Annotated in this window: 50 protein-coding genes, 2 pseudogenes and 1 riboswitch; of the genes and pseudogenes, 28 read left to right on the top strand and 24 right to left on the bottom strand. The window is 65.8% G+C overall.

Annotated features, from left to right (window positions below; genetic code table 11):
- Nucleotides 1-136, bottom strand: a 136-nt coding sequence (locus WAO18_RS08505; protein WP_422205506.1) for a LysR family transcriptional regulator, incomplete at its 3' end; no start/stop codon positions are given.
- A gap of 202 nt (nt 137-338) precedes the next feature.
- Between WAO18_RS08505 and WAO18_RS08500 the strand changes: the two genes are divergently transcribed.
- From WAO18_RS08500 to WAO18_RS08485, 4 genes are all read left to right on the top strand, one after another.
- Nucleotides 339-1,040 carry a cysteine hydrolase gene (locus tag WAO18_RS08500; protein WP_422205497.1) on the top strand — a complete coding sequence of 234 codons (702 nt, stop codon included), beginning with the start codon at nt 339-341 and terminating at the stop codon, nt 1,038-1,040.
- A 28-nt stretch (nt 1,041-1,068) separates the two neighbouring features.
- The gene (locus WAO18_RS08495; protein WP_422205495.1) at nt 1,069-1,908 is read left to right on the top strand and encodes an MBL fold metallo-hydrolase; all 840 of its coding nucleotides are present in this window, start codon (nt 1,069-1,071) and stop codon (nt 1,906-1,908) included.
- Nucleotides 1,909-1,991: 83 nt separating this feature from the next.
- A complete protein-coding gene (locus WAO18_RS08490; RefSeq protein ID WP_422205493.1) occupies nt 1,992-2,432 on the top strand; it encodes a DsrE family protein in 441 nt (146 codons plus the stop codon).
- A gap of 100 nt (nt 2,433-2,532) precedes the next feature.
- Nucleotides 2,533-3,771, top strand: coding sequence for a WS/DGAT domain-containing protein (locus WAO18_RS08485; RefSeq protein WP_422205491.1), 1,239 nt, complete (start codon nt 2,533-2,535; stop codon nt 3,769-3,771).
- Nucleotides 3,772-3,780: 9 nt separating this feature from the next.
- Here the strand turns inward: WAO18_RS08485 and WAO18_RS08480 are convergent, their stop codons facing one another.
- The 4 genes and pseudogenes from WAO18_RS08480 to WAO18_RS08465 all read right to left on the bottom strand — a co-directional run.
- Nucleotides 3,781-4,362: a MarR family transcriptional regulator gene (locus WAO18_RS08480; RefSeq protein WP_422205489.1), complete on the bottom strand. Its 582-nt coding sequence runs from the start codon at nt 4,360-4,362 to the stop codon at nt 3,781-3,783.
- Complete coding sequence (locus tag WAO18_RS08475) at nt 4,359-5,936, bottom strand: pyruvate, phosphate dikinase (RefSeq protein ID WP_422205487.1); 1,578 nt, start codon at nt 5,934-5,936, stop codon at nt 4,359-4,361. The genes WAO18_RS08480 and WAO18_RS08475 overlap by 4 nt, the downstream gene beginning before the upstream one ends.
- 8 nt (nt 5,937-5,944) lie before the next feature.
- Entirely contained in the window at nt 5,945-6,202 is a 258-nt protein-coding gene (locus tag WAO18_RS08470) for a hypothetical protein (protein ID WP_422205485.1), read from the bottom strand.
- 48 nt (nt 6,203-6,250) lie between these two features.
- Nucleotides 6,251-6,355 (bottom strand): annotated as a pseudogene (locus WAO18_RS08465) (dinucleotide-binding enzyme); the annotation flags it as partial.
- A gap of 96 nt (nt 6,356-6,451) precedes the next feature.
- Between WAO18_RS08465 and WAO18_RS08460 the strand changes: the two are divergent.
- Complete coding sequence (locus WAO18_RS08460) at nt 6,452-6,967, top strand: DoxX family protein (RefSeq protein ID WP_422205483.1); 516 nt, start codon at nt 6,452-6,454, stop codon at nt 6,965-6,967.
- On the opposite strand, the gene WAO18_RS08455 is transcribed toward WAO18_RS08460, so the two are convergent.
- Both WAO18_RS08455 and WAO18_RS08450 read right to left on the bottom strand, forming a co-directional pair.
- Nucleotides 6,951-8,324 carry a flavin monoamine oxidase family protein gene (locus WAO18_RS08455; RefSeq protein ID WP_422205481.1) on the bottom strand — a complete coding sequence of 458 codons (1,374 nt, stop codon included), beginning with the start codon at nt 8,322-8,324 and terminating at the stop codon, nt 6,951-6,953. The two genes, WAO18_RS08460 and WAO18_RS08455, sit on opposite strands and share 17 nt — an antisense overlap.
- A gap of 99 nt (nt 8,325-8,423) precedes the next feature.
- Nucleotides 8,424-9,830 (bottom strand): short-chain fatty acyl-CoA regulator family protein, encoded by a 1,407-nt coding sequence (locus tag WAO18_RS08450; protein WP_422205504.1) that lies wholly within the window; start codon nt 9,828-9,830, stop codon nt 8,424-8,426.
- A gap of 130 nt (nt 9,831-9,960) precedes the next feature.
- Here WAO18_RS08450 and prpD point away from each other — a divergent pair, with 130 nt between their 5' ends.
- The 3 genes from prpD to WAO18_RS08435 are packed head-to-tail and all read left to right on the top strand — an operon-like array spanning nt 9,961 to nt 13,534.
- On the top strand, nt 9,961-11,475 hold the full coding sequence (gene prpD / locus WAO18_RS08445; RefSeq protein WP_422205479.1) for a 2-methylcitrate dehydratase PrpD: 1,515 nt from the start codon (nt 9,961-9,963) through the stop codon (nt 11,473-11,475).
- On the top strand, nt 11,472-12,389 hold the full coding sequence (prpB, locus tag WAO18_RS08440; protein ID WP_422205477.1) for a methylisocitrate lyase: 918 nt from the start codon (nt 11,472-11,474) through the stop codon (nt 12,387-12,389). The genes prpD and prpB overlap by 4 nt, the downstream gene beginning before the upstream one ends.
- Nucleotides 12,386-13,534 (top strand): bifunctional 2-methylcitrate synthase/citrate synthase, encoded by a 1,149-nt coding sequence (locus tag WAO18_RS08435; RefSeq protein WP_422205475.1) that lies wholly within the window; start codon nt 12,386-12,388, stop codon nt 13,532-13,534. The genes prpB and WAO18_RS08435 overlap by 4 nt, the downstream gene beginning before the upstream one ends.
- Here WAO18_RS08435 and WAO18_RS08430 read toward each other — a convergent pair.
- Nucleotides 13,518-14,375: an SDR family NAD(P)-dependent oxidoreductase gene (locus WAO18_RS08430; RefSeq protein ID WP_422205502.1), complete on the bottom strand. Its 858-nt coding sequence runs from the start codon at nt 14,373-14,375 to the stop codon at nt 13,518-13,520. The genes WAO18_RS08435 and WAO18_RS08430 overlap by 17 nt on opposite strands.
- A 57-nt stretch (nt 14,376-14,432) precedes the next feature.
- On the opposite strand from WAO18_RS08430, the gene WAO18_RS08425 reads away from it, so the two are divergent.
- From WAO18_RS08425 to WAO18_RS08405, 5 genes are read left to right on the top strand one after another with little or no spacing between them, the layout of a single operon-like run.
- Nucleotides 14,433-15,515: a dihydrodipicolinate reductase gene (locus tag WAO18_RS08425; protein ID WP_422205474.1), complete on the top strand. Its 1,083-nt coding sequence runs from the start codon at nt 14,433-14,435 to the stop codon at nt 15,513-15,515.
- A complete protein-coding gene (locus WAO18_RS08420) occupies nt 15,515-16,012 on the top strand; it encodes a VOC family protein (protein WP_422205472.1) in 498 nt (165 codons plus the stop codon). Before WAO18_RS08425 ends, WAO18_RS08420 begins: the two co-directional genes overlap by 1 nt.
- Nucleotides 16,009-16,782, top strand: coding sequence for an SDR family NAD(P)-dependent oxidoreductase (locus WAO18_RS08415; RefSeq protein ID WP_422205470.1), 774 nt, complete (start codon nt 16,009-16,011; stop codon nt 16,780-16,782). The genes WAO18_RS08420 and WAO18_RS08415 overlap by 4 nt, the downstream gene beginning before the upstream one ends.
- Nucleotides 16,779-17,396: a TetR/AcrR family transcriptional regulator gene (locus WAO18_RS08410; RefSeq protein WP_422205468.1), complete on the top strand. Its 618-nt coding sequence runs from the start codon at nt 16,779-16,781 to the stop codon at nt 17,394-17,396. The genes WAO18_RS08415 and WAO18_RS08410 overlap by 4 nt, the downstream gene beginning before the upstream one ends.
- Complete coding sequence (locus tag WAO18_RS08405; protein WP_422205466.1) at nt 17,396-18,286, top strand: DUF1295 domain-containing protein; 891 nt, start codon at nt 17,396-17,398, stop codon at nt 18,284-18,286. The genes WAO18_RS08410 and WAO18_RS08405 overlap by 1 nt, the downstream gene beginning before the upstream one ends.
- Here the strand turns inward: WAO18_RS08405 and WAO18_RS08400 are convergent.
- Together WAO18_RS08400 and WAO18_RS08395 are read right to left on the bottom strand one after the other, a co-directional pair.
- Nucleotides 18,283-18,669 carry a thiol-disulfide oxidoreductase DCC family protein gene (locus WAO18_RS08400; RefSeq protein WP_422205464.1) on the bottom strand — a complete coding sequence of 129 codons (387 nt, stop codon included), beginning with the start codon at nt 18,667-18,669 and terminating at the stop codon, nt 18,283-18,285. The genes WAO18_RS08405 and WAO18_RS08400 overlap by 4 nt on opposite strands.
- Nucleotides 18,666-19,130, bottom strand: a complete 465-nt coding sequence (locus tag WAO18_RS08395; RefSeq protein WP_422205462.1) for a hypothetical protein — start codon at nt 19,128-19,130, stop codon at nt 18,666-18,668. The genes WAO18_RS08400 and WAO18_RS08395 overlap by 4 nt, the downstream gene beginning before the upstream one ends.
- A gap of 129 nt (nt 19,131-19,259) precedes the next feature.
- On the opposite strand from WAO18_RS08395, the gene WAO18_RS08390 reads away from it, so the two are divergent.
- The gene (locus WAO18_RS08390; protein WP_422205460.1) at nt 19,260-20,993 is read left to right on the top strand and encodes a DUF3556 domain-containing protein; all 1,734 of its coding nucleotides are present in this window, start codon (nt 19,260-19,262) and stop codon (nt 20,991-20,993) included.
- A gap of 51 nt (nt 20,994-21,044) precedes the next feature.
- On the opposite strand, the gene metE is transcribed toward WAO18_RS08390, so the two are convergent.
- Nucleotides 21,045-23,327, bottom strand: a complete 2,283-nt coding sequence (gene metE, locus WAO18_RS08385) for a 5-methyltetrahydropteroyltriglutamate--homocysteine S-methyltransferase (RefSeq protein ID WP_422205458.1) — start codon at nt 23,325-23,327, stop codon at nt 21,045-21,047.
- A gap of 134 nt (nt 23,328-23,461) precedes the next feature.
- Nucleotides 23,462-23,672, bottom strand: a riboswitch (cobalamin riboswitch).
- 30 nt (nt 23,673-23,702) lie between these two features.
- Complete coding sequence (locus tag WAO18_RS08380; protein ID WP_422205456.1) at nt 23,703-24,365, bottom strand: SDR family oxidoreductase; 663 nt, start codon at nt 24,363-24,365, stop codon at nt 23,703-23,705.
- 101 nt (nt 24,366-24,466) lie between these two features.
- Here WAO18_RS08380 and WAO18_RS08375 point away from each other — a divergent pair, with 101 nt between their 5' ends.
- Nucleotides 24,467-25,615, top strand: coding sequence for a thiolase family protein (locus WAO18_RS08375; protein ID WP_422205454.1), 1,149 nt, complete (start codon nt 24,467-24,469; stop codon nt 25,613-25,615).
- The gene (locus tag WAO18_RS08370; RefSeq protein WP_422205452.1) at nt 25,612-26,400 is read left to right on the top strand and encodes an enoyl-CoA hydratase-related protein; all 789 of its coding nucleotides are present in this window, start codon (nt 25,612-25,614) and stop codon (nt 26,398-26,400) included. The genes WAO18_RS08375 and WAO18_RS08370 overlap by 4 nt, the downstream gene beginning before the upstream one ends.
- A 4-nt stretch (nt 26,401-26,404) precedes the next feature.
- Here WAO18_RS08370 and WAO18_RS08365 read toward each other — a convergent pair whose 3' ends face one another.
- The 6 genes from WAO18_RS08365 to WAO18_RS08340 all read right to left on the bottom strand — a co-directional run bounded on the left by WAO18_RS08365 (nt 26,405) and on the right by WAO18_RS08340 (nt 31,773).
- Entirely contained in the window at nt 26,405-27,436 is a 1,032-nt protein-coding gene (locus WAO18_RS08365) for an NAD(P)/FAD-dependent oxidoreductase (RefSeq protein ID WP_422205451.1), read from the bottom strand.
- Nucleotides 27,437-27,443: 7 nt separating this feature from the next.
- Nucleotides 27,444-27,944 carry an isoprenylcysteine carboxyl methyltransferase family protein gene (locus WAO18_RS08360; RefSeq protein ID WP_422205449.1) on the bottom strand — a complete coding sequence of 167 codons (501 nt, stop codon included), beginning with the start codon at nt 27,942-27,944 and terminating at the stop codon, nt 27,444-27,446.
- A 3-nt stretch (nt 27,945-27,947) separates the two neighbouring features.
- Complete coding sequence (locus tag WAO18_RS08355) at nt 27,948-28,988, bottom strand: type III polyketide synthase (protein ID WP_422205447.1); 1,041 nt, start codon at nt 28,986-28,988, stop codon at nt 27,948-27,950.
- Nucleotides 28,989-29,163: 175 nt separating this feature from the next.
- On the bottom strand, nt 29,164-30,177 hold the full coding sequence (locus WAO18_RS08350; protein WP_422205445.1) for an NAD(P)/FAD-dependent oxidoreductase: 1,014 nt from the start codon (nt 30,175-30,177) through the stop codon (nt 29,164-29,166).
- A 48-nt stretch (nt 30,178-30,225) separates the two neighbouring features.
- Complete coding sequence (locus WAO18_RS08345; protein WP_422205444.1) at nt 30,226-30,726, bottom strand: isoprenylcysteine carboxyl methyltransferase family protein; 501 nt, start codon at nt 30,724-30,726, stop codon at nt 30,226-30,228.
- Between the two features lie 3 nt (nt 30,727-30,729).
- Nucleotides 30,730-31,773: a type III polyketide synthase gene (locus WAO18_RS08340; RefSeq protein ID WP_422205500.1), complete on the bottom strand. Its 1,044-nt coding sequence runs from the start codon at nt 31,771-31,773 to the stop codon at nt 30,730-30,732.
- 192 nt (nt 31,774-31,965) lie between these two features.
- On the opposite strand from WAO18_RS08340, the gene WAO18_RS08335 reads away from it, so the two are divergent.
- Nucleotides 31,966-33,114 carry an NAD(P)H-binding protein gene (locus WAO18_RS08335; RefSeq protein ID WP_422205442.1) on the top strand — a complete coding sequence of 383 codons (1,149 nt, stop codon included), beginning with the start codon at nt 31,966-31,968 and terminating at the stop codon, nt 33,112-33,114.
- Nucleotides 33,111-33,830, top strand: a complete 720-nt coding sequence (locus WAO18_RS08330) for a CPBP family intramembrane glutamic endopeptidase (protein WP_422205440.1) — start codon at nt 33,111-33,113, stop codon at nt 33,828-33,830. Before WAO18_RS08335 ends, WAO18_RS08330 begins: the two co-directional genes overlap by 4 nt.
- A 19-nt stretch (nt 33,831-33,849) precedes the next feature.
- Here WAO18_RS08330 and WAO18_RS08325 read toward each other — a convergent pair whose 3' ends face one another.
- Complete coding sequence (locus WAO18_RS08325) at nt 33,850-34,662, bottom strand: enoyl-CoA hydratase (RefSeq protein WP_422205438.1); 813 nt, start codon at nt 34,660-34,662, stop codon at nt 33,850-33,852.
- A gap of 93 nt (nt 34,663-34,755) precedes the next feature.
- Between WAO18_RS08325 and WAO18_RS08320 the strand changes: the two genes are divergently transcribed.
- Together WAO18_RS08320 and WAO18_RS08315 are read left to right on the top strand one after the other, a co-directional pair.
- Nucleotides 34,756-35,829, top strand: coding sequence for a CaiB/BaiF CoA transferase family protein (locus WAO18_RS08320; protein ID WP_422205437.1), 1,074 nt, complete (start codon nt 34,756-34,758; stop codon nt 35,827-35,829).
- Nucleotides 35,830-35,912: 83 nt separating this feature from the next.
- Nucleotides 35,913-36,665 carry a 3-hydroxyacyl-CoA dehydrogenase gene (locus tag WAO18_RS08315; RefSeq protein ID WP_422205435.1) on the top strand — a complete coding sequence of 251 codons (753 nt, stop codon included), beginning with the start codon at nt 35,913-35,915 and terminating at the stop codon, nt 36,663-36,665.
- A gap of 141 nt (nt 36,666-36,806) precedes the next feature.
- On the opposite strand, the gene WAO18_RS08310 is transcribed toward WAO18_RS08315, so the two are convergent.
- Complete coding sequence (locus tag WAO18_RS08310) at nt 36,807-36,938, bottom strand: hypothetical protein (RefSeq protein ID WP_422205434.1); 132 nt, start codon at nt 36,936-36,938, stop codon at nt 36,807-36,809.
- Nucleotides 36,939-37,248: 310 nt separating this feature from the next.
- Here WAO18_RS08310 and WAO18_RS08305 point away from each other — a divergent pair, with 310 nt between their 5' ends.
- From WAO18_RS08305 to WAO18_RS08295, 3 genes are read left to right on the top strand one after another with little or no spacing between them, the layout of a single operon-like run.
- Nucleotides 37,249-39,633 carry an MMPL family transporter gene (locus tag WAO18_RS08305; RefSeq protein WP_422205433.1) on the top strand — a complete coding sequence of 795 codons (2,385 nt, stop codon included), beginning with the start codon at nt 37,249-37,251 and terminating at the stop codon, nt 39,631-39,633.
- Nucleotides 39,623-40,333, top strand: coding sequence for a TetR/AcrR family transcriptional regulator (locus WAO18_RS08300; RefSeq protein ID WP_422205431.1), 711 nt, complete (start codon nt 39,623-39,625; stop codon nt 40,331-40,333). Before WAO18_RS08305 ends, WAO18_RS08300 begins: the two co-directional genes overlap by 11 nt.
- Nucleotides 40,334-40,358: 25 nt before the next feature.
- Nucleotides 40,359-41,006 carry a class I SAM-dependent methyltransferase gene (locus tag WAO18_RS08295; RefSeq protein WP_422205429.1) on the top strand — a complete coding sequence of 216 codons (648 nt, stop codon included), beginning with the start codon at nt 40,359-40,361 and terminating at the stop codon, nt 41,004-41,006.
- Here the strand turns inward: WAO18_RS08295 and WAO18_RS08290 are convergent.
- Entirely contained in the window at nt 41,003-41,716 is a 714-nt protein-coding gene (locus WAO18_RS08290; RefSeq protein WP_422205428.1) for an SIR2 family NAD-dependent protein deacylase, read from the bottom strand. The genes WAO18_RS08295 and WAO18_RS08290 overlap by 4 nt on opposite strands.
- 36 nt (nt 41,717-41,752) lie before the next feature.
- Here WAO18_RS08290 and WAO18_RS08285 point away from each other — a divergent pair, with 36 nt between their 5' ends.
- On the top strand, nt 41,753-42,118 hold the full coding sequence (locus WAO18_RS08285; RefSeq protein ID WP_422205427.1) for a GntR family transcriptional regulator: 366 nt from the start codon (nt 41,753-41,755) through the stop codon (nt 42,116-42,118).
- Here the strand turns inward: WAO18_RS08285 and WAO18_RS08280 are convergent.
- On the bottom strand, nt 42,103-42,648 hold the full coding sequence (locus WAO18_RS08280; RefSeq protein ID WP_422205425.1) for a DUF1697 domain-containing protein: 546 nt from the start codon (nt 42,646-42,648) through the stop codon (nt 42,103-42,105). The two genes, WAO18_RS08285 and WAO18_RS08280, sit on opposite strands and share 16 nt — an antisense overlap.
- Nucleotides 42,649-42,695: 47 nt before the next feature.
- Between WAO18_RS08280 and WAO18_RS08275 the strand changes: the two genes are divergently transcribed.
- Together WAO18_RS08275 and WAO18_RS08270 are read left to right on the top strand one after the other, a co-directional pair.
- Nucleotides 42,696-43,139: a PPOX class F420-dependent oxidoreductase gene (locus tag WAO18_RS08275; RefSeq protein WP_422205423.1), complete on the top strand. Its 444-nt coding sequence runs from the start codon at nt 42,696-42,698 to the stop codon at nt 43,137-43,139.
- A gap of 39 nt (nt 43,140-43,178) precedes the next feature.
- Nucleotides 43,179-43,364, top strand: coding sequence for a DUF5302 domain-containing protein (locus tag WAO18_RS08270; protein WP_422205422.1), 186 nt, complete (start codon nt 43,179-43,181; stop codon nt 43,362-43,364).
- Nucleotides 43,365-43,368: 4 nt separating this feature from the next.
- On the opposite strand, the gene WAO18_RS08265 is transcribed toward WAO18_RS08270, so the two are convergent.
- Nucleotides 43,369-43,782 (bottom strand): DUF4345 domain-containing protein, encoded by a 414-nt coding sequence (locus WAO18_RS08265; protein WP_422205420.1) that lies wholly within the window; start codon nt 43,780-43,782, stop codon nt 43,369-43,371.
- An 88-nt stretch (nt 43,783-43,870) separates the two neighbouring features.
- Here WAO18_RS08265 and WAO18_RS08260 point away from each other — a divergent pair, with 88 nt between their 5' ends.
- Together WAO18_RS08260 and WAO18_RS08255 are read left to right on the top strand one after the other, a co-directional pair.
- Nucleotides 43,871-44,455: an HhH-GPD-type base excision DNA repair protein gene (locus WAO18_RS08260; protein WP_422205499.1), complete on the top strand. Its 585-nt coding sequence runs from the start codon at nt 43,871-43,873 to the stop codon at nt 44,453-44,455.
- Nucleotides 44,452-44,598, top strand: a complete 147-nt coding sequence (locus WAO18_RS08255; protein WP_067334757.1) for a DUF1059 domain-containing protein — start codon at nt 44,452-44,454, stop codon at nt 44,596-44,598. The genes WAO18_RS08260 and WAO18_RS08255 overlap by 4 nt, the downstream gene beginning before the upstream one ends.
- A 74-nt stretch (nt 44,599-44,672) precedes the next feature.
- Here the strand turns inward: WAO18_RS08255 and WAO18_RS08250 are convergent.
- Nucleotides 44,673-45,159 (bottom strand): annotated as a pseudogene (locus WAO18_RS08250) (hypothetical protein); the annotation flags it as partial.

Genomic DNA, 45,159 nt, shown 5'->3' with positions numbered 1-45,159 from the left:
GCGTACCCATCTCCCGCTCTAAACGCCGGATCAGATCGCTCAGCGTTGACTGCCCCATGTGCAGGTTCTGCGCAGCCCGACCGAAGTGCAGCTGAGTACCTACAGCAACGAAGGCCTCAAGCTGTCGCAGCTCCACCCGCAAATACTAACCACGCCAGAAAGTGACCGGCCTGGATTATTCGGCGCCGACGAAAACAGCGATCCGACATTGGCCCTTGATCCGACCGGCGCAGCATCGCAGTCTGTACGCAACCATTGATACGCACTACGAAGGATGCTGCATGACGGCCCGCATGGTTCGTTCCTAACCGAAGCCCATCGACCCCGGGAGCCATGCCGTGAAATTCGACCCCGCCGACACCGCAATCGTCGTCATCGACCCGCAGAACGATGTCCTGTCCCCTTCGGGCAGGAACTGGGATGTTTTGGCCGCAAGTGTGACTGAGAACAGGACAGTCGAGAACCTCGTCCAAATATTCACGGCGGCGGCAGCGGGCGGCTACGGCGTGTTTATTTCTCCGCACTACTTTTACCCGACCGACCACCGCTGGTTGTTCAATGGGCCACTGGAGGAAGACGAACTTCGCACCAACACATTTGCACGCGTCGGCCCCCTCAGCCTTGACGGCTTCGCTGGTTCGGGTGCTGATTGGCTCGACCAGTTGAAGCCGTTCATCGAGGACTCAGCGACCGTCGTCGCCAGCCCTCACAAAGTGTGGGGACCCCAAACCAACGACTTGGTGCTGCAACTGCGCAAGCGGCGGATCACCAAGGTGGTCCTGTGCGGCATGCTCGCCAACATCTGTGTCGAATCGCACCTGCGGGATCTGCTCGAGCAGGGATTTGAAGTAGCCGTGGTCCGCGATGCCACAGCCGGCCCCCGGCACCCGACTCGCGGAGACGGCTACCGGGCGGCCTTGGTCAACTACGCATTTCTCGCACATGCCGTTCCATCTACGGCCGAGGCAGTCGCGGCCATGGCAACCGAGAGCGGGCGCGTGCCGCACGGCGCTGCGCCGTCAGCACCGCAAGACGAGTGACCGGACTGTACTCAAGAGAGGACCGGCGATGAGGTCGTTGGATTTAACGAGCGGTGAGGTCGCGGATTTCAGCCAGGGCGAGGTCTATTTCATTGGTAACGCCACCACGTTGATCCGATTCGGCGGACTGGTTGTATTGACAGATCCCGCTTTTCTTCACAAGGGTGAACACGTCTTTTTGGGCCATGGGATTTGGGCACGGCGCGAGGTTGAGCCGGCGTGTCAGATCTCCGACCTGCCCCCGATAGATCTGGTCGTCTTATCCCATTACCATGGCGACCACTTCGATGACGTTGCCGCTCGTGAGCTGGACAAAACTCTGCCCATTGTGTCGACGGCTGACGCAGTCGACAAGTTGACTGCGTTGGGCTTCAGGCGTGGGTACCCCCTGGGGACCTGGGAATCGCTGGTGGTCCGCAAAGGCGACGCGGAGCTGACGATAACCGCGATGCCGGGCAAACACGCAACGAACGACGCGGTTGATCAATTACTGATGCCGGTTAACGGGCATCTGCTCGACTTCAATCGCGGCGGCGATCACCTCTACCGTCTCTATATCACCGGCGACACGATGCTCGTTGACGACCTCGAGGATATTCCCCGTCGCTACCCTGACATCGACCTCGGCCTGATTCATACCGGGGGCACGACCTTCCTTGTCACGGTCGTCACGATGACCGGCGAGCAGGCGGTGAGAGCGGTAGAGATCACTCGACCCCGCACCGCTATCCCGATCCACTACAACGACTTCTCGGTATTCATGTCGGGACTCGACGACTTCAAGCAGGCAGCCGAAACCTCGGCTGCAACTACACAATTCGTTTACCTCGCTCATGGCGAGACCTACACGTTCACGCCCACCACCTAAGTAGCCTTTAGCAACGCACCGGCGACATCGTCTGACCACCCCGCTGACACCGACTCGGACCACATGCAATTGAAAGGAACCCGATGGTTACCGGCCACGAAGAACTAGAGATCGACATCGCTGTGGAACTCGACGAGGTGAAGGTCGCCTTCGGGGTTGCGTCGCTGACTTTCGAAGGCGATCTGCCCGCCGCCCTCTTCCACGTCGGGCTCCTCCTCGATGACGCGGCAGCGTGGAAGGTGAAGCCACAACTGGTCGTGGTGTTCCATACCAACGCGGGTCACGTGACGTTAGGCGACGACGTGTACAACCGCGATCGGCACATCGTCAGCGGGAATCCGTATAAAGCCCTCGTCGCCGACATGATGGAAAGGGGCGTCCGCGTCGAACTGTGTGGTGCGACCGCTAAAGCCCACGGATGGCGAAACTCCGACACAATCGCCGGTATCAAGATCAATACTGACGCGATGGCGCGCCTAACGCAATTGACGCAACAGGGATACGTCCTTATCCCCGAATTCTAGGGACGCGGTGCCAGGCAAAGCACGCCTTGTCCCAGCGGCGCATCCGCCCGCGTCGCACCGCAGGTCCAACCTGCCGACTGTGGATCCATAGGATGCTGACATGCCGACCCGTATGACAGCAGTAGACGCGCAGTTCTACTGGATGTCGGCCAAGGTCCCCAGCGACGAGTTGATGCTCTACGCATTCAACGGTGAGCCAACGGATTTCGAGCGCGCAGTCGACGAGGTGTGCAGCAGGGCGCAAGCGTGTCCCGCCCTGACGCTCCGCGTCGAGGACGGATCACCGTGGACCTACCCGCGCTGGGCGTCGACGGCCATCGAGCCGGAGCAGGTGCTGCGACACCACCTCGACGACGGCAGCTGGGGCGGCTGCATGGACGCCGTGGCCAGGCTCGCCGACGACCCGTTGGACATCCGCCGGGCGTCGTGGCGCATGCACCTCTTCGCGCCGGTGCACGGCATGCCAGGCAGCGCCGGCCCGGCCACGGTTGCGGTCATGCAGTTCGCGCACGCGCTGTCCGACGGTCCGCGCGCCCTGGCGCTGGCCGCATGGCTGTTCGGTCGCGCGACTCCGGTGCCTGACGTGGTGGCGGCTTCGCCGGGTTTCCTGCCCTGGCGCGGCGTCGTTGCGGCGCGCACTCATCGCCAGCAGGTGCGCGATACCCGCGCCGGCCTGTTGCCGCCTCCGATCGGAGCGCAGCCGGCGCTGTCCACCAACGACCGCCCGACGGGCGCACGTTCTGTGCGCACGCTGCTGCGGCCCCGCTCGCAGCTGAATGGCCCAACCGCCACCGTCGCGGCATTGGCCGCGGTGTCCGGTGCGCTCTCCGGCCACCTGGGCGACGCAGCCGCGTCGCTGGTGGCCGAGGTCACCATGGCGAAACCTGGTGTGCCCCATGCCCATAATCATTTCGCCAACGCCACGGTCGGATTGTATCCGGGCCTGAGTCGGCAGGATCGGCTGCAAAGGATCGCCGCGGACCTGGCCAATGCCCGCCGCCGCTCGGAGCACCCGGCGGTGCTGGCAGCGGACCGGGCGTTTGCGGCGGTGCCGGCTCCGTTGCTGCGCTGGGGTGTCAGCCTCTTTGATCCCGAGGTGCGCCCATCGCAGGTGTCCGGAAATACCGTGGTGTCAAGCATTTACCGGGTACCCACCGATCTGCGCCTCGGCGATGCACCCGTGGTGCTGACTGCCGTCTATCCAGGGCTGTCACCGGCGATGGGTCTCACCCACGGCGTGTGGGGCGTCGGCGACATGGTGACGGTCAGCGTGCACGCGGCAGAATCCGCTATACCCGACATCGACGACTATGTCGCCCGATTGGACGCCGAGCTGTAACGAAATCGCTTAAGCGTCATCGGTTCCGCGAGTCAGACCCGCGGCCAGGAGCAGTTCTTCGTGTAGCTCGAACCACACGGTGTGATACGAGTCGATGAGCGGGCGGGCCAGCCAGATGGTCTCGCCGGCATGAATGTTGTCCAGGGCTGTCTGCAGTTTCGCCGTGTAGCGGCTCAGTCGCGGTAGCTCGGCGGCCGCCGCGGCCACGATCGCTGTGACTCGCTGGTGGACGTCGTCGAGGCGGGCCAGCACCGCCGCGTCGTAGTCGGCGTCCTGGTGTGTGTTTGGCCGGCCTTCCTTGAGCTGCCAATCGGTTACCAGGCCTTTGAATTCGCCGTTGACGGAACAAAATTCGTCGTAGGCCGCCAGGACTGCCGTCATGTCGACATTCGACCGTTCGTCGCTAAGCAGTTCCTCGAGGCGCTCCCGGCCTTCGGGGCTGAGCCGCAATGTCGGACCATCGACCAGCAGACCCGCTCCAACGAGCCGGTCGACGACGTCACCAAGATCTGCACCCAACGTTGCGGCCAGATCGTCGCGGCTGACCCGGCCTTTCAGCCGAACCGCCTGTAACACAACCAGTTCGCTCACGACACTCCGCTGAGCCGGATCGCGGCCAGCATCGCCAGCAGAGGGCTGGCGGAGACCACGTCGCTATGCCCATTGGCCATGGCGCTGCGCACCGCGGCTTCGGAATGGCGGTCCAATCGTGGATAGTCGCCGCGGGCGTGGGCCCGTAGCGGGCTGACCCGCCTTGCGATGTCGGCCAATTCGCGTAGCTCGGGAGTGTCGTCCTCGGACCAGGCGGACGGCGGCAGGCTCCCTTCGCGCACTTCGCCCTCGTTGCCGTCGACGGTGACCAGCTTGCCGGCCAGCGAATCGGCGACCCCGCTGCCGCAGCCGACCACGGCCACCCGGCCCAGCTCGCGGCTGACCACGGCGGCGTGGCTGGTGGCGCCACCGGTTTCGGTGACGACGCCGCGGGCGACCAGCATGCCGTGGATATCGTTGGGACTGGTGTGGTTGCGAACCAGGATGACGTCCTCGCCGCGATCGGCGGCGTCAATGGCCGCATCCACCTCGGTGTAGGCCCGCCCCGACGCAATGCCGGGCCCGGCAGGCAGGCCGGTAGCCAAAAGCGTTGCAGCCATCCGGGTCTCGGGTTGTAGTGCAGGCCTCAGCAACGCTTCGACATGCGCGGGCGCCACCCGTCGCAGCGTCTCGGCCTCGTCGATCAGGCCGTCGTCCAGCAAATGCAATGCCAGGCGCACCGCAGCCTGCGCCGACCGCTTGGCCGCTCGCGTCTGCAGCAGCCACAGTGTGCCGTCCTGAATGGTGAACTCGATCTCTTGCACGTCCGCCGCCAGACGCTCCAACGAGCTTGCAGCGGCAATCAATTCGCCGTAGACGGTCGGCAGTTGCGCGCGCAGTGCGGCGATGGGTTCGACGTCGACGGTGCCCGATACCACGTCGTCGCCCTGGCCGCCCCGCAGCCACTCGCCGAACTCCTCGTTGGCGCCGGTTATCGGGTTACGGGAAAACACCACGCCCGCACCGGAATTAGCGTCGAGGTTGCCGAAGACCATGGCCTGCACTACCACTGCGGTGCCGGCGTGGTCGTTGAGACCGTGGTGCGAACGGTAGGCGACGGCACGCGGCGAGTCCCACGAGGCGAACACCGCCTCGATCGCGGCGCGCAACTGCCGGTAGGGGTCGTCCGACGCCGGGCCGGTCACGATGCGCTGGTACGACTCGGTGAATCGCCGCCTGGAGTCGCGCGCGAATCCTGCCGAACCCTCAGCGGCCAAATCCTTTTCGACGTCGTCACTGAAACCGAGGTCCAGCAGGGTGTCCATCATGCCGGGCATCGACACGGCCGCACCCGAACGCACGCTGACCAGTAGCGGATGCGGCCCTCGCCCGAACGTCCGCGAGGTCTCGGCTTCCAATGTGCGCATTCCGGCCAGCACGTCGTCCCAGATCGCATCGATCGTCGACTCGGGTTCGGCGCGGTAGCGCACCCCGACCTCGGCGGTGATGCAGAACGCGGGCGGCACCGGCAGACGGTTGGCGCGCATCAAGTCAATGCCGAACCCCTTGTGGCCCAAAATCTCCGGCCGCGACGACGCGCCGCCATCCAGGAGTATCACGGGACGGGTCGACATGCGGATGTTCAGGCTCGACCGCGCAGCAGACCGAAGCCGAAGTCGGTGCCCAAGCCGCGGCGCAGTGCGAGATGGATCCACAACAGCGCAAAAGGCTCCAGGAGCCGGGCAAGTGTCAGATCGCCGGCGTCGGTGGTTTCGAAGCCCAGCTCGCTCACCAGCCCGGCGGTGACCGTTTTGGCCGCGTCGTCGTCGCCGCAGGCGAACATCACCGGGGTGTTGGCCAACTCGGGCCCGTCCATCATCGGGGCGCCGATCTGGTTCATCGCTCTACAGACCCGCGCGCCCGGCGGCGCCCAACCCGCGACCTGCTCGGCACCTGACTTCGGGTCGTCGGGATTGCGGACGCCGAACGTGACATCGTGGCCGCGGTTGTGCCATGCGGTGCCCAGCGAACGCCCGACGTTGCCCGCGCCAATGATCGCGATCTTGATAGTCGCTCCTTTGTGGTGGTGTGCGGCTGGCAGGATACCTCTGCCTGTCCTGTGCCTACCCGATGATCTAGGTTGACGTCTATGAATGATGCCTATGACGTCGGGTTGCTGATCCTGCGGCTAGTGCTGGGCTTGACGCTGGCCGCTCATGGCTACAACAAATTCTTCGGCGGGGGACGGATCCCCGGAACCGCGGGCTGGTTCGAGAGCATCGGGATGAAGTACGGCAAATTCCAGGCCGTTGTCGCCGCGACCACCGAGATGAGCGCCGGACTGGGTCTGGCCGCAGGCTTGCTGACGCCCATCCCCGCTGCCGGTTTCGTCGCGCTGATGCTGGTGGCCGCGTGGACCGTGCACCGCCACAACGGCTTCTTCATCGTCAAGGAAGGCTGGGAGTACAACTTGATCCTGGCAGCCGCGGCGGTGGCCGTCGCGACGCTGGGCCCCGGTAAGTACAGCCTGGATTACCAGATCTTCGGTCCTGGACTCTTCCACCCCGGCTGGCACGGACTGTTCGGCTCGCTGCTGCTGGGCATTGGTGGGGCGCTCGGCCAGTTGGCGCTCTTCTACCGGCCGCCGGTCAAGCAAGCTCAGTAGCCGCGACCGATTCGCGCGCGAGCACCTCTTCGGCGGCACGCTCTCCAGAGCGGATGGCGCCGTCGACCCATCCGCACATCACGGCCGAGCTCTCCGTCCCGGCCCAATGGATGCGGCCGCACGGCTCGCGCAGGGTGTAGCCGAACTCGGTCAGTACACCGGTGGGTGCGTGGCTGATCATCCCGCCACCGGAATAACGCTCGAGACTCCAGTCCTGCTCGTGGAAACCGATCGGCGATCCGGCCTTGTCGCCGAACCGGTGGACCAGCTCAGCCACGACCGCCGCTTGGCGCTCGGCCCGCGCCAGTCGCCCCAGCCGTCGTGCGGCCGGGCCTTCGGTGATCACACACATGACGCCGGGCGTGCCGGTGTCGGTGCAGGCGTCGATGGTCAGGGTGGCCAACGATCCCGGCGCGGCCGTCTGGCCGGACAGGCCGGCGGCGCGCCAGAACGGCTCGTCGTACACGACCGAGATCTTGAAGATCGCGCCGCTGGGCATTCGCTGGTGCAGGAACAACCGATCGAGCGGCAGCGTCGGCTGATAGTCGATCTGGCCGGCGATGGCCAGCGGAACGGCCACGATCACCCGTTGTGCCCGCACGGACAGGTCGTCGGAATGAACCGTGACGCCGTCGGCGTCCTGGGCGATATGCCGCACAGCCTGCGACAGCTGCAGTGCATCGCCGAGCTCGGCGGCAACCGGTCGGTAAATGGCTCCCATCCCGCCGACCGGGCGGGAATCCTGGGAGCCGTCCTCGCTCGACACGACGAAGTCCGGCCCGCCGCCGGAGGCCATCTGGTAAAGCACCCACAGCAACGACACCTCTGCGGCAGCCGAGGTGTAGGGGCCGGCCAGCGCCATGTCCAGCATGTCGCGGGCCTGCTGAGACATGATGTTTTTGTCGAGCCATGCCGCCAAACTGATCTGGTCCCACTCGGCGGCCCGGCGAGCCTGCCACGGGGCTTGCAGCGGAATCGATCGGCACATCTGCCGTACTTTGATCAACCCGACGCCGAGGTTCATCGTCGCCCACGGGCTCACCGTCCACGGGATGGTGCCGGCATAGCGGTGCTGCTTGCCGCCGACGATCATCATCGACTTGCCGCCGATGTACTGCTTGTAGGCCGGCACCCCGAACTCACTCATCAACGCGTAGACCCGATCCTGGCCCGGTCCGATCCATGCACCGCCGCGATCGATCCACGACCCGTCGCCGAGAACCTCGGTGTAGGTGCGCCCGCCGACCCGATCGCGGGCCTCCAGCAGCGCCACTGAGCGACCGGCCTGCTTTAGCCGCAGGGCGGCCGTCAAACCGGCGAATCCCGCACCGACAACGCAATAGTCGACATCTGTCATGGCTGATCTCAGCAGCAAGCTACGCCGATCGTGATGCGGAAATCCGAAATCCGGCAATTCTTAGGTGGATTCGCGCCGGGGTGTCGCCGGTCACGCAGGCTAAGTAGCCGGTGAGTACGGCAGGCCGCTACCGGTGTTCTCGTCGACTGCGACGCGTCCGCCGAGGTAAGGAAACGCGCGCTGCGCGCAGGCCAACCGGTTGCAGATCTTGCAGCCGGCGCCGATCGGGACGGCGGTGTTCGGGTCGTCGAGCGCGATCCCGGTCGAGTAGACCAGTTTGTCGGCGTGGACAAGGTCGCAGCCCAGCCCGATGGCGAAGCTCTTGTGCTGACCCAGATAGCCCTGGCCCTCGGGCGCGGTGGTCTTGGCGAGCCAGAAATACGAACGGCCGTCCGGCATCTGGGCCACCTGCGTGACGACCCGTCCCGGTTGGGCGAAGGCATCATGCACGACCCACAGTGGGCAGCTGCCACCGACCCGGCTGAAGTGAAATGCCGTGGCGGACTGGCGTTTCGAGATGTTGCCAGCCTTGTCGGTCCTGACGAAAATAAAGGGCACGCCGCGCAGCTGGGGTCGCTGTAACGTCGAGAGCCGGTGGCACACGGTCTCGAAGCCGACCTCGAAGCGGCGGGCCAGCAGGTCGATGTCGTAGCGTAATTCGGCTGCGGCACTGTGGAATTCACGGTAAGGCAACAGAAACGCGCCGGCGAAGTAGTTGGCCAGGCCGATCCGGGCGACACCACGGGATTCCGGGGTCAGCCGGTCGTCGGTGGCCAGTATCGCCGAGAGCAGCTCAGGCTGGCTCACCAGTGCGAGTTGGGTGGCGATCTGAAATGCGCGCTGACCGGGCAACAGCCACTGCGCAATCCGCAGCACCCTGGTCTCCGGGTCGTAGGAGCGCTTGGCGTGCGCGGCAAGGTCGGCGTCGACCACCACCCGTACGCCGAACCGGTCGTGCATCAGCGCCGACAACTGGACGTCCAGTCCGCCCACCGTCATCCCGCTCTGGATGAACATCTGCTCGGCGGCGACGTCGAGTTCGCCGACGTAGTTGTTGCGGTCGTAGAAGAAGTCCCGCACTTCCTCGAACGGCATCGGAAGCTCCGCCGGTATCGGCGTCTCGGTCGTGGCGTGCGAGCGGTAGGCCTCCAACTCCTCGGTGGCATCCCGCAGCCGGCGGTAGACGGCCACCAGGTTGCGGCCCACCTCAGGCATCCTGGCCACCAACTCCTCGATGTGCCCAGAGCTGACCGAGTCATCGGGCGCGGCGGCGGTGAACACGTCGGACAGATCGGCCACCAGGCGGGCATCGGAATCGGTGGAGAAGTAGTTCGACGGCAGGTCGAACCGCTCCGCGAGAGCGACCAGCACCGCGACCGTGATGGGCCGCTGGTCGTTTTCCAGCTGGTTCACGTAGCTGGTGGACAGATTCAGCGTTCGGGCCAGCGCCGCCTGGCTGAGGCCACGCTCGTTTCGCAACCGCCGCAGCCGGGCACCCGAAAACATCTTCGCCACGCGTTGAGACTTTACTCTGCGTTGGCTTACACAACGTTCGCAATTTGCGCTGAATCAGGACGCAAAATTACGCATGTACAGGTACTTTCCCTGGCCGCGGTCTTTGCATAGTGTGCGAATTATGTTGAACCATGAGGTGCGGACCCACCGCAGCGCCGACGACTTCCCGATCACCGAACACCTGGCCTACAAGATCGCGCAGGTGGCCGCCGACCCCGTGCCGGTGGCCCCGGAGACCGAGGCCATGGTGATCAACCGGGTTATCGACAACGCGGCGGTCAGCGCCGCCTCGGTGCTGCGCCGGCCGGTCACCACCGCCCGCCACCAGGCTGTGTCTCATCCGGCGTTGCCGGGTAAACCGGGCGCGACGGTCTTCGGTGTCGACGGCAGCTACTCGGCCGAGTGGGCGGCCTGGGCCAATGGCGTCGCGGTCCGTGAACTCGACTACCACGACACCTTCCTGGCCGCCGAATACTCCCACCCCGGCGACAACATCCCGCCGCTGGTCGCGGTTGCCCAGCAAGTCGGCGTGCGCGGCAACGACCTGATCCGCGGTCTGGCCACGGCCTACGAGATCCAGATCGACCTGGCCAAGGGGATCTGCCTGCACGAGCACAAGATCGACCACGTCGCTCACCTCGGCCCGTCGGCGGCCGCCGGGCTGGGCACCATGCTCCGGCTCGACGCCGACACCATCTACCAGGCGATCGGACAGGCGCTACACCTGACCACCGCGACCCGCCAATCCCGCAAGGGGGCCATCTCCAGCTGGAAGGCGTACGCGCCCGCCCTGGCCGGAAAGGTCGCCGTCGAGGCCGTCGACCGGGCTATGCGCGGCGAGGGATCACCCGCTCCCATCTGGGAGGGCGAGGACGGCGTGATCGCCTGGCTGCTGTCGGGTCCCGATCACACCTACCGGGTGCCGCTGCCTGCGCCCGGCGAGCCCAAGCAGGCGATCCTGGACAGCTACACCAAGGAGCACTCCGCCGAATACCAGAGCCAGGCGCCGATCGACTTGGCCCGCCGGCTGCGGATGAGCATCGGCGATCTCGACCAGATCGCCACGATCGTGCTGCACACCAGTCACCACACCCACTACGTGATCGGCACCGGGTCCGGGGATCCGCAGAAGTTCGACCCCGACGCATCACGCGAGACGCTGGATCACTCGCTGCCCTACATCTTCGCCGTCGCACTGCAGGACGGCAGCTGGGACCACGAGCTCTCCTATGCCCCCGAGCGGGCGCACCGGCCCGACACGGTCGAGCTGTGGCACAAGATCTCCACGGTCGAGGATCCGGACTGGACCCGCCGATACCACTCGAACGACCCGGCCGAGAAGGCGTTCGGGGCGCGCGCGGAGGTGACGCTCAAGAGCGGCGAGGTGATCACCGATGAGCTGGCCGTCGCCGACGCACATCCGCTGGGCGCGCGGCCATTCGAACGCGAGCAGTACATCGGCAAGTTCACTCATCTCGCCGATGGAGTCGTGGATCCCGCTGAGCAGCAACGCTTCTTGGAGATCGTGCAGCGTGTCGGCGAGCTGAAGGGCGATCAGCTGGGCGCGCTGAACGTGCGCGTGCTGCCCGAGGTGCTGGACAAGGCGCCGACGATTCCGTCCGGGATCTTCCGATGACCGGTCTGCTGGGGGCCGCATCCAGTGCCGCCGACAAGCGGGCAGCGTTTCGATCCGGGCTGAATTCCGGTCGCCTGCAACGCTTCCCGGGCGCATTCTCGCCGCTGGTGGCCAAGCTCGTCGCCGAGATCGGGTTTGAGGGCGTCTACGTCTCCGGCGCGGTACTGTCTGCCGATCTGGGGCTGCCCGACATCGCGCTGACCACGCTGACCGAGGTCACCGGGCGGGGCGCACAAATCGCTTCGGTCACCGACCTGCCCACGCTGATCGACGCCGATACCGGATTCGGTGAGCCGATCAGCGCCGCGCGCACCATCACGCTGCTGGAGGACGCCGGGCTGGCCGGCTGCCACCTCGAGGACCAAGTCAACCCGAAGCGGTGCGGCCATCTCGACGGCAAAGCCGTTGTGCCCGCTAACGACATGGTCAAGCGACTGCGGGCCGCGGTGGCGGCCCGCCGGGACCCGAACTTCGTGATCTGCGCCCGCACCGACGCGGCGGGGATCGAGGGCGTCGACGCCGCCATCGAACGGGCGCGCGTGTACACCGACGCTGGCGCCGATCTGATCTTCACCGAAGCACTGACCGGTCCGGCCGACTTCGAGAAATTCCGCGCCGCAGTGGATGTTCCGCTGCTGGCCAACATGACCGAGTTCGGCAAGTCTGAGCTGCTGACCACCGCGCAGCTCACCGACATCGGCTACAACGTGGTGATCTACCCGGTGACCACGCTGCGGCTGGCGATGTTCGCCGTAGAAGACGGCTTGCGTGAAATCGACTCCAAGGGAACACAATCCGGCCTGCTGGGGCAGATGCAGCACCGCAAGCGGCTCTACGAACTGCTGCGCTACGCCGACTACAACCAATTCGACGACGAGATCTTCAACTTTGATGTGAAAGGCCCGAACCAATGACCACCGCATCCCCCCCTTCAGAGGCAAAGATCTACAAGGGTCTCGCCGGCGTCATCGTCGACACCACCTCGATCTCCAAAGTTGTGCCCGAGACGAACTCGCTGACCTATCGCGGCTATCCCGTGCAGGATCTCGCGGCGCACTGCAGCTTCGAGCAGGTCGCCTATCTGCTCTGGCACGGCGAACTGCCGACCGACGGACAACTCGCGTTGTTCAACCAGCGCGAGCGGGCCAATCGTCGGGTGGACCGTTCGATGCTGTCGCTGCTCGCCAAGCTGCCCGACACCTGCCATCCAATGGATGTGGTGCGCACCGCGATCAGCTACCTGGGCGCCGAGGATCCCGAAGAGGACGACAGCGCCGAATCGGCCAACTTCGCCAAGTCGCTGCGGATGTTCGCGGTACTGCCCACCATCGTCGCCGCCGACATGCGGCGCCGGCGGGGTCTGGACCCGATCGCGCCGCACAGCCATCTCGGCTACGCGGAGAACTTCCTGAACATGTGTTTCGGCGAGGTCCCCGAGCCAGTCATCGTGTCGGCATTCGAGCAGTCGATGATCCTGTACGCCGAGCACAGCTTCAACGCTTCCACCTTCGCTGCCCGGGTGGTGACTTCGACGCAGTCTGACATCTACAGCGCGGTGACGGCGGCAATCGGTGCGCTTAAGGGCCCGCTGCACGGCGGGGCCAACGAGGCGGTGATGCACGACATGATCGAAATCGGCGAGCCGTTGAGAGCAGCAGAGTGGTTGCGCGGCAAGGTCTCTCGCAAAGACAAGGTAATGGGCTTCGGGCACCGCGTCTACAAGAACGGCGACTCCAGGGTGCCGACGATGAAGGAGGCGCTGATCCGCGTCGCGGAGGCCCGCAACGGCCAGCGCTGGCTGGAGATCTACAACATCCTGGAATCCGAGATGTTCGACGCCACCAAGATCAAGCCCAACCTGGACTTCCCGACCGGGCCGTGCTACTACCTGATGGGATTCGACATCCCCAGCTTTACACCGCTTTTCGTGATGAGCCGGATCACCGGCTGGACGACCCACATCATCGAGCAGGCGGGCTCCAACGCATTGATCCGTCCGCTGTCGGAGTACTCGGGACTGCCGCAGCGCAGCTTTACCGCGGCTACAGCAGGTCGGTAATGGTCTTCAGGCCGGCGTCGTAGAGCACGCCGGGCAGCATGCCGCCGTCGCACTCGATCGTCGTGCCGTTGACGAAGTCCGCGGCGCCGCCGGCCAGAAAGACGCACACCCGGCCAACTTCTTCGGGCTCGCCCGCGCGCTGCAACGGGACAGCAGCGAAGTACTTTTCACCGGTTGGGTCGTCCTTCGGCAGGACGAACGACCGGAAATTCTCGGTCATCGTCGGGCCCAGCGCGACGCAGTTGACCCGGACCTTGGGTCCCCACTCCTGAGCGAGCGACCGGGTCAGCTGGTTGAGCCCGCTCTTGGCCGCACCGTAGGACACCAGGGTCGGTGAGCCCGCCGGATGCCCGGCGCCGCTGGAGATGTTGACGATGCAGCCGACGCCGTCCTGGGTGGCCATCTGCCGGTATGCCCGGATGGCGAACCACAGCGGGCTGATCAGGTTCATCTGCACGGCAAAAGCGTGGAACAGCGCGGTGCGCTCAAAGTCGTCGTCGCTGCGCGGCGCACCCTGAATACGTTGCACCAGTTCGGGAATGCACTCTGCGTGCGGCGCCGGAACCGTCCCGCCGGCGTTGTTCACCAGGATGTCGACGCGGCCGTGGGTGGCCACCACGTCCTCGACGAAGGAGTCGATCGAGCGGTAGTCACCCTGGTCGCAGACCTCCTGAGACGCGCGCGGTGCCCAGTCGGGGTCGATGCCGGGGATGGCGTCCAGCGGTGAACGTGAGCAGCCGATGACCGTGGCGCCGGCCCGTAGTAGCTCGTGGGCGATGCCGACTCCCACACCCCTGCTGGTTCCGGTGACGATCGCGATCTTGCCGTCGAGGACGCCCATTCGCCGACCCTTCGTCGTCGTTGACAGTGACTGCCAGTCAGTCATACTGTGCCACGCATGACTAACTCCGCCAAGTTGCGTGTCGTCCAGTGGGCAACCGGAGGCGTCGGCAAGGCCGCCATCGAATGCGTGCTCAACCATCCGCAGCTCGAGCTGGTCGGCTGCTGGGTACATAGCGCGGACAAGAACGGGCGCGACGTCGGTGAGATCCTTGGCGTCGAATCGCTCGGTGTCGCTGCGACATCCAGCAAGGACGAAGTGCTGGCGCTCGACGCTGACTGCGTGGTGTACAGCCCGTTGATTCCCAATGACGACGAGGTTGTGGCGATTCTGCGGTCGGGCAAGAATGTGGTGACCCCGGTGGGCTGGGTGTATCCGGACAAGGACAACCCCGCTGTCGCGGCGATCGCCGCCGCCGCCGCCGCCGGCGGGGTGACCCTGCACGGGTCGGGTATCCATCCCGGCGGCATCACCGAGCGATTCCCGTTGATGATCTCGTCGCTGTCCTCGGCCGTCACGCACGTGCGCGCTGAGGAGTTCTCCGACATCCGTACCTACAACGCCCCGGACGTGGTGCGCCACATCATGGGTTTCGGCGGCACCCCCGAAGAGGCCATCAGCGGTCCGATGGCCGGCCTGCTGGAAAACGGGTTCAAGATGTCGGTGCGAATGATCGCCGACCACATGGGTTTTCGTATCGAGCCGAACATCAGGACGATCCAGGACATCGCGGTCGCGACCGCCGACATCGACTACGGCCCGTTCCCGATCCGCGCGGGCACCGTGGCTGCGCGCCGGTTCCGCTGGCAGGCGCTGATCGACGGCGAACCGGTGATCACCGCTGCGGTCAACTGGCTGATGGGCGAGGAGAATCTGGAGCCCGCCTGGAATTTCGGTGAGCGCGGCGAACGCTTCGAGGTCGAGATCACCGGCGACCCCACCGTGAGTCTCACGTTCAAGGGTCTGCAGCCCGAGACGATCGCCGAAGGGCTGGTGAAGAATCCGGGCGTCGTGGTCACCGCCAATCACTGCGTCAACGCCATCCCCGATGTGTGCGCTGCCGAGCCGGGTATCAAAACATACCTGGACCTGCCGATGTTCGCCGGGCGCCCAGCCGCTCGTCTCGCATCGAGCACCTGATGGCCGTCCTGCCCGACATCTCGTTCTGTCATCTCGTCGTGGGGGTGACCGACATGGATCGTGCGCTGGAGTTCTACCGCGATGTGCTGGGCATGGACGTCGTCTTCGAAACCATGATCTCCGGTGAGCCTTTCGACGCCGCGCTGCACGCGAAACGCAAACAGGAGGGCCGCGTGGTCGGTGGTGTGTTGGGCGGGCTGATGGTCGAACTGTTGTCGCTGGGCGCCAAACCCGCCACGGAGTCGCCGGCCCGCCGAGGTATCACCGGCATCCAGAACATCTCGCTGTCGGTCGTCGATCTCGACGACACGCATCGGCGCATCCGCGAGGCCGGCTATCCTCCGGAGCAGGATCCGTTCGAGATCGGCGGAGTGCGAATGTTTTTCGTCAAAGACCCGGACGGGACCCCGGTCGAGTTCATCGAGCTGCCCGGTGGTGCGCGCAGCACCTATGAGATGCACCGGGGTGTGCCGCCGCGGATCGGACCGGTCGGATGAGCTACACGCACCCCGATTCGATGCGCGGCCACGTCGCGATCATCACCGGCGGCGCGCAGGGCGTCGGCAAAGGCATCGCCGCCGCGCTGCTCGAACGGGGCGCAGCGGTGTTGGTGGTCGACATTCTCGCGGACAAGCTGGCCGCGACCACCGAAGAGCTGAAACCCGCAGGGCGAGTGGAGCAATTGGTTGCGGACTTGCGCGATCCGCACAGCGCAGCGCGGATCGTCGCAGCAGCGGTGGACGCCTTCGGCGAGGTGCACGGGCTGGTGAACAACGCCATCGCCACCAACGAACCCAAGGCCTTCGTCGACATCACCGCCGAAGACTTCGCGCTCGGTCATGATGTCGGACCGCGTGCGAGCTTCCTGCTGATGCAGGCCGTGCATCCCCTGATGGTTCAGGCCGGCGGCGGTTCGATCGTCAACCTGGGCTCGGGCACCGGCACCGGTGGTGAGCCCAAGTGGGGCGGATACGCCGCCGCCAAGGAGGCCATCCGTGGGCTGTCGAAGGTCGCGGCGCTGGAATGGGGCCGCGACAACATTCGGGTCAACGTCGTCTGCCCGTTCGCCGAGTCCGACGGTGTCAAACTGTGGAAGCAGTTCGCGCCGGACGACTACACCAAAGCGGTGCGGCGAGTGCCGATGAAACGCATCGGCGATGTCCGTGCCGACGTGGGCGCGCTGGTGGCGTTCCTGCTGAGCAGCGACGCGACTTTCGTCACAGGACAGACCATCCACGTCGACGGCGGGATCGGCAGCTTCCGATGACCGAGTCGCTGCGCGAACGGCAGCGGGCACAGATCCGGGCCGACATTCGCCGGGCGGCGTTCCGGCTGTTCATCGACCGCGGCTACGACGCGGTGACCACGGAGGAAATCGCCGCCGCCGCAGGCGTTTCGCCGCGCACCTTCTTTCGGCACGTGCCGGCCAAGGAAGAATTGCTGCTGGCGCCGGTCCGCTACGGAGGCGCCGCCATCGTCAGCCTGCTCGAAGAGCGGCCCGCCGCCGAATCCCCTGATCTCGCCCTGATCAACGCCATCATCACCCGGACTCGTTCGTTCGGCGTGGCGGACACCGAAGAGTGGCGGGAAGCCATGCTGGTCGCCCCCGACCTGCTCGGCAAGCTGACCATGCACCTGCCCGCCGACAAGGAGCGGGCGACGAAGCTGGTCGCCGAACGCATGGGCGCCAACCCCGACACTGACATCCGGCCCGGACTGTTGGTTCAACTTGCCTTTGCGGCAGCGGATTTCGCGTTCCAGCAGTGGGTCCGCCAGTCGACGAAGAAGCCCCGGGCGCTCGACCGCTACGTCACCGAGGCGCTCGAGGCGGTCAAGAGCCCGCTGTGGCGGCGCCGGCAGAGAGAATGGAGACGCAGCTGATGCCAGAGACCAGAAGCAGGGCGGGATCACTGACGCTGGTCGGTGCCGCGTATGTCGTTGCCATCGCGGTGGGCGCGGCCTGGCTGGTGTGGGGTGTGCACACCGGGCGGCTCTGGCTGGATACGTTGATCGCCGACCTGCTGGCCACGTTGGCCATTTTCGTATTCAGCCGGGCGTACGGCAATTCCAGCTTCTACGACGCCTACTGGAGCGTGGTTCCGCCATTGCTGTTGTTCTACTGGTGGAGTCAGTCCGGTGCGCAGCAGCTGCGGTGCTGGCTGATCGCGGTGGTGGTGGTGTTGTGGGCGATACGTCTGACCGCCAACTGGTTGTACGCGTTTCCCGGTCTGCACCATGAGGATTGGCGCTACCCGATGTTCCGGGAGCGGGCCGGGCGGTGGGAGTTCGTGGTCGACTTGGTGACGATCCACCTGATCCCGACACTGCTGGTGTTCGCCGGCATGATGCCGGTCTACGTCGCGGTGACCCGGCCCGGTGGCGACATCGGTTGGCTGACCGATATCGCTTTCGTCGTCGGGCTGGCGGCCGTGATCCTCGAGTTGATCGCCGACGTGCAAATGCACCGGTTCGTCCGGCATAAGGCCGACGGCCGGAAAGATGAGGCGATGGACCGCGGATTGTGGTCCTGGTCGCGGCATCCGAACTACTTCGGGGAGTTCAGTTTCTGGGTGTCGCTGGCGCTGTTCGGTGTCGCCGTGGCGCCGTCGGACGCCTGGTGGATCTGCCTGGGCGCGCTCGGGATGCTGGGCATGTTCCTCGGCGGCAGCATTCCGATGATGGAGACCCGCAGCCTGGAGCGGCGGCCAAACTATCAAGACGTGATCGACCGGGTTCCCCGCTTCGTGCCTCGTCCGCCGCGGCGGGCCTAGCAGGCGGCCGGATGGGACTCGCAGTACGGCGTGGTCCCCGGGAACCGGTACCGGTTCGCGGCCACCCACCGGTAGACGGCTTCCTCGATGCCGCGAAGGCCCGGAATTCGATAGATTGCCAGCGGGATTCGGGTTCCGACCGCTGCTGAGAGTGCCGCGTTTGCCGCCTCGGCTCCCGAGTAGACCGCGCCCGAGGAGTCCAGCCACCGGACCGATTCCAGCAGGCTTGCCGGCGTGATGCCCAATCGCTCTGCGGCGCCCGGGCTTTGCAGAGTTTCGGTCGCGACGTTACCGGTGCGATTGAACTTCAGCAGCAAATCCCTGGAGCGCGTGCACATTCCGCAGGCTCCGTCGAAGAACAGCGTTCCCGCCGGGGCGTTCATTGTGACACCCGTTGCGGTAGGTGCACGATCTTTGCGTCGCCGACTGGTCGGCGGGCCCGCACGCCGGCGATGGCGAACACGATGCCGGTGGCGATCTCGGAAGCGGCGCTGACCCAGGAGAACCACGTCACGTTGATGCGTGGACCCGAGACGAAACTGTCCTGGAGTGCCGGAAGGTAGCTCGGCAACAGATGCGCGAAGATGAACAGCCCGGCGCTGCCGAAGCCGACCGCGATGGCAGCTTGCGGTGCCCGACGGTGCCCGGTGAGCGCCATCAGAACGGCGGCCACCACGAACGCCCCCTGAATCATGCCGCCGACCATGACCGCATGCGGTGACGCTGACATGCCGCGTCGCAGATGATCGATGACGTGCACGCCCCAGCCGATGGCGAAAGCTATTGCCGCCCAACGGAGATATTGATCGGTGGAAGCGGGTGGCTGCGGAAGCTGAGTTGTCATCGCGGATCACCGTCCTAAGGGCCTGATAACCAGTTCTACTACTACGAAAAGTAGTAGTCAAGGATTCCGGCGACAGGGTTTACGAAGAACGGGAACCATCGGGCTAGAACACGTTCTAGTCTTGCCGCCATGGGATTTCTCAAACAGGAAACTCCGCAGATCGACTTCGAGGAGTGGAGCAAGGGCACCCGCGCTGAAAAGATCATCCCGATGGCCCGGCACTGGGCCGAGGTCGGCTTCGGCACCCCGGTGTTGCTGCACCTGTTCTACGTCCTCAAGATCGCGCTCTACGTCCTGGCCGCCTGGCTCCTTGCGCTGACCACGACCGGTATCGACGGCTTCACGAACATCGCGGACTGGTACGCCGAGCCGATCGTGTTCGAGAAGGTCGTGCTCTACACGATGTTGTTCGAAGTGGTCGGACTCGGCTGCGGCTTCGGCCCGTTGAACAACCGGTTCTTCCCGCCGATGGGCTCGATCCTGTACTGGCTGCGGCCCGGCACCATTCGGCTGCCACCGTGGCCGGGCCGGATTCCGCTGACGAAGGGAGATACTCGCACGCCGTTCGACGCACTGCTGTACGCGGCGCTACTGGTGCTGCTCGTCATCGCGATCATCTCCGACGGGATCGGGCCGATGCCCGCGTTGGGCACGACGGTCGGGGTGCTGCCGGCATGGCAGATCTGGGCGGTGCTCGGTGTGCTGGCGGTGCTGGGCCTACGCGACAAGGTCATCTTCCTGGCCGCCCGCGGTGAGGTGTACGCCTCGTTCACTGTCGCGTTCCTGTTCGCCGGCTACGGTGTGGATCTGATCCTCGGCGCAAAGCTGGTGTGCCTGGTCATCTGGCTGGGCGCGGCGACGTCGAAGCTCAACAAGCACTTCCCGTTCGTCATCTCGACGATGATGAGCAACAATCCGATGTTCCGGCCAAAGTTCATCAAACGCATGTTCTTCGAACACTTCCCGGACGACCTTCGGCCGGGCTGGCGCTCGCGCTGGCTCGCGCATTTCAGCACCGCGATCGAGGGACTGGTGCCGTTGGTGTTGTTCTTCAGCCACGGCGGCTGGCCCACTGCGATCGCGGCGTTCGTGATGCTGTGCTTCCACTTCGGCATCCTGTCGTCGATCCCGATGGGCGTGCCGTTGGAGTGGAACGTCTTCATGATGTTCAGCGTGCTCGCCCTGTTTGTCGGGCACGCCTCGGTCGGGCTCGCTGACCTGACCACGCCGCTGCCGATACTGCTGTTCGCGGTCGTGGCCGGCACCGTCGTGACCGGAAACCTGTTGCCGCGCAAGGTCTCGTTCCTGCCCGGCATGCGTTACTACGCGGGCAACTGGGACACCACGCTGTGGTGCATCAAGCCGTCAGCGGAGGCGAAGATCGCCAACGGCGTCGTTGCGATCGCGAGCATGCCGGCGGCCCAGCTGGAAAAGTTCTACGGCAGCAAGGAAGCCGCACAGATCCCGATGTACATGGGATATGCGTTCCGCGCGTTCAACACTCACGGGCGGGCGCTGTTCACCTTGGCGCACCGGGTGATGGCCGGCCACAACGAGGACGACTACGTGCTGACCGACGGCGAACGCGTCACCAGCACCGCGATCGGCTGGAATTTCGGCGACGGGCACTTCAGCAACGAGCAGTTGGTCGCGGCTCTGCAGCGGCGCTGCCACTTCGAGCCGGGGGAGGTGCGTGTGGTGATGCTCGACGCCCAGCCCATTCACCGGCAGACCCAGCAGTACCGGTTAGTCGACGCTGCCACAGGCGAATTCGAGCGCGGCTATGTCCAGGTCGCCGACATGGTGACGCGGCAGCCGTGGGCCGACGACGTGCCGGTGCACGTCTACGACGGCACGGCATGACAACGAAGGCCGGGCGCCACTTAGCGGCAACGCCCGGCCTTCATCGCGTGGTTATGCGTTGGCGCGGACTTCCTTGGTCGCAGCGACCAGGTTGGCCAACGACGCGTTCACCTCGTCGGAGTTGCGGGTCTTCAGACCGCAGTCCGGGTTGACCCAAAGTCGTTCAGCGGGAACGGCTTTCAGCGCAGCACGCAGCGACGTGGCGATCTCCTCGGTGCTCGGCACCCGCGGCGAGTGAATGTCGTAGACACCCGGCCCGACGCTGTTGGAGAAGCCGATCGAGTTCAGGTCGTCGAGCACCTCCATGTGCGAGCGGGCCGCCTCGATCGAGGTGACGTCGGCGTCCAGGTCGGCGATCGCGCCGATGACCTCGCCGAACTCCGAGTAGCACAGATGCGTGTGGATCTGCGTCGAGTCCTCAACACCCGATGTCGAAAGCCGGAACGAGCCGACCGCCCAGTCCAGGTAGGCCGGCTTGTCAGAGTCGCGCAGCGGCAACAGCTCCCGCAGCGCGGGCTCGTCGACCTGGATCACCGCGATACCAGCCGACTGCAAGTCGACCGTCTCGTCGCGGATGGCCAGCGCCACCTGATTGGCGGTTTCGGCCAGCGGCTGGTCGTCGCGGACGAATGACCACGCCAGGATCGTCACCGGACCGGTGAGCATGCCCTTGACCGGCTTGTCGGTCAGCGACTGCGCGTACTTGGCCCACTCGACCGTCATCGGGTGCTGGCGGGTCACGTCACCGTAGAGCACCGGCGGACGCACGCAACGGCTGCCGTAGGACTGCACCCAGCCGTTCTTGGTGGCGAAGAAGCCGTCCAGCTGCTCGGCGAAGTACTGCACCATGTCGTTGCGCTCCGGCTCGCCGTGCACCAGCACGTCGATGCCTAGGTCCTCCTGCAACTTGATGACGTCGGCGACCTCTTTGCGCATCCGGTCCTTGTATTCGGCCTCGTCGATCTCACCGGCGACGAGCGCGGCGCGCGCCTTTCGGATCTCGACGGTCTGCGGGAACGACCCGATGGTGGTCGTCGGCAGCGGCGGCAGGTGCAGGCGGTCGTTCTGCACTTCCCGGCGCTTGGTGGCCGGGCCACGTTCCGTGCCACCAGACTTCGCGATCGACTCGAGGCGCGCACGCACCTCGCTGTTGTTCAGCCGCGGGTCCTTCTTGCGCGAGGCGACGGCTGCGTTGGATTGCGCGATCTCGTCGGCCACCGCCTCGCGGCCGTCCTTCAGCGCCTTGGCCAGCGTGGCGACCTCGTGCACCTTCTCGGCGCCGAACGCCAGCCAGCTGCGCAGCGCGTCGTCCAGGTCGGTCTCGGGCTCCAGCGAGTAGGGCACATGCAGCGTCGAGCACGACGTGGATACCGCCACCGAGCCCGCCGGACCCAGCAGGCTGGCCAGCTTGCTCAGCGCCGACTCCAGGTCGGTGCGCCAGATGTTGCGGCCGTCGACGATGCCGGCCACCAGCGTCTTGTCGGCCAGGCCCGGGGCCCCAGAAATGTTGGCCACCGCGGTGTCGGGGCCGTAGACGAAGTCGACACCGATCGCCTCGACTGGCGTGCGGGCCAGCGCGGCCAGGCCTTTGCCGGGGTCGCCGAAGTAAGTGGCGACATGGATCGCGGGCCGCTTGTCCAGCACTCCCAGCGTGTTGTAGACCTTTTCGGCGAGCGCCGGCGCGTCGTCGGCGATATCGGCCACCAGCACCGGCTCGTCAATCTGCACCCACTCCGCGCCCTCGTCGGCCAACTGGCTCAGCAGGTCGCTGTACAGCGGGACCAGCTCGTCGAGGCGCTCGATCGGTGCGCCGGCGCCGTCGACCGCCTTACTCAGCAGCAGGAACGTGACCGGGCCGATGACGACCGGACGAGCTGTAATGCCTTGATCCTGAGCTTCTTTGAGCTCCGAGAGAATTTTTTCGGGGTGCAGGGAGAACTTCGTCTTCGGCCCGATCTCCGGGACGATGTAGTGGTAGTTGGTGTCGAACCACTTGGTCATTTCCAAGGGCGCGATGTCCCCGGTGCCGCGGGCGGCCGCGAAGTAGCGGTCCAGGTCGTCGGAGACGGCCTGCACGCGATCCGGCAGGGCGCCGAGCAGGACGGCCGTGTCGAGCACCTGGTCGTAGTAGGAGAAGGTGTTCACCGGCACCGAGTCCAGGCCGGCGGCAGCCAGCTGGGACCAGGTGTCATGGCGCAGGGCGGCGGCGACCTTTTCCAGCTCAGATCGGCTGGTGTTGCCTTTCCAGTAGCTCTCGGTGGCGCGCTTGAGTTCGCGCTTCGGGCCGATGCGCGGGGATCCGGTGACGGTGGCGGTAAACGGTATGGCGGTCACAGTGGTTCGTGGTCCTTCAATCGACGGGGTGGGCACCGCCGACGGACGCGAAACCGATCCGGTGCAGCGCTCACGGCCACTGCAACCATTACGGCCAGACGCCCATTCCTCGAGGCGGTGAGCCGCCAGGCGCGGCGCGCCCGGCACAGCCGGCAGGTCTTCGGACTCACAGGCGTGCACCGGATGGTGCTCCTACTGGCCGTCGCTTCCCGGTTGTGTGACCAGTGCATTAGACGGCGGTCGTTCCTGCATACCGCTGCGGGACAGTCCCGGACTCCCACCGGGTTCCCTCTTACGAAGCACATTCAACATGCTTCGCTCGATGCCGACCTCGTCACCCTCGACGTAGTCGACAGACCAACTGCGTAGTGCAGATTACCCGGTCATAACGGCTTCAGGTATCGGCAGGTCGCCGTTGTTGAAGTCGATGGTCCGGCGGATCGTCGATGGTTCCTGCAATGCGGCGGCCGCAACCAGTGCAACGTCCTCCCGCGAGACCGATCCTTTGTCCGCGGCGCCGGCCCCGACCGCGATCCGGCCGGTCGCCGGATCCAGCGTGAGACGGCCGGGCCCCAGCACAGTCCAGTCCAGGTCGCTGGCCCGGAGATGGGCGTCGGCCGCGGCCTTGGCCTCCGCATAGGGAAAGAACGAGTTGTCCTCCGGCACGCCGTGATCAACTCCCGCGCCGAAGTACGACACCATCACGAACCGTTGCACGCCGGCCTGGCCGGCAGCATCGATCGTCCGGATTGCCGCATCGCGGTCGACGGCGTAGGTGCGGGCCGGGTCGCCGCCACCGGCGCCGGCGGAGAACACCACCGCGTCGTGGCCGGCCAGCAGATCGGCCAGCCCATCGGTGTTCAGGGTCTCGATGTCGGCGACGACGGGACGGGCGCCGGTGGCGCTGACGTCGTCGGCGTGGTCGGGATTGCGGATGACCGATATCACCTGATTTTCGACGTCACTCCGTTCCATCAGGATGCGAGCCAGATGAAGAGCGACCTTGCCGTGGCCGCCGATGATCACTATGCGGGACATGCTTGCGACGCTACCGACCACTTGAGCACCCCAGCGACGAGCCAACTAACGGGTTGGTTAACAATCGATCCAAGTACTCAAGGCAGAAGGAGATATAGGCCATGGCTGAAGCCGTCATTGTCGAGGCAGTTCGTTCCCCGATCGGCAAGCGAAACGGCGGCCTGTCCGGCGTGCATGCCGCTGACTTGTCCGCCCAGGTGCTCAACGGTCTGGTCGAGAAAGCCGGCATCGATCCCGGTCTCGTCGACGACGTCATCTGGGGCTGTGTCATGCAGGCCGGCGAGCAGGCCCTCGACATCGGACGCACCGCCCTGCTGACCGCCGGTTGGCCCGAGACCGTTCCCGGTGTCACCGTCGATCGCCAGTGCGGTTCCAGCCAGCAGTCCATCCATTTCGCCGCCGCCGGTGTGGTAGCCGGGCACTACGACGTCGTCGTCGCGGGCGGGGTGGAGTCGATGTCGCGGACCCCGATGGGTGCCTCACTGTCCAACGGCGGGCGGCCTTACTCCAAGGCGTTCCTGGACCGCTACCACGGCACCGTTCCCAATCAGGGCATCGGCGCGGAGATGATCGCCGAGCAGTGGGGGTTCGACCGGACCAAGGTTGACGAGTTCTCGTTGGGTTCGCACGAAAAGGCCGCGGCGGCACAGGATTCCGGTGCTTTCGACGACCAGATCGTCGGCATCAAGGACCAGGACGGCAACGTGGTGCTGAAGGACGAAGGCATCCGTCGCGGCACGCCGATCGAAAAGATGGCACAGCTCAAGCCCGCCTTCAAAGAAGACGGCGTGATCCACGCCGGGAACTCCAGCCAGATCTCCGACGGATCGGCCGCGTTGCTGTTCATGACGGCGGAGAAGGCAAAAGAGTTGAAGCTCAACCCGATTGCCAAGGTGCACACCGCCGTGCTGGCCGGCGCCGACCCGGTGATCATGCTGACCGCCCCGATCCCGGCCACTCAGAAGGCGCTGAAGCGCTCGGGTCTGACGCTGGATGACATCGGGGTCTTCGAGGTCAACGAGGCGTTCGCGCCAGTGCCGCTGGCGTGGTTGAAAGACATCGGCGCCGACGAGAAGAAGCTCAACCCCAACGGCGGTGCGATCGCGCTGGGTCACCCGCTCGGCGGATCCGGTGCCCGGATCATGACCACGATGCTCTACCACATGCGGGACAAGGGAATTCGTTACGGCCTGCAGACCATGTGCGAGGGCGGCGGCCAGGCCAACGCGACGATCGTGGAGCTGTTGTGACCGACGCTGCGGTGCTCAGCGAGCGCCGCGGTGACGTCCTTGTCATCACCATCAACCGGCCGGAGGCGCGCAACTGCGTCAACGGGGCCGTCAGCATCGGCGTCGGTGATGCGCTCGAGCAGGCGCAACATGACGTCGATGTGCGGGCGGTGGTGATCACCGGTGCCGGCGACAAATCCTTCTGTGCCGGAGCGGATCTCAAGGCGATTTCGCGCCGCGAGAATCTGTATCACCCCGACCACGCAGAGTGGGGCTTCGCCGGTTACGTGCACCACTTCATCGACAAGCCGACGATCGCCGCGGTCAACGGCACCGCGCTGGGCGGTGGCACCGAGCTGGCCCTGGCCAGCGATCTGGTAGTGGCCGAGCAACGCGCACAGTTCGGTCTGCCGGAGGTCAAGGTTGGCCTGCTCGCCGGTGCGGGCGGTGTGTTCCGCATCGCCCAGCAGCTGCCCCGCAAGGTCGGCATGCAGATGCTGCTGACCGGTGAGCCGATCAGCGCCGCCGAGGCCGCGCAGTGGGGGCTGATCAACGAGGTCGTTCCCGACGGCACAGTGCTGGAGGCCGCGCTGGCGCTGGCCAAGCGGATCACCGTCAACGCGCCACTGTCGGTGCAGGCCAGCAAGCGGGTCGCGTATGGCGCCGACGACGGCATCATCCCCGACGAGGAGCCCAGCTGGGCGCGTACCGTGCGCGAGTTCGGCACGCTGCTGCGGACCGAGGATGCCAAGGAAGGCCCGCTGGCGTTCGCCGAGAAGCGTGAGCCGGTCTGGAAGGCGCGCTAAAACGTCAGCGTGCCAACGTGTTCACCGCACGGTTGAACACGGCGGGAAACAGGCCGGCCGCCGGGACGACTGCGCGTCGGCCCGCACGTGACGCCGTGGCCAACACCAGCCCACGGGTGAGCAACCGGTAGTCGCGGGTGATCCGGCGCCACGCGACCTCGTAGGACGACGGGTGCTCGTCGACGATTGCAGCCACGGCCGCACCGGCTTGCTTGACGGCCAGGCTGATGCCTTCGCCGGTCAGCGCATCCTCGTATCCCGCTGCGTCGCCGACCAAGAGCACTCGCCCCGATACCCGCCGGGAAACCACTTGTCGCAGTGGGCCGCAGCCGCGTGCCCGCCCGTGGCCGGCATCGCCCAGTTGTCGCGTCAGCCGTGGGAACCAGGCGAGGTCGGGCTGACCGCGGGACAGGATCGCCACTCCGACCAGGTCGTGCTCGACCGGCGTCACGTAGGCCTCACCCCAGGGCGACCAGTACACCTCGACGAACTCTGACCAGGGGGGCACCGAAAAGTGCCAGCGCACACCGTATCGCCGCGGTGTTCCCGCCGCCGCGCTGATTCCGACCGCGGAGCGAACCGTCGAGTGCAAGCCATCGGCTGCCACCAGCCATCTGGCGCGCACCCCGGCAGCGGTGACCCCGGACGCGTCTTGCTCGACACCGGTGACGCGCGTCGAAACCCATTCGGTGTCTTGCTCTTTGGCCCGAGCGGCCATCGCGGCGTGCAATGTGGTGCGCCGTATCCCGCGGCCCGGGCTGACCCGGCCCGCCCCGTCTCGAAAATGCGCTTCGGCGCGTCGGTGCTCATTCAGGTAGGCGATGCCGCGGAACGGCAGGCCCGCCGGGTCGACGCCGAGTGACGTCAGCTCGGCCAGACCGCCGGGCATCAGGCCTTCGCCGCACGCCTTGTCGACGGGGGTTGGCCGCGGCTCGGCCACGATCACCGAAAGTCCTTGCCGGCGAGCGTGTAACGCCGTGGCCAGCCCGCCGGGACCACCGCCGACCACCAGCAGATCGGCGTCGTACAGAGTCATGCGCGGCTCACGCGTAGCCCAGAGCTGCGTTCTCGACCCGGATCCGCACACCGAGCAACAGCGCGTTGGCCACGGTGAAGCAGACGGCGGTCAGCCACGCCGTGTGGACCAGCGGCAGCGCGATTCCCTCGGCGACCACGGCCACGTAATTCGGGTGATGCAGCCACCGGTAGGGGCCACGTCGCACCAGCGGCGCGTCCGGGACCACGATCACCAGCGTGTTCCACCGGTGGCCGAGTGTTGTCACGCACCACCACCGCAGCACTTGACTCATGGCGACCACGACCAGCATCGGCCAGCCCAGCCACGGCAGGAACGGCCGGTGCAGCGCCCACACTTCGACGACGCAGCCGACCAGCAACGCGGTGTGGATGCTGACCATCACCGGGTAATGGCGACGACCGAACTCCTTGCCGCCGTGCGCAAAGGCCCATTGGGCATTTCGCTTGGAAACGATCAGCTCGACGAGACGCTCGACGCCGATCGCCAAGATCAGCAGGTAGTACACCGGCTACCAGCCGAGCAGCACGAGTTCCGAGCAGAACGCCGGACCCATCGCGATCATCAGCCCGAACGATCCCGGCGGCGGCGGATCGGCCATGTTCCTGTGGAGCACATCGAGCACCGACACAGATGACAAATTCGCGTTCTCGCGCAGCGAGTTTCGGGTGTGGTCCATGGCGGTTGGCGGGAGATCGAGAGTGTTCTCGATCGCCTCGATCACCTTGGGGCCGCCGGGGTGGCAGACCCAGGTCGAGATGTCGGCAGGCGTCAGGCCGAACTCATTCAGGAAGTTGCGCACGTCGTCGCCGACATACTTTTCCGCGACGGTGGCCACCTCGGTAGACAGCTTGATCTTGAAGCCGGTACTGCCGATGTCCCAGCCCATCACGTCCTCGGTGTCGGGATAGATCCGGCTGCGGGTGGCCAGCACCCTGGGGCCGGCCGGTGTGCGAGCGGACCCCTTTGCGACGACGGCGGCCGCGCCGTCGCCAAACAGGCTCGCGGCGACCAGATTGGCGACCGAGAGGTCGTCGCGCTGCAGCGTCAGCGAACACAGTTCGACGGCCAGCAGCAGCGAGACCTGCTCGGGGAACGCCAGCAGATAGTCGTGCATGCGAGCCACACCGGCGGCGCCGGCAACACAGCCGAGACCGAAGAGGGGGACTCGCTTGACGTCGGACCGGAAGCCCAGGCGCGTCGCCAACCGGGCTTCCAGGGTGGGTACCGCCAGGCCGGTGACCGTCGTTGAGAACACGACGTCGACTTCGTCTGGCGCGACGTTGGCGGCGTCCAGTGCCGCCAGGATCGCGCGCTCGCCGAGCGTCAGCGCGACCTCGATGAACGTGTCGTTGGCTTCGGTGAAGCCGCTCAACTTGCCGTATTCCTCAAGCGGCAACGCGATCCGGCGCTTCTCCACTCCTGCGCTGGCTCCGAAACGATCGAATTCCTGGCCGCCGAATCCGGTAAGGCCGGAAATCGCTTCAGCCTGACTGACTTGATGCGGTGGAAATTCGACCGCTACTGCCGCGATGGACGGGGTCGGTGTCATGTTGGCGTTCACCCCTTGCAATCCGGGGAAAATCGGGCGTGCTGTCATACTATCTGGTACGAATTGACGGCTCGGCTAGTTCAATCCGAGTAGTTGGAGCTTAACCCCGATACAGCCGAAGAGTCGGGCCTCCGCCGGGAGTGGGATAGGTGTGACACCCGGACACCCCGGTGAGTCAGCGCGCCAATATGTGCACAGCCTGCTCGAAAACGCCAGGTAGCAGCGTGCATGCCGGCACGATGGCGTGCCGCGCCGCCTTCGGCACGGTTGTCAGCACCAGCCCGCGGGTGAGCAGTCGGTAGTCGCGGGTGACGCGATGCCAGGCCGATTCGTATGACGACGGCATGTCATCCGTGATGGCGCGCACTGCCGCGGCGGCTTGCTTGACGGCAAGGCTGACACCCTCACCGGTCAGGGCATCCTCGTATCCGGCCGCATCGCCGACCAACAGCACTCGGCCGGCGACGCGACGGGCGACGACTTGCCGCATAGGTCCGCAGCCTCGTGCTCGCCCACGGCTGGCGCCATGCAGATGGTGTGCCAGCTGTCGGAACCAGGCAAGTTCGGGAGGGTGACGGGACAGGATGGCCACGCCCACCAGGTCCGGCTCGACCGGTGTCACATACGCCTCACCCCAGCGCGACCAGTACACCTCGACGAACTCCGACCACGCCGGCACCCGGTAATGCCAGCGCACCCCGTACCGTCGAGGTGTTCCGGCCACCGTGTCGATGCCGACGGCGCGACGGACCGCCGAATGCAGTCCGTCGGCGGCAATCAACCATTTCGCGCGGATCCCGGCCGCCGCGACGCCGTGGGTATCTTGCTCGACACTGGTGATGCGCGTCGAGACCCATTCGGTGTCTTGTTCTTTGGCGCGTGATGCCAGCGCGGCGTGCAAAGTGGTACGTCGGACTCCGCGCCCCGGGCCGCCGCGGAAAGGTGCCTCGGCTCGGCGGCGTTCGTCCAGATAGGCGATACCTCGCAATGGCATCCCAGCCGGGTCGACGCCCAGCGACGCCAGTTCGGTCAAGCCGCCGGGCATCAGGCCCTCGCCGCACGCCTTGTCAATCGGATCGTTTCGCGGTTCCGCCACGATTACCGAAAGCCCTTGTTGGCGAGCATTTATCGCCGCAGCAAGACCGGCCGGGCCGCCACCGGCGATCAGCAGGTCGGCGTCATACATCATTGGCGCCGCTCCTCAGCATCGGTGTGCAGTGCATTGTCGCGACGCGCATCATGCATAGCCCAGCGCCGAGTTCTCAACCCTGATCCGTACCCTTAGCAGCAGCCAGTTGGCCAGCGTAAAGCCGATGGCGGTCAACCACGCGGTGTGCACGAGGGGCAGCGCGAGCCCCTCGGCCACCACGGCCACATAGTTTGGGTGGTGCAGCCACCTGTACGGCCCGCGCCGTACCAACGGGGCCTCCGGCAGCACGATGACCAAGGTGTTCCAGCGTCGACCCAGTGTGGTCACACACCACCAGCGCAGCGCTTGGCTAGCCGCCACCACGGCAAGCATCGGCCAACCCAGCCATCCGATAAAGGGCCGGTGCAGAGCCCACACTTCGATGACGCAGCCCAGTAGCAGCGCCGTGTGCAGGGTGACCATTACCGGATAGTGGTCGTGACCAAATTCCTTGCCGCCGTGGCTGAACGCCCATCGCGCGTTGCGTTTGGCTACCACCAGCTCTATAAGCCGTTCGATGCCGACGGCCAGGATCAGCAGGTAGTACATGGCCTACCAGCCGAGCAGCACGAGCTCGGCGGAGAAGCCGGGGCCCATGGCGATCATCAGCCCGATCGAGCCCGGGGGTGGTGGGTCGGTCATGGTGTCCCGGAGGATATCCAGCACGGAAACAGACGACAGGTTTCCGTTGTCCCGCAGAGACTTTCGGGTGAGTTCGAAGGCTTCTACGGGCACATCAAGCGCATTTTCGACCGCGTCGATCACCTTTGGACCAGCCGCGTGCAAGACCCAACTCGAGATGTCGGCGACGGTCAGGTCGTAGTCGGCGAGGAAGTTGCGGACGTCGTCACCCAGGTATTTCTCGACGACCGTGGCGATCTCGACCGACAGCACGATCCGGAACCCCTCGGTGCCGATGTTAAAGCCCAGCACTTCCTCGGTGTCCGGGTAGGTACAGCTACGCGTGGCGAGTAGTTTCGGTCCGGCCGGTGGCCGGCCGGCCCCGGTCGCGATGACGGCAGCAGCACCATCACCGAATAGGCTGGAGGCGACCAGATTCGCGATCGAACGGTCTTTGCGTTGAACGGTTAATGAGCACAATTCGACCGCGAGCAGCGCCGCTACCTGATCGGGGAAAGCCCGGAGGTAATCGTGCACTCGTGCCATTCCGGCAGCACCGCCGACACAACCCAGACCGAACAGCGGAACGCGCTTGACATCGCGTCGAAAACCCAGGCGCGTCATCAGCCTTGCCTCAAGTGAGGGAACGGCGAGCCCGGTGACCGTCGTCGAGAACACGACGTCGACCTCGGACGGCTCGATTTCGGCTTGTGCCAATGCCGATTTCAGCGACCGCTCACCCAGTTCGAGGGCGATGTCGAGGTAAGCGTCGTTGGCTTCGGTGAAGCCGCTGAGCTCTCGGTATCGCGACAGCGGCAGCGCAAGGTGGCGTGTCTCAACTCCGCTGGTGGCGGCGAACCGTTGAAACTCCGGACCGGCGAAGTCGGCCAAGGCGCCTATCACTTCGTCCTGGGTGTGCCGGTTCGACGGGAACTCGACGGCCACCGAGGCGACCGACGGCGTTCCCCTTGTCAGTTCCGACAATTCGATGTCAGGTGTTACGGGACGCGTGCCCGGAATTAGGTTGCCCACAATGGGAATACGAGATACCTTCGCCGCCGGTTCAATGTGCCTGTGCTGACTGCTAATTCAACGTATGCGTAATTGCTGGTGGCAGAAGCGGACTCCGGTGTTTGAAGCGCGCAAAGATTGTCTAAGTTGAACAGTGTGCGAATCCTGGTGACCGGCGCTACCGGATATGTCGGATCGCGGCTGGTCACGGCGCTTCTTAAGGCCGGCCATCAGGTGCTGGCCGCGACCCGGGATCCAGCCCGGCTTGCCCACCTGGGGTGGTCCGACGATGTCACCGCGGTTGAGCTGGACGCCGGCGACGCTGAATCGGCGCGCGCGGCGCTGGCCGGCGCGGGCCCGATCGACGTCGTCTACTACCTGGTGCACGCGATCGGCCAGCCCGGCTTCCGTGACGCCGACCGGGCCGCGGCGGGAAACGTCGCCACCGCCGCCAAGGACGCCAATGTACGTCGCATCGTGTATCTCGGTGGCTTCGTGCCGGTGGACCCCGACAACGGGGAGTTGTCCGAACACCTGACCAGCCGGGCCGAGGTGGCCGAGGCGCTGAGCGTCGACGGTGGCCCGGAAGTGGTGTGGCTTGGCGCCGCAGTCATCTTCGGCGCGGGCTCGACGTCGTTCGAGATGATGCGCTACGTGGGCGACCGCTTCCCGGTGATCCCGATCCCGAAGTGGATGGACAACCCGATCGACCCGATCTCGATTCGCGACGTGTTGCACTACCTTGTCGCGGCCGCTGACGCCGAGCGCGTTCCGCCCGGCGCCTACGACATCGCCGGGCCGGACACCACGTCGTACCGCGACCTGCTGAAGACCTATGCGCGGATCTCGGGTAAGTGGCACACCGGTCTGCCGGTCTGGGGTGTGGATACCATGGTGGCCTCCCGGGTCACCGCGGTCGCGCTGCCGGTGCCCGACGGGTTGGCCGCGGATCTGGTTGAGTCGCTGGACTATCCGATGCGGGCCAGCGGCACGGGTCTGCGGGATCTGGTTTCCGATCCGCCCGGCGGGTTGCTTTCCACCGAAAAAGCGATCAGCCGCGCGCTGTCTTACCGCCGGCCGCGGCCAGTCGACCAGTTGGCCGACCCACACCACCTCGCCGACAGCGATCCGGCGTGGGCCGGGGGCGATTCGCTGCGGCTGCAGCGGCTCGCTGCGATAGTGACTCCATCGATCGCGCGGCCCGGCCTCGGTCTGGTGGACATTGTCCCCGGTCCGATCGCCGGTGCCCTGCGGACCGGACTCGACCTCCTAATCACTTTGACACCGAAGGTGCACTTCGCATGACCGACGTCAGTCCCCAGCCCGGCGCGCTGGAAGAGATCCGCCGCGGAATCGTCAATGTCGCTGTGCCGCACAATGAACCGCCCGCTGTCGTGCGACGCAGACGGATCATCGTCGCGATCGTGCTGGTGCTCGGCGCTGCGACGTTGGGCATGGCGCTGCGCCGGCATCCCGGCGAACCGGCTTTCTACTGGTGGTCGCTGACGCTGGCGGGCGTGTTGGCGCTGGGCGCTTTCGTCTCCGGACCGTTGCATCTCGGCGGCGCACGGTGGCGTGGCCGCAACCAGCGCCCGGTAGTCAGCGGCACCACCATCGGTTTGCTACTCGGCGGGATCTTCATTCTCGGCGGGCTGGTCGTCCGGGAGATCCCGGTTGTCGCCGAACTGATCACCCGCTTGCTGCGGTACACAGACCAAGGATCGTGGCGGCTGACCATGGCCATCGCGCTGTTGGCCGCTGTCGGCGAGGAGTTGTTCTACCGTGGGGCGCTCTACACAGCGCTTGGCCGATATCACCCGTTGTTGATCTCCACCGTGATCTACGCGATCGCGACATTGGCCAGCAGTCGGAACCCGATGCTCGCCTTCGCCGCGCTCATCCTCGGCACGGTGTGTGCGCTCGAGCGCCGTGCCACCGGCGGGGTGCTGGCACCGATCCTCACCCACTTCACGTGGACTTTGGTCGTGCTGCTGGGGTTGCCGCCGCTGTTCGGTATCTGAGCCTGATGAATGTCTGTGTTCAGCTGTCGGTGAAGGCCGGCGCCCGGCGCTGCTGGAAAGCTCGTGCACCCTCGCGAAAGTCGTGTGAGTTCAGCAGCACTGACTGACCCTCGAGCTCACGCTGCAGGGTGGGCTCCAACTCAGTGAGCGTGGCCGAGTTGATGGCGTGCTTGGTCTTGGCGAACGCCACCGCCGGGCCGGTCAGCAGGCGCGATACCACCTTGTCCACCTCGACCTCGAAGTCGGCGGCCGGGTAGACGGCGGTGATCAACCCGGCGGCCAATGCGTCGGTGGCGGGCAGTCGTTCGGCCAACAAGGCCATCCGCATCGCACCGATCCGGCCGATCGCGGCCGCGATCAGCGCCGAGGCGCCACCGTCGGGCATCAGGCCGATCTTGGTAAACGCGAGCATGAAAAACGCTGTGTCCGAAGCTAATACGAGGTCACACGCTAAGGCGATGGAGACGCCGACACCGGCTGCTGGTCCCTGAACGACGGCTACCACAGGCCGTGGCAGCGCGGTGATCGCCCGGACCACCCGGTTGGCCGCCAAAATCAGCTCGTCGCCGGGGCCGGCGCCGGCCACATCGTCGGCGCTCATTCCCGCTCCGGAGCAGAAGCCACGGCCCGCTCCGCCCAACCGCACGACTTTGACCCGGTAATCGTTGGCGGCCCGTTCCAGTGCGTCGGCCAGCCCGCCGAAGACCGGCAGCGTCAGCGAGTTCAGGCTGTCCGGACGGTCGATCGTCACCGACAGCACGCCATCGGCCAGGGTGACGGCAAGCCCGTCCACGGGTGCGAGGGCGTCGATTCCGGAATCGATAGCGGTCATGGGCTCGACTGTAAGCCACCGGAGTGCAGCCTCAGTGAGGCCGACTGCGAAGATGCCTGAAGGTTTGGTGCGTCGACAAGGAGGTCGGGAGACATGGCGGGTCCGCTAGCAGGATTGCGAGTCATCGAGCTCGCCGGAATCGGGCCGGGCCCGCACGCCGCGATGATTCTCGGCGACCTCGGTGCCGATGTCGTGCGGGTCGACCGCCCCGGCGCCAGCGGTTCCGACCCGATGCTGCGCAACCGCCGTTTCGTCATCGCCGACCTGAAGTCCGACGAGGGCCGCGAGCTGGTGCTCAAACTCGTCGCCAAGGCCGATGTTCTGATCGAGGGCTACCGGCCCGGCGTCACCGAGCGGATGGGACTGGGCCCGCAAGACTGCGCCAAGGTCAACGAGCGGCTGATCTACGGCCGGATGACCGGCTGGGGGCAGACCGGCCCGCGCAGTAAGCAGGCCGGCCACGACATCAACTACATCTCGCTCAACGGCGTGCTGCACGCCATCGGCCGGGCCAACGAGCGGCCGGTGCCGCCGCTGAACCTGGTCGGCGACTTCGGTGGCGGCTCGATGTTCCTGCTGCTCGGCATCCTCTCAGCGCTGTGGGAGCGGCAGACGTCCGGTAAGGGACAGGTCGTCGACGCGGCAATGATCGACGGGTCTTCGGTGCTGGTGCAGATGATGTGGGGGATGCGGGCCCTGGGCATGTGGACCGACGAGCGCGGCACCAACATGCTCGACACCGGAGCGCCCTACTACGACACCTACGAATGCGCGGACGGCCGCTACGTCTCGGTGGGCGCAATCGAGTCGCAGTTCTACGCGGCGATGCTGGCCGGGCTCGGCCTTGACCCCGCAAGCTTGCCGGACCAGAACGACCGCAGCCGCTGGCCCGAGCTGCGGGCGAAATTCACCGAGGCGTTCGCCAGCCGCGACCGCGACCACTGGGCCAAGGTGTTCGCGGACTCCGATGCCTGTGTGACGCCGGTGTTGGCCTTCGGCGAGGTCGAGACCGAGCCGCACATCACCGCGCGGAACACCTTCTATCAAGCCGACGGCGGGCTGCAGCCATTGCCCGCGCCCCGGTTCTCCCGCTCGACGCCGGATCAGCCGCGCCCGCCAGGGCAGCCGGGAGCCGACACCGAAGCGGTCCTCAAGGACTGGGTATAGTCCCGGCCAACCAGTAGGTCGGCTCGCCGCAGGGGGAGAGGCCCGACCGTTCTGAAAGCTCGACCCCTTTGAAAGGAATGCACGTGCAGATCAACGATGCCGTAGCGCTCGTCACCGGCGGGGCGTCCGGATTGGGCCTGGCCACCACCCGGCGGCTGCTTGACGCCGGCGCGCAGGTGGTCGTGCTCGACCTCAAAGGTGAGGAAGTGGTTCGCGAGCTGGGCGATCGCGCGCGTTTCGCGCCGGCCGACGTCACCGACGAGAAAGCGGTGACCGCTGCGCTGGACATCGCCGAATCGCTTGGGCCGCTGCGCATCGTGATCAACTGCGCCGGCACCGGTAACGCCATCAAGACGCTGGGCAAGGACGGCGCGTTTCCGCTGGAGGCGTTCCGCAAGGTGGTCGAGATCAACCTGATCGGCACGTTCAACGTGCTGCGGCTGGGCGCCGAGCGGATTGCGCAGCATGACCTGATCGGTGAGGAGCGCGGCGTCATCATCAACACCGCGTCGGTCGCGGCCTACGACGGCCAGATCGGCCAGGCCGCGTACTCGGCGTCAAAGGGCGGCGTGGTCGGCATGACGCTCCCGATCGCACGCGACCTGTCCAGCAAAGGCATCCGGGTCATGACGATCGCTCCTGGCCTGTTCGACACCCCGCTACTGGCCGGCCTGCCCGAGCCGGCTCGGGAGTCGCTCGGCAAGCAGGTGCCGCATCCGAGCCGGCTCGGTAACCCTGACGAGTACGGCGCGCTGGCGGTACACATCGTCGAGAACCCGATGCTCAATGGCGAGGTCATCCGGCTGGACGGCGCGATCCGGATGGCGCCGCGCTGATCAAGGCGGTAACCGGTCCACGAAAAAGCCCCCGCCTGGCGGGGGCTTTTTGCTCAATACGGCAATACCAAAGGTGTATCCGAGGCTGACGATCGCCTCATCACGGTGACGCTCCCTGTCTAAAGGAGCGCGTCGCGCGAGTCAGCTGGCGTTGGGCAGCGGGTGCCAGTCGTCTAGCTGCTCCGAGCACTCACCCTCTACCAGCACGTCGCCGTGGTAGAGAGCCTCGAAATCAGCTTTGATCACGTCGGCACTGGAGTCATCGATCCACATGTAGATGAGCGTATGGGCAACATTTAAGGAATCTTTGAGTCACGATTCGGAAAATCGTGAAATTGTTACTCCCCAGTAGGGCTGTCGGCCCGAAGCGTCCGGACGTAACGTCCGGATGATTGGAACTTGACTATTGGGCACTCGTTCAACCGCGTAGGCTCAGCAAATGTCCTGGTTGTTACGCGCGGCGTTGAACCACCGTGGGTATCGGGCTCGTTCTACTTGGTGAGGCGTCAGCCTCGCCCCAGAACGTTGCACAGGTAACTTATCGCTGATAAGTTACCGACGGTATCGGAGCGGAAGGACACCTATGCTTCAGCGGATCGCCCGCCTCGCCATCGCGGGCCCTCGGCGCATTCTCGCGGTGGCCGCTTTGGTTCTGGTGGCGGCCGCGATCTTCGGGCTCCCGGTCGCAAAGAGCCTGTCTGCCGGCGGCTTCCAGGATCCTGCCTCGGAGTCGGCCCAGGCGATCAAGCTGTTGACCGACAAGTTCGGCCAGAGCGATCAGCAGCTGGTCATCGTGCTGACTGCCCCGGACGGCGCGCAGAGCGCTCAGGTCCGCCGCGTGGCGACCGACATCGTCGCGCAGGTGCAGGGGTCGTCGGGGGTGTACAACGTCGTCTCGGCGTGGACCGGCCCGACATCACATCCACCGCAGCTGGCCGCCGACTTGGTGAGCAAAGACGGCAAAGCCGGACTGATCGTCGCCAACCTCAAAGGCGGCGAGAACAACGCGCAGAACTACGCCAAGAGCATCGCTGCGCGCGTCGTACACGACCGCGACGGCGTCACCGTTCGCGCCGGCGGAACGGCGATGGTCTACGACCAAATCAACCGTCAGAACGAGCGCGACCTGTTGCTGATGGAGTCGCTGGCGATACCGCTGAGCTTCCTGGTGCTGGTCTGGGTTTTCGGCGGACTTCTGACCGCGGCGCTACCGGTCTGCCTGGGCGGGCTGGCCATCGTCGGATCCATGTCGGTACTGCGGCTGATCAGCTTTGTCACCGACGTGTCGACCTACGCGCTGAACCTCAGCACCGCGCTGGGGCTGGCCCTGGCCATCGACTACACCTTGCTGATCATCAGCCGTTATCGCGACGAGCTGGCCGACGGCAGCGAGCCGAACCAAGCGCTGATCCGGACCATGGCCACCGCCGGTCGTACGGTGCTGTTCTCGGCGACCACCGTCGCGTTGTCGATGGTGGTCATGGTGCTGTTCCCGATGTACTTCTTGAAGTCGTTCGCGTATGCGGGCATCGCCACCGTCGCGTTTGTCGCGGTGGCCGCGATCGTCGTGACTCCGGCGGCGATCGTGCTGCTCGGGCCGCGGCTCGATGCGCTGGACGTCCGCAAATTGGGCCGCCGGATACTCGGTCGACCGGACCCGGTGCACAAACCGGTCGAGCAGCTCTTCTGGTACCGGTCGACCAAATTCGTGATGCGCGGAGCCGTGCCGATCGGCCTGGCGGTCATCGCGCTGCTGTTGGTGCTGGGCCTGCCCTTCCTCGGGGTGAAATGGGGGATGCCCGACGACCGGGTGCTGCCGGCATCGGCGTCGGCACATGTCGTTGGTGATCAGCTGCGTAAGGACTTCGCCGATGACTCGGCGACGGCGGTGCCTGTTGTCGTCCCGGACGCTCGAGGGGTGCGTCCGGGCGACCTCAGCCGGTACGCCGCCGACCTGTCCCGGGTGCCTGACGTGTCGGCGGTGTCGGCGCCGACCGGAACGTTCGTGGCCGGCAAGCAGGTCGGACCGCCGTCGGCGGCTACCGGCATGGAGCAGGGCAGCGCGTTCTTGACCATCGCCAGCACCGCGCCGTTGTTCTCAGAGGCTTCTGACACCCAACTCGACCGGTTGCATGCGGTGCCCGGGCCGGCCGGCCAATCGGTACAGATGTCCGGGCTGGCTGAGATCAACCGTGACAGCGTAATCGCGATCACCAACCGGCTGCCGGTGGTGTTGGGGCTGATCGGCATCATCACCTTTGTGCTGCTTTTCTTGCTCACCGGAAGTGTGTTGCTGCCACTGAAAGCATTGGTGTGCAACATTTTATCGCTGACTGCTGCGTTCGGTGCGCTGGTGTGGATCTTCCAGGACGGCCACCTCGGCGCGATGGGCACCACCCAGAGCGGCACATTGGTGGCCAACATCCCGGTGCTGTTGTTCTGTGTCGCCTTCGGGCTGTCGATGGACTACGAGGTGTTCCTGGTCTCCAGGATTCGGGAGTACTGGCTGACCGCCGCCGCGTCACGACCCGCCACTGCGGACAACAAAACCAAGCGCGCCGACAACGACGAGAGTGTGGCGCTCGGGCTGGCGCGTACCGGCCGGGTAGTCACCGCGGCCGCGTTGGTGATGTCGATTTCGTTCGCTGCGCTGATCGCTGCGCAGGTGTCCTTCATGCGGATGTTCGGTGTGGGCCTGACCTTAGCCGTGTTGACCGATGCCACGCTGGTGCGGATGGTCTTGGTCCCGGCGTTCATGCACGTCCTGGGGCGGTGGAGTTGGTGGGCGCCCAAACCGCTGATGTGGCTGCATGATCGGTTCGCGGTCAGCGAGTCACACCCCGCGCCGCCGCCGGTGCCAGCCACTCCTGCGGGCGGACGGCACCGTCGGTCCGACCTGGAGCCTGCTGCCCGCGCTGCGGCCGGCGCGTCCGCACGTACCGCCGCGACGGTCGTTGATGGTGGTTAGCCCGCCCACCGAGAATCTTCGCCGGCGCCGCGCCCCGCGAGGATCCGGTGATCTGCTGCGCGACGAAATCCTCGACGTCGCAACCGAACTGCTGTTGGAGACCGGGCACGCCAAGGCGGTATCGATTCGCTCGGTGGCAGAACGGGTGGGTGTGACGCCCCCGTCGATCTACCTGCATTTCCAGGACAAGGACGCGTTGCTGGACGCGGTGTGTGCGCGCTACTTCGAGAAGCTCGACGAGGAAATGCAGCGGGTGTCCGCATTACAATCGTCCACCGTTGAAGTGCTGCGGGCACAGGGGTTGGCGTATGTCCGGTTCGCCACCCAAAACCCCGAGCTCTACCGGATCGCGACGATGGGCGAGTGGAAATCCGACAGCAACGTCGACGCCGCACTGGCCAGTTCTGCGTTCGCGCACATGTGCGCCACCGCCGATGTGTTGATGGACGAGGGCGTGTTGCAGCGAGGCGACGCGACCGCGGTCGCCCTTGAGCTGTGGAGCGTCGCGCATGGCGTCGCTTCGCTGTTGATTGCCAAGCCGCACTTGCCGTTCGGCGATGCCGAAGCGTTCGCCGACCGCGTAATGCGTGCCGTCTTCTCCGGGCAGGTGGCGGCCCAATTCGTCGGCGCCGACGCCACCCCGGGGCAGGTGGTGGAGCGGTTGACGAAGTTGGGGTCGCTGGTGCAAGGATCTTCCTAGCAACCGTTTCGAAAGGCGGACAGGCATGACGTCATCGACCGGGTACACCGTCGACCATCCGTTCTTCGCCCGGATCTGGCCCGCTATCGCCGCCCACGAGACCGAGCAGATGCGTGCGTCTCGCCGAGACAACCTGGCCGGGTTGTCCGGCCGGGTGCTCGAGGTGGGTGCGGGCACCGGGACCAACTTCGCGTACTACCCTGATTCGGTTGAACAGGTCGTCGCGATCGAGCCCGAGCAACGGCTGGTCGGACTGGCCCGGGAGGCTGCGGCCGGCGCGGCCGTTCCGATCGAGGTCACCAACCGGACGGTCGAGAGTTTCTCGGCCGACGAGCCGTTCGACGCGGTGGTGTGCTCGCTGGTGCTGTGCTCGGTTGCCGAGCCGGACTCGGTTCTACGGCAAGTGCTTTCATTGCTGCGACCGGGAGGCGAGCTGCGCTACCTTGAACATGTCGCCAGCGGGGGAATTCGGGGCCGGTTACAGCAGTTCGTCGACGCGACGACGTTATGGCCGAGGCTAGCGGGAAATTGCCACGCTCATCGCCACACCGAGCAGTCGATCCGGTCCGCGGGGTTCGATGTCGACCGCACCCGAACCGAGCAGGCATTGCCGGCCTGGGTGCCGCTGCCGGTGTCGGAGTTCGTACTGGGCCGGGCTCGGCGCCCGGTTTAGTTCAGCAGCGCAGGCAGCCGTTGCAGCAGCGTCGGCAGCGCAGCGCTGGCCGATTCGCGCACGGTGATCGTGGCGCTGCTGGACAGCGGTGTGGGCTCCGGGTTGACCTCGACGACGACCACGCCGCGCGACAGCGCCAACTCGGGCAGGCTCGCCGCCGGGTAGACGATGCTCGAGGTGCCCACCACGACCATTACGTCGGCGGTGCTCGTCGCCTCTACTGCCTGCTGCCACGGCTCCTCGGGTAGTGCCTCGCCGAACCACACGATGTCGGGCCGAATCAAACCCCCGCAATCGCACGACGGCGGCTCGACCTCCAGCGCGGGCTCGCGCATCTCTGGAAGGGCACCTCTGTACGGCAGACTGCAAGTCGCGCAACGGAAATCGAACAGGCTCCCGTGCAGATGATGCACCGGTGAACTACCGGCGCGCTCATGCAAGTCGTCGACGTTCTGCGTGACGACGCTGACCTCGGCATGGTCCTGCCACGCCGCGACGGCGCGATGACCGTTGTTGGGTTCGACAGTGCCGACCAGGTAATGCCGCCAGAGATACCAGCCCCAGACCCGTTCGGGATTGCGCTGCCAACCTTGGACGCTGGACAACTCGTAGGGATCGAACTTTGCCCACAGCCCGTTCTTGTCGTCGCGGAACGTTGGCACGCCGCTCTCCGCGGAGATTCCCGCGCCGGACAGCACCGTGATACGCACTCCACCAAGATAGCGGGACTGCGGGATACTGAGCGGGTGGAGTCGGGTGAGTGGTTGCGGATCGACGGACAAGCGGATCGACCGCTGTTCGACCAACTCCGCAACCAGATCATCGAGGCCATCCGAGTCGGCACGTTGCCGCCCGGCTGCAGGCTGCCGACGGTCCGTGAGTTGGCCGGCGAATTGGGCCTGGCCGTCAACACCGTGGCCCGGGCGTATCGAGAGCTGGAGAGCGCCGGCGTCGTCGAAACTCGGGGGCGCTTCGGCACATTCGTGGCCCGGGCCGATCCGTCGGACAGCGCGATGGCGGCCGCGGCCGGCGCCTACCTTGATGTCGCGCGAGGACTGGGACTCGGAAAGACCGAGGCGCTGCGCTACCTCGAGTCCTACGAGGACGATTGAGCCGCCAGGACTTTGACCAGCGTGCGCAGATTGCGGGTCGTGGTCGACGACTTGTATCGCTTCTTGCCCATCGTTTTGCCGATGGTGCTGTCCAGCGTGTGATTCTTGGCCACCTGCCAATAGATCACGCCTGCCGACTTGGGGCCGCGCGCAATCTTCTCGTCGGCACCTGGGTCATCGGCCAGTGCGGCGAGTTCGTCGAGCACGTCGGTATCGCTGACAAACGTGACGTAGGACTGGTATCCATCCACTTCAGGGTCGAACGGGTAGCCGTCGACGATTGAGCGCACCTTCTTGCTGGGATAGACCAGCACCCAGGCGTCGTACCCGAACCGCTGTCGCAGCGCTTTCTCGGCGGTCGCGCGAACCGCGTCGGCGCCCTTCGGCGAATTCAGCGTCACGTTGCCGGTCGCCAGAATGGTGCGGACGTCTGCGAATCCCGCGTCGGACAGGGCGGTCGCCACGTCGGCCATTTTCAGGTTGACGCCGCCGACGTTGACGCCGCGCAGGAATGCCGCGTACTGGGTCATGAACGCGATGGTAGCGACGTGGGCGAATCGGCCCGTAGGCTTTCGACATGGGGCGCCACGTATTCGACGACAAACTACTGGCCGTGATTGCCGACAACTCGCTGGGCGTGCTGGCCACCCTGAAGCGCGACGGACGTCCGCAGCTGTCCAACGTGTCGTACTACTTCGACGCGCGCAATGCGGCCATCCAGGTATCGGTCACCGAGCCACGGGCCAAGACCCGCAACCTTCGTCGCGATCCGCGCGCTTCGCTGCTCGTCAGTTCCGACGACGGCTGGTCGTATGCGGTTGCCGAGGGCACCGCGACGCTGACCCCGCCGGCTGCCGCGCCCGACGACGACACCGTCGAAGCGCTGATCGCCTTGTACCGCAACATCGCCGGTGAACACCCGGACTGGGACGACTACCGGCAGGCGATGGTGACCGACCGTCGCGTCGTACTTACTCTGCCGATTGCGCACGTCTACGGCATGCCGCCGGGCCTGCGCTGAATCATGCTGATCGGTGGCCGGCAGGCTAGGCTGCGGGCTATGGCTGGATCGAAGTCGGGGGCCGACTCGTCTGAAGACGACAACAAGCGCAGATTCCGCGAAGCGCTCGAACGCAAGAAGGCGAAGTCAGCGGGCGGCGCCGATCACAAAGACGGTGGCGCCAAGGGGCCGCGGTCACACGGCGCGGCGGGCAATCGCCGGGAGTTCCGCCGTAAGAGCGGTTAATCGCCTACCCGGCCGTCAGTTCAGCCTTCTCGTCGGCGTCCGCGATTCCGAAAAACGCTGCAGGCACTATGAATTCGATCGCTGTCAACACCTCCTGCAACCAGTGCGGCCGTCCATTGTGCACCAGCGAGATCACTCGTCCGACGGCGCTGACCAACATGAGCCCGGCCAGCAGGCGTACCTCGCCGGCGCGGATCGGCGATCTGCGAGCCGCGCCGAGCCAGGCCAGGCCGTAGCCGGCGAAGTAAGCGGAGTAGAACCGCTCGCGCGAATCCACCGTCGCGTTGGCGTCGGCCGCGCCCGGAACCGAGGCGGTGCCGAGCGCGAAGTGGTAGATCCCGATCACGATGCAGGACAGCCCGGTGAACCCGGCGAAGTTTTTCAAGTGGCGGCCGGTAACGGCAGGTGTGCTGGCCATTCCGCCACGGTAGTCCGTAGCCGCCGGAGAGTCACCGGCCAGCCATTCACTTCGCCCGGTGTCGTGTGGTTGGGTTAGAGCCGTGACCGTGCAGCTCTGCTTGGCGCAGAACACCGACGCAGATCAACTTCTGTCGCAGAACCCCTTCGCGCTGCTGGTCGGCATGCTGCTCGACCAGCAGGTGCCGATGGAGACCGCGTTTTCCGGTCCCAAGAAGATCGCCGACCGGATGAACGGTTTCGACGCGGCCGAGATCGCCGACTACGACCCGGACAAGTTCGCCGCCCTGTGCTCGGAAAAGCCTGCGATACACCGCTTTCCGGGCTCGATGGCCAAGCGGATCCAGACACTGGCGCAGCTCATCGTGGATCGCTACGACGGTGATGCGGCCGGGGTCTGGACCGCGGGGGACCCCGACGGGGCCGAGTTGCTGCGACGCCTCAAGGGCTTGCCCGGATTCGGTGAGCAGAAGGCGCGGATATTTCTGGCATTGCTCGGCAAGCAGTACGCGGTGACCCCGACGGGTTGGCGGGCCGCGGCCGGCGAATTCGGCAAGTCCGGCACGCACGTGTCGGTTGCCGACATCGCCGATGCGGGATCGCTCGAGAAAGTCCGTTCGTACAAGAAGCAGATGAAGTCAGCCAAGAAGTCAACCGGAAAGGCGGCGACGTGAAGACACATCTGAATTGCCCGTGTGGCGAGGCGATCACCGGCAAGGACGAAGACGAATTGGTCGACTTGACGCAGGCCCACCTGGCCAGCGCGCATCCAGGTCTGGAGTACGACCGGGACGCAATTCTCTTCATGGCCTACTAGCAGGGCTGGCCTACTGAAAGCTGGTCCGCCGGCGCGCACACGACGATGGGCGCGCGCCGGCGGTTAAGACTGGCTCAGGGCACCACCGTCGAGCCGATGGTGGGCATGAACTGGCACTGCTTGTCCTTGGTCGTGACCTGCCCGAATACCGTCGACATGATGCTGCCCGAGCCGGTATCGACGGTGGCGGTCAGCGTTGTCGGCCCCTGCGGGTTGATGTCGGCCTGCGGCTTGAGCGTCGCGCTGCCCGACTTGCCAGAGGTGAGGTTCACCCAGGTGACATTCAGCGGGAGCTTCTGCACGTCGGCAGGTCCCGAGGTGCCAACCGCCGTGAACACGTAGGCCGTCTGCCCGGCTTTTGGACCCGGCGCCGGGATCTTGGCGGGCCCGGCCACTGACAGCACGGGCGCCATCACCGTGCCTCCATCGCCTCCGCAGTTATTGCTGATCGACGGATACATGAAGTCCTGGGTCGGCGGCGAATCCGGACTGAAGCCCGGGGCTGCGGCCTCGGGCGCAGGCGCCGGCACCGGAGCTTCGGGTGCGGGCGCGGTGGCGGCC

This window comes from Mycobacterium sp. (assembly GCF_049278535.1).
Lineage (GTDB): Bacteria > Actinomycetota > Actinomycetes > Mycobacteriales > Mycobacteriaceae > Mycobacterium.
Note: the sequence above shows the minus strand (reverse complement) of the source record. Positions and strands in the feature narration are given on the sequence as shown.

Coding starts and splice junctions, on each gene's coding strand:
- WAO18_RS08495 (WP_422205495.1), top strand. CDS start 1,069: ATGAGGTCGTTGGATTTAACGAGCGGTGAGGTCGCGGATTTCAGCCAG.
- WAO18_RS08490 (WP_422205493.1), top strand. CDS start 1,992: ATGGTTACCGGCCACGAAGAACTAGAGATCGACATCGCTGTGGAACTC.
- WAO18_RS08485 (WP_422205491.1), top strand. CDS start 2,533: ATGCCGACCCGTATGACAGCAGTAGACGCGCAGTTCTACTGGATGTCG.
- WAO18_RS08475 (WP_422205487.1), bottom strand. CDS start 5,936: ATGTCGACCCGTCCCGTGATACTCCTGGATGGCGGCGCGTCGTCGCGG.
- WAO18_RS08470 (WP_422205485.1), bottom strand. CDS start 6,202: ATGAACCAGATCGGCGCCCCGATGATGGACGGGCCCGAGTTGGCCAAC.
- WAO18_RS08460 (WP_422205483.1), top strand. CDS start 6,452: ATGAATGATGCCTATGACGTCGGGTTGCTGATCCTGCGGCTAGTGCTG.
- WAO18_RS08455 (WP_422205481.1), bottom strand. CDS start 8,324: ATGACAGATGTCGACTATTGCGTTGTCGGTGCGGGATTCGCCGGTTTG.
- WAO18_RS08450 (WP_422205504.1), bottom strand. CDS start 9,830: ATGTTTTCGGGTGCCCGGCTGCGGCGGTTGCGAAACGAGCGTGGCCTC.
- prpD (WP_422205479.1), top strand. CDS start 9,961: ATGTTGAACCATGAGGTGCGGACCCACCGCAGCGCCGACGACTTCCCG.
- prpB (WP_422205477.1), top strand. CDS start 11,472: ATGACCGGTCTGCTGGGGGCCGCATCCAGTGCCGCCGACAAGCGGGCA.
- WAO18_RS08435 (WP_422205475.1), top strand. CDS start 12,386: ATGACCACCGCATCCCCCCCTTCAGAGGCAAAGATCTACAAGGGTCTC.
- WAO18_RS08430 (WP_422205502.1), bottom strand. CDS start 14,375: ATGGGCGTCCTCGACGGCAAGATCGCGATCGTCACCGGAACCAGCAGG.
- WAO18_RS08425 (WP_422205474.1), top strand. CDS start 14,433: ATGACTAACTCCGCCAAGTTGCGTGTCGTCCAGTGGGCAACCGGAGGC.
- WAO18_RS08420 (WP_422205472.1), top strand. CDS start 15,515: ATGGCCGTCCTGCCCGACATCTCGTTCTGTCATCTCGTCGTGGGGGTG.
- WAO18_RS08415 (WP_422205470.1), top strand. CDS start 16,009: ATGAGCTACACGCACCCCGATTCGATGCGCGGCCACGTCGCGATCATC.
- WAO18_RS08410 (WP_422205468.1), top strand. CDS start 16,779: ATGACCGAGTCGCTGCGCGAACGGCAGCGGGCACAGATCCGGGCCGAC.
- WAO18_RS08405 (WP_422205466.1), top strand. CDS start 17,396: ATGCCAGAGACCAGAAGCAGGGCGGGATCACTGACGCTGGTCGGTGCC.
- WAO18_RS08400 (WP_422205464.1), bottom strand. CDS start 18,669: ATGAACGCCCCGGCGGGAACGCTGTTCTTCGACGGAGCCTGCGGAATG.
- WAO18_RS08395 (WP_422205462.1), bottom strand. CDS start 19,130: ATGACAACTCAGCTTCCGCAGCCACCCGCTTCCACCGATCAATATCTC.
- WAO18_RS08390 (WP_422205460.1), top strand. CDS start 19,260: ATGGGATTTCTCAAACAGGAAACTCCGCAGATCGACTTCGAGGAGTGG.
- WAO18_RS08380 (WP_422205456.1), bottom strand. CDS start 24,365: ATGTCCCGCATAGTGATCATCGGCGGCCACGGCAAGGTCGCTCTTCAT.
- WAO18_RS08375 (WP_422205454.1), top strand. CDS start 24,467: ATGGCTGAAGCCGTCATTGTCGAGGCAGTTCGTTCCCCGATCGGCAAG.
- WAO18_RS08365 (WP_422205451.1), bottom strand. CDS start 27,436: ATGACTCTGTACGACGCCGATCTGCTGGTGGTCGGCGGTGGTCCCGGC.
- WAO18_RS08355 (WP_422205447.1), bottom strand. CDS start 28,988: ATGACACCGACCCCGTCCATCGCGGCAGTAGCGGTCGAATTTCCACCG.
- WAO18_RS08350 (WP_422205445.1), bottom strand. CDS start 30,177: ATGATGTATGACGCCGACCTGCTGATCGCCGGTGGCGGCCCGGCCGGT.
- WAO18_RS08345 (WP_422205444.1), bottom strand. CDS start 30,726: ATGTACTACCTGCTGATCCTGGCCGTCGGCATCGAACGGCTTATAGAG.
- WAO18_RS08330 (WP_422205440.1), top strand. CDS start 33,111: ATGACCGACGTCAGTCCCCAGCCCGGCGCGCTGGAAGAGATCCGCCGC.
- WAO18_RS08325 (WP_422205438.1), bottom strand. CDS start 34,662: ATGACCGCTATCGATTCCGGAATCGACGCCCTCGCACCCGTGGACGGG.
- WAO18_RS08320 (WP_422205437.1), top strand. CDS start 34,756: ATGGCGGGTCCGCTAGCAGGATTGCGAGTCATCGAGCTCGCCGGAATC.
- WAO18_RS08310 (WP_422205434.1), bottom strand. CDS start 36,938: ATGTGGATCGATGACTCCAGTGCCGACGTGATCAAAGCTGATTTCGAG.
- WAO18_RS08305 (WP_422205433.1), top strand. CDS start 37,249: ATGCTTCAGCGGATCGCCCGCCTCGCCATCGCGGGCCCTCGGCGCATT.
- WAO18_RS08300 (WP_422205431.1), top strand. CDS start 39,623: ATGGTGGTTAGCCCGCCCACCGAGAATCTTCGCCGGCGCCGCGCCCCG.
- WAO18_RS08295 (WP_422205429.1), top strand. CDS start 40,359: ATGACGTCATCGACCGGGTACACCGTCGACCATCCGTTCTTCGCCCGG.
- WAO18_RS08280 (WP_422205425.1), bottom strand. CDS start 42,648: ATGACCCAGTACGCGGCATTCCTGCGCGGCGTCAACGTCGGCGGCGTC.
- WAO18_RS08275 (WP_422205423.1), top strand. CDS start 42,696: ATGGGGCGCCACGTATTCGACGACAAACTACTGGCCGTGATTGCCGAC.
- WAO18_RS08270 (WP_422205422.1), top strand. CDS start 43,179: ATGGCTGGATCGAAGTCGGGGGCCGACTCGTCTGAAGACGACAACAAG.
- WAO18_RS08265 (WP_422205420.1), bottom strand. CDS start 43,782: ATGGCCAGCACACCTGCCGTTACCGGCCGCCACTTGAAAAACTTCGCC.